Origin of the sequence: Leifsonia sp. ZF2019, from assembly GCF_019924635.1 — a bacterium.
GTDB lineage: Bacteria > Actinomycetota > Actinomycetes > Actinomycetales > Microbacteriaceae > Leifsonia.
Genome location: NZ_CP065037.1, coordinates 2,372,910 through 2,429,064 on the forward strand (window position 1 = coordinate 2,372,910; position 56,155 = coordinate 2,429,064).

The window sequence follows — 56,155 nt, forward strand, 5'->3', positions numbered from 1 at the left end:
AAGAGGGCGGCCGCCGTCGCCGTCGCGACGCCGTGCTGGCCCGCGCCGGTCTCGGCGATCACGCGCTTCTTGCCGATGCGCTTGGTCAGGATGGCCTGGCCGAGCACGTTGTTGATCTTGTGCGACCCCGTGTGGTTGAGGTCCTCGCGCTTGAGGATGATACGCGCGCCCCCCGCGTGCTCCGCGAAACGGGGCACCTCGGTGATGATCGACGGGCGCCCGGTGTAGCTGCGCTGCAGCTCGTCGAGTTCCGCGTGGAATGCGGGGTCGGCCTTGGCGGCCTCCCAGGCCGCGGAGAGCTCGTCCAGGGCGGCGACGAGCGACTCGGGCACGAAGCGGCCGCCGAAGTCGCCGAAGTAGGGACCGGTCTCGGAACGGAGGGACATCAGACTCCCAGGAATTCGCCGAGCGTGGCGACGGGATCGCTCGTCACGAGCGCTTCGCCGACGAGCACGACGTCCGCGCCCCCCGCCCGGTAATGCGCGACGTCGGCCGCCGAGAGGACGGCGGACTCCGCGACGCGGATGGTGCCGGACGGATACCGGTCGGCCAGGCGGCCGAACAGATCGCGGTCCAGCTCGAACGTGGAGAGGTTGCGGGCGTTGACGCCCACGAGCTTCGCGCCGGTGTCGAACGCCCGGCTCAGCTCGTCCTCGGTGTGAGCCTCGACCAGCGGGGTCATGCCCAGCTCGACGATCAGGTCGTGCAGCGAGACCAGGGTCTTCTGGTCGAGCGCGGCGACGATGAGGAGCACGAGGTCGGCGCCGGCGGCGCGCGCCTCCAGGATCTGGTACGGCTCGGCGACGAACTCCTTGCGGAGCACCGGGATCGACACGGCAGCGCGGACCGACTCGAGATCGGCGAGCGAGCCGCGGAAACGACGCTCCTCGGTCAGGACGCTGATCGCGCTGGCGCCGCCGGTCTCGTACGCGGACGCGAGAGCGGCCGGATCCGGGATGTCGGCGAGGGCGCCGCGCGAGGGGCTCGCCCGCTTGACCTCGGCGATGACCTTGATGCGGTCGGCCGGGGCGAGGGCGGCGAGGGCGTCCAGCGCGGGGGCGCGATCGAGGGCGGCCGCTTCGACGACGGCGAGCGGACGCTCGACGCGCCGCCGTTCAGCATCCTCGAGCGCGCCGGCGACGAGGTCGGCGAGCACGCGTCAGTGGCCCTTCGGGGTGTACTTGGAGCCGCCGACGCCGTACCCGGCGCGCTTCATGATCCAGCCGACGATGAGTCCGACGACGGCGAGGCCGGCTGCGGCCCAGACGACGACGGGAGCCTCGAAGAAGAAGGCGACCGCGCCGATGGCGAAGGCGACCAGCATGATGATCACGGCCGTCCACGCCGCCGGCGAATGACCGTGGCCTGGCTCGACTGACTCGGTGCTCATGGGACTCCTGCACGTCTGGTGCGCGCCGATGGGCGCGCACGGGGTTGGGAACGGATCAAGTCTAGTGGCTCAGCGCGTGGGATCGTCGCCGCGGCTCAGCTCGTCCCAGCTGTCGATCGCGGTGTCCCGGTCGAGGGCGGCGGGCCCGGACGAGGCTTCACCTTCCGCCACGGCGCGTGCTTCGTCGTCGTCCGTCTCCTCGGTCGCGGACAGTCCGAGAGCGGCGGCGGAGTCGACCCCGTCCTCCCCGGCGAAGCGTGTCTGGTACTTGCGCGACGGTCCCGGCCAGAGGCGGGAGAGCACCACGACGGCCGCACTCGCCAGCACGATGAGCGCACCGCCGACGACGGCGAGCCACGGCCAGAACTGCACGTCGACCTGGTCGACCAGGCGGCGCACGGACGCGGTGCCCGCGACCCCGGTCGCCGTCGTGATGGCCGAGGACGACGCACGCAGCGCGTCTCCCAGGGCGGTCCCCGCCGAGATGAGCACCGAGACGCCCAGCAGCACGCCGAGCAGCGCGAGGGCGATCCGGAAGACCGGGCCGGCGATCGCGAGCGCCGCGGTGAGGGCGAGACCCGCCAGCGCGAGGGCGGTGAGGGCCGGCGCCGCCGTCGACCCGGGAACGCTCAGGACACTGACGTGACGTGCGACGTCCGTGAGGTGCACGCCGAACCAGGTCTGCGTCGCGGCCAGCAGCGCGAGCCCGCTCCCGGCGACGAGCGCCAGCAGGGTGACGTACTTGGACCGGCGGCTCACGCGGCGCTCGACCTCCCGGTCGATGTCACCGCCGTCGCCCTCGGTCGGGTCCACGGTCATGGCGTCAGCGTCCGCTCTCGTCGCCGGTGACCCGGTGCAGCGCATTCGCCACCGCGACGGCGCGCAGCGGGGCGGCGGCCTTGTTCTGCGACTCCTGGAACTCGCTGCGCGGCACGGAGTCGGCCACGAGGCCGCCCCCGGCCTGCACCCGCGCCACGCCGTCCATGATGGTCGCGGTGCGGATGGCGATGGCGAGATCCGCGTCGCCGGCGAAGTCGAAGTAGCCGATCACGCCGCCGTACACCCCGCGCTGAGCGGGCTCCAGCTCGTCGATGATCCGCAGCGCCATCGGCTTCGGCGCGCCCGAGAGCGTTCCGGCGGGGAAGGTGGCGCGGAACACGTCGATCGCCGACGACTCCGGCAGCAGGTCGCCCTCCACCGACGAGACGATGTGCATGATGTGGCTGAAGCGCTCGACGCGCATGAACTCGGTCACCTCGACGGTGCCGGCGGCACAGACCTTGAGAAGGTCGTTACGGGCGAGGTCGACGAGCATGAGATGCTCGGCACGCTCCTTGTCGTCCGCCAACAGCGACGCCTCGAGGTCGAGGTCCTCCTCCGGCGTCGCCCCGCGGGGACGCGAGCCGGCGATGGGGTGGGTGAAGGCGCGCCCCTCCTGCACCTTGACGAGGGCCTCCGGGGACGAGCCGACGATCTGGTAGGCGCCGCCGTCCGGCCGCTCGAGCGACAGGAGGTACATGTACGGGCTCGGGTTGAGCGCGCGCAGCACTCGGTAGACATCGATCGCCGAGGCGGTGCACGCCAGCTCGAACCGCTGGGAGATCACGACCTGGAAGATGTCACCGGCGACGATGCGCTCCTTGGCCGTCTCCACCGACGCGAGGAAGTCCTCCTCGTGGGTGCGCGACACGGGTTCGGCCGGGGTGTCGAGGTCGACCTCCGCCAGCCACGCCTCCGACGGCTGGGCCAGCTCGCGCTGCATCCGGTCGAGGCGCGCCTGGGCGTCCGCCCACAGGGCCTCGGCCGGCTCCTCACCGTCCGCCAGCGCGTTCGCGATGAGCTTGACCGTGCCCGACCGGTGGTCGACGACGACCAGGTCCGAGGCGAACGCGAGCGCCTGCCCGGGGATGTCGTAGTCGGCCGGAGGCTGCGCCGGCAGCCGTTCGATCTGGCGGATCGCCTCCCAGCCGATGAATCCGACGAGGCCGCCGGTTAGGGGCGGCAGCCCGGGGATGCGCGGCGTCTGCCAGCGCTGGTGCAGGGCGGCCAGCGCCTCGAGCGGGCGGAGCGCCGCCTGCGGGCCCAGGGCCCGCTCGGCCGAGAGACCGTAGTCCAGCCAGCGCACATCGTCGCCGTCCTGCGTGAGCACGCCGAACGAGGCTGCGCCGACGAACGAGAACCGGGACCAGATGCCGCCCTGCTCGGCGGACTCCAGGAGGAAGGTGCCCGGACGTCCGGCGGCCAGCTTGCGGTAGATGCCGACCGGGGTCTCGCCGTCCGCGAAGAGCTCGCGTACGACGGGGACCACGCGGTGGCTGCCGACGAGCGCGTCGAAGTCCGCGCGTCGGGTGGTGGCTGCGGTGGTCGCGATCACAGGTCGGACCTCATCTCCTCGGAGAAGGCGACGCCTGCCGCGTCCCCGACGACGGGGGCGAGCTGGTCGGCGTCGAAACACGTACGGGTGCCGGTGTGGCAGGCGGCGCCGATCTGATCGACCGTCACCAGGAGCGTGTCGCCGTCGCAGTCGAGCGCGGCCGACTTGACGAACTGCACGTGGCCGGAGGTGTCCCCCTTGCGCCAGTACTCCTGCCGGGAGCGCGACCAGAAGGTCACCCGCCCCTCGGTCATCGTGCGCCGGAACGCCTCCGCGTCCATCCAACCCATCATGAGCACCTCGCGGGTGTCCCACTGCTGGATGATCGCCGGGACGAGCCCGGTGTCGGTGAAGCGGATGCGGTCGAGCACCGCCGTCTGGTCGTCGCTCATGTGCGGACCTCCCGTCCTGCCCCGGCCAGGGCCTCCTTGACATCGCCGATCGTCAGCTCGCGCGAGTGGAACACGCTCGCGGCGAGCACGGCGTCGGCTCCCGCGTCGATGGCGGGCGCGAAGTCGGCGACCTTCCCGGCGCCGCCGGAGGCGATCACCGGCACGCTGCTGATCGCGCGCATCTCGCGGATGAGCTCTAGGTCGAAGCCCTCCTTGGTGCCGTCGGCGTCGATCGAGTTGACGAGCAGTTCGCCCGCACCCAGCTCGATCGCGCGTCGCGCCCACTCGAGCGCGTCGAGGTCGGTCTCAGTGCGGCCGCCGTGGGTCGTCACGACGAAGCCGGACGGCGTCGCCGCCGAGCGCTTCACGTCGAGCGAGAGCACCAGCACCTGCGCGCCGAAGCGGTCGGCGATTTCGGCGACGAGCTCCGGACGCGCGATCGCGGCCGAGTTGACGCCGATCTTGTCCGCCCCGCTGCCGAGGAGCCGCGCGACGTCCTCCGGGCTGCGCACCCCGCCGCCCACGGTGAGCGGGATGAAGACCTGCTCGGCGGTCGCCCGCACGACGTCGTAGGTCGTCGATCGGTCGTCGACCGTCGCCGTCACGTCGAGGAAGGTCAACTCGTCGGCGCCCTGCTCGAAGTACATCCTGGCGAGTTCGACCGGGTCGCCCTGGTCGCGCAGGTTCTGGAAGTTCACGCCCTTCACGACGCGGCCGGCGGCCACGTCGAGGCACGGGATGACGCGGACCGCGACGGACATCAGATCCGCGCCGCGTGGATGGACGTGACGAGGATGGCCCGCGCACCCAGCTCGTAGAGGTCGTCCATGACACGGTTCGTCTGGTCCTGTTTGATCATCACGCGCACGGCGACCCAGTCGGGCTCGCCGAGCGGGGACACCGTCGGCGACTCGACACCCGGGGTCAACGCGACCGCACGGTCGAGCAGCACGGCGGGCAGGTTGTAGTCCACGAGCACGTACTGGCGGGCGACCATGACGCCCTGGAGGCGGCGCACCAGCGTCTCCACGCCCTCGGCCGGGGACGGGGACGAGATGAGCACGGCCTCCGACTCGAGGATCACGGGACCGAAGATCTCCAGACCCTGCTTGCGCAGGGTGGAGCCGGTCTCGACCACGTCGGCGACGGCGTCGGCGACGCCCAATCGCACGGCGGACTCCACCGCACCGTCGAGCTTGATCAGGCTCGCCTCCACCCCGTGCTCGGCGAGGAAGGCGCCGACCAGTCCCGGGTAGCTCGTCGCGACGCGCTTGCCCTGCAGGTCGGCGAGCTCACGGAACCCGTCGGCGGGCGCGGCGAACCGGAAGGTGGACGCCGCGAAGTCGAGCGACGCGATCTCGCCGGCGGACGAGCCGGAGTCGAGCAGCAGATCGCGGCCGGTGACGCCGACGTCGAGTGCCCCGGAGCCGACGTAGGTGGCGATGTCGCGCGGGCGCAGGTAGAAGAACTCCACCCCGTTGCGCACATCGGTGACGATGAGCTCCTTGGGGTCGCGGCGGCCGACGTAGCCCGCCTCGTGGAGCATCTGCGCCGCGGTCTCAGAGAGGGAGCCCTTGTTGGGGACGGCGATCTTCAGCATGTGTTCGAAGTCTTTCGTGACGTGACGGATCAGGGTGCGCCGGGCGGCGCCTGCGGGATCGGGGTCACAGATGTCGGTAGACGTCGGCCGGCGTCAGGCCCTTGGCGAGCAGGAGCACCTGGAGGTGGTAGAGCAGCTGCGAGATCTCCTCGGCCGTCTCCTCGTCGGACTGGTACTCCGCGGCCATCCAGACCTCGGCGGCCTCCTCCACGATCTTCTTTCCGATGGCGTGCACGCCCGCATCCAGCTCGCGCACCGTTCCGGAACCCTCCGGACGGGTGGCGGCCTTCTCGCTGAGCTCGGCGAAGAGGTCGTCGAAGGTTTTCACCATTACAGCGTAGCGGTCGCGGGAGGGCCCGCGTGCCGCGGTCAGTGGAGGTGGGAGGCGACAGCCGCACGCAGGCCGGCGATGTTCGAGGCGGGATCGCCACGGAAGACGCTTGACCCCGCCACGAACGTGTCCGCACCGTTCTCGGCCGCGACCACGATCGTCTCGGCCGTCACTCCGCCGTCCACCTGCAGCCAGACGTCGAGGCCGCGCGTCTCGACGGCCTCGCGCAGCGCGCGCAGCTTGGGCATCGTCTCCGGCATGAACGACTGACCGCCGAACCCGGGCTCGACCGTCATGACCAGCACCTGGTCGAACTCGGGGAGCACGTCGAGGAACGGCGCGACGTCGGTGCCGGGCTTGAGGGCGACGCCGGCCCGGGCGCCGATCCCGCGCAACCGCCGCGCGAGCGCCACCGGATCGGCGGCGGCTTCGGCGTGGAAGGTGACCGAGTACGCGCCGAGCTCGGCATACCCGGGCGCCCAGCGTTCCGGGTCGTCGATCATCAGGTGCACGTCGAGAGGGATGGCGCTGACGGCCTGGATCCGCTCCACCATCTGCGGGCCGAAGGTGAGATTCGGCACGAAGTGGTTGTCCATCACGTCGACGTGCACGAGGTCGGCCGTCGCGATCCGGGCGAGGTCGCGCTCCATGTTCACGAAGTCGGCGGCGAGGATGCTGGGGTTGATGCGGGCCATGGTTCCAGCCTATGGGGCGGGCGTGGTGAGCAGCGCGATGAACATGGCGTCGGTGAGGTGACGATGCGGCCACAGCTGCACGACGTCCGGGTCGCCCGCGAGATCGAGGCGCTCCTCGGCCAGGCCCTGCACGACCTCCGCCGTGGCGACCTTCTGCAGTGCGGGGTGCCGCTCGAGCGCCGCCGCGACGACGCTCCGCGTCTCGGCGATGTGCGGCGAGCAGGTGACGTACGCGAGCAGACCGCCGGGCGCGAGCGCGGCGACGGCGGAGTCGAGCAGCCGTGCCTGGAGCGCGCTCAGCTCGGCGACGTCCTTCGGGTCTTTGCGCCATCGCGCCTCCGGACGGCGGCGGAGGGCGCCCAGGCCCGTGCACGGCGCGTCGAGCAGGATGCGGTCGAACTCTCCCGGATGGTCGCGGCCGACGTCGACGCCGTCCTGCTCCCAGACCGGGACGTCGAGCGGCACGGCCGCGAGAGCCTTTCGGACGAGCTCCGCCCGCGCCGGGACGAGTTCGTTGGCCACCAGCGCGGCGCCGCCCGCCAGCGCCTCCGCCGCGAGCAGCGCGGCTTTGCCGCCCGGGCCGGCGCACAGGTCGAGCCAGCGCTCGCCCTCGCGGACCGGGCGTGCGCGGGTGAGCGCGAGCGCCGCGAGCTGCGAGCCCTCGTCCTGGACGCGCAGGCGCCCGTTCGACGACTGGACGAGCCGGAGCGGGTCTCCCCCGTCTCCCGAGAAGCCGACCGGCGAGTACCGGTCGGGCCGCGCACCGGCCGGCGCGTCGGCGAGTCCCGGCAGCGCGATCAGGTTCACTTTCGGCGCCGCGTTGTCGGCGGCGAGCAGCGCCTCCAGCTCCCCGCCGCGCCCCTCGGCCTCCAGCGACCGCCGGAACGCACGGATCACCCAGGTGGGATGCGACGTGACGGCCGCCAGCGCATCGTCCGTGCTCTTCGCGCCCGCGACGACGCGGTCGCGCCACTCCTCGGGGGTGTGCCGGCCGATCTCGCGGAGGACGCCGTTCACGAACCCCGTCGCGGAACGGCTGCCCACCGCGCGCGCGAGCGCGACGGACTCGTTGACGGCGGCGTGCGGGGGGATGCGGGTGGAGAGCAGCTGGTGCGCTCCGAGCCGCAGCACGTCGAGGATGGGCGGGTCGATGCGGTCGACCGGGCGCCCGGCCGCGCGGGAGATCACGCGGTCGTAGTAGCCCTGCATCCGGAGCGTGCCGTAGGTCAGCTCGGTGGCCAGCGCCGCGTCGGCGGGCGACAGGTCGGCGCGGGCGATCCTGCTCGGCAGCAGGAGATTGGCGTAAGCGTCCGAGTCGCGCACCGCCGAGATGACGTCGTAGGCGACGGTGCGCGCGGAGGCGGCGAGTGGCCGGGAGTCGCGGGAGTCGCGGGCGCGGCGATCGTTCACGCGAGCACCGCCGTCCCACCGGCGCCCCGCCACCAGTCGGCGGCCGCCATGGCGCGCTTGCCCGCCGGCTGCACGACGAGGAGCTCGAGCGGCGACGTCCCGGTCCCCAGGAGGACCCGCGTGCCGTCCAGGACGACGTGCCCGCTCGCCACGCGGTCGGCGTCGTCGGCGCGTCGCGCCTCCGCGATCTTGAACCGCTCGCCGTCGAGGAGCGCGTACGCGCCCGGCTCCGGTGTCACGCCGCGCAGACGGGCGTAGACCTCGTCGGCGGGACGGGCCAGGTCGAGACGCGCATCCTCGATCGAGAGCTTCGGTGCGACGGTGGGCTCGCCCTCCTGGGGACGGGCCGTCGCCGTCCCGGCCGCGAGCGCGTCGACGGTGTCGGCGAGCAGAGAGGCCCCCGACTCCGCCAAGGCTTCGAGGAGCTCACCGGCGGTCTCGTCGGCGCCGACCGGGCGGCGCAGCTCCGCGAACACGTCACCCGCGTCGAGCGCGGGCACGAGCTGGAACACGGCGGCGCCGGTCTCGGCGTCGCCGGCGATCACGGCGCGCTGGACGGGCGCGGCTCCGCGCCAGCGCGGCAGAAGGGAGAAATGCAGGTTCACCCAGCCGAGCCGGGGCGAGGACAGCAGCGGCTCGCGGACCAGCCCCCCGTACGCGACGATGACACCGAGATCCGCTTCCAGGGCGGCCACCGCCTCCGTGACCTCGTCGCCGAGGCGGTTCGCTTTGATCACCGGGAGACCCAGCCGCTCGGCTTCGGCGGCCACCGGCGATGGCGTGAGGACGCGCTTGCGGCCGATCGGGGCGTCCTCCCGGGTGATGACGGCGGCCACGTCGTGCCGCGCGGCGACCGCGCGGAGGGACGGGAGGGCGACGGCGGGGGTGCCGGCGAAGACGAGACGCATACGAAGGTTCTTCCGGAGGGTCGGGCGCGCGGGAGGGCCGCGCGAGGGACCCGACGAGTCTACCCGCGCCCGTCAGAGGATCTCGGGGTCGTCGAAGCGCACCCGGAGCGCGGGGGCAGGCCGGAAGCCGCCGCGGCCCGCCGGTGCCTTGCGCCGCTTGGTCGCGTTGCGCACGACCGCCGCGCGGACAGCCACGGCGACCTCCGGCCCCCGCGAGTACTCGAACCGGAGGATGCCGCGCACGAGCTGATCGTCGACCGGGGCGGGGCCGAGCACGTCGATGAGGAGCGCGGCGTCGACGGCGTCGATCGCGGCACGCACCGCCTGGTCCGTCCCGGTGATCGACGCCAACCGGACGGCGGGAGGGAAGCGCAGCTCGCGCCGGTCGGCGAGCTCGGCGCGGGCGAAGTCGACCAGCCGTCCGGTCGCGAACGCCCGCGCAAGCGGGCCGGACACGCCGACGAGCACGGTGGGCGCACCCGGTGCGGCGAGGGTCGCCGCGCTGGACCACCAGCGCAGGCAGTCCTCGGCGACGTGCAAGGTCTCGCGCGCCAGCATCCGCTCGCCGTCCAGCAGCAGCACCGCCTGGTAGCCGCCCTCGGCGATCGGCTCCGCCCCCCGCGTCGCGACCACGAGAGCCGGTGCCGCACCGACGCGCTGCACGGGGTGATCTCCGTCGGCGACGACGACGCGGATGCCGGGGAACGCCCTGCCCAGCTCCTCCGCGGTGCGGCCGGAGCCCAGGCTCACCATCCGGAAGCGGTGACCGTCGCAGCGCTCGCACGTCCATTCGGTGGCGAGAGCGCCGCACCAGCCGCAGGAGGGCGTCGCGCCCGCACGGACCTGGCCGAGGGGCCCTTCGCACGTGTTGCAGCGCGCGGCCTGCCCGCAGCTCACGCACGCCAGCTGCGGCACGTAGCCGGGGCGCGCCACTTGCACGAGGACCGGGCCCTTCGGGCGCCCGCCGTCGCCGCTCAGGGCCTCGCGCGCGGCGCGCCACGCGAGCGAGGGGATGCGGGCGGCGCGCGCCGCGTCCTCGGTCGCTTGCTGGTTGGCCGTCAGCACGACGCGGGGCGACACCGCCCGCGCCGGGCCCACGTCCCGCAGCCAGCCGAGCTCGACGAGCCGCTGCGCCTCCACGCTGCGCACGAGGCCGGACAGCACGAGCGCGCAGCCCGTGAGCTCCTGGCGCACCAGAGCCGCATCGCGGGTGTGGACATACGGGCTCAACGGCTCGGCGTGCAAGGGGTCGCTGTCCTCCCAGACGACGATCAGCCCGAGCCGCTCAGCTGGCGCATACACCACGGAGCGGTTGCCGAGGACGATCCGCGGACCGCTCAGCGCGGCGAGGAACGAGCGGTAGCGGTCGGCGTTCGCCTGTGAGGCGTCGGCGCGCACCACCGCCTCGGCGGGGGCGATCGCGGCGAGGGCGGCTCCGAGCTGGTCGAGGTCACGATGATCGGGCACCGCGATGATCGCCGTGCGCCCCTCCGCCCAGCAGGCGGCCGCGAGCGCGGCCAGGGTGACGGCCCACTCCCCGACCCAGGTGCCGTCCGGGAGCGCGCTGAGGCGCGGGATCGCCTGGAGCGCCAGGCGCTCACCCCGGGCCACCGCCTGCTCGAGGAGCCCGTCCCCGTAGCCGCGCACGGAGATCGCCGGCGGGCGGGGCCGCGGTGAACGCTCCTCTTCCGTCGACGCCAGCCAGGCCTTCTCGGCACGGACCATGCGCCCGGGCACGGCAAGGCGCAGGATGTCGCTCGCGGTGCCCGCGCTGCGGTCGGCCAGCTTGCGCGCGAGCGTCCACACGCCCGCGGTGAGCACGGGAACGGGCGAGACGACCTCCTCCAGCGGGCTCAGGGACCCGTCGAAGCCCTCGCCCGCGTCGGCGAGTTCCACCAGGTAGCCGTCGGCGATCCGGCCGGCCGTGCGCAGCGGCACCCGCACGCGCACACCCGGCACCGCCTGTTCGGCGAGCTCGTCGGGGACCGCGTAGTCGAAGAGGTGATCGAGCTGTGGGAGCGGCGAGTCGAGGACGACGCGGGCGACCCGGGCGGCCGCCGCCACTCCTAGAGCCCCGCGGCCGACCGCAGGTCGTCGACGCGGTCGAGCCGCTCCCAGGTGAAGTCGGGGAGCTCGCGGCCGAAGTGGCCGTACGTGGCGGTGCGCGCGTAGATCGGCCGCAGGAGGTCGAGGTCGCGGATGATGGCAGCGGGACGCAGGTCGAAGACGTCACGGATGGCGGCGATGATGCGCTCGTCGGGAAGCGTGCCGGTGCCGAAGGTCTCGACGTACAGCCCGACGGGCGCCGCCTTGCCGATCGCGTAGGCGACCTGCAGCTCGAGGCGCTCGGCGAGACCCGCCGCGACCGCGTTCTTCGCGACCCAGCGCATCGCGTAGGCGGCCGAGCGATCCACCTTCGACGGGTCCTTGCCCGAGAACGCGCCGCCGCCGTGACGGCTCGCGCCGCCGTAGGTGTCGACGATGATCTTGCGTCCGGTCAGGCCGGCGTCGCCCTTCGGGCCGCCGATCTCGAACCGGCCGGTCGGGTTGATGAGCGTGCGGATGTGGGACGTCTCGAGCCCGGCCCCGTGCAGCACGGGGGCGATGACCTCCTCGACGACCTCGGCCTGCAGCTGCTCGTTCGTCACCGTCGGCGCATGCTGGGTCGAGAGGACCACGGTCTGCACCGACTTCGGGACGATGCCCTCGTAGCCCACCGTGACCTGGGTCTTCCCGTCCGGGCGCAGGTAGTCGAGCGTGCCGTCCTTGCGGACCTCGGCGAGGCGCTCCGAGAGGCGGTGCGCCAGCCAGATCGGCAACGGCATGTACTGCGGGGTCTCGGTCGTGGCGTACCCGAACATGATGCCCTGATCGCCCGCGCCCTGCCGGTCGAGATCGTCGCCGCTCTGCTCCGCGCGCGTCTCGAGCGCGTTGTCGACGCCCTGCGCGATGTCGGGCGACTGCGCACCGATCGAGACCGAGACGCCGCACTGGGTGCCGTCGAAGCTCACGTCAGACGAGTCGTAGCCGATCTCGACGAGCTTCTCCCGGACGAGCGCCGGGATCTCGACGTAACCGCGCGTGGAGACCTCGCCCGCGACATGCACGAGGCCCGTCGTGACCAGCGTCTCGACCGCGACGCGGCTGTGCGGGTCGACGGCCAGCAGTGCGTCGAGGATGCTGTCGGAGATCTGGTCGCAGATCTTGTCCGGGTGTCCCTCGGTGACCGACTCGGACGTGAAGAGGCGCAGATCTGCCATTGTTCTCCTTGGGTCGAACGAGAGGTGCGGCGCCGCCGTCAGGCGATGACGTCGAGGATACGGTCGGCCACCGACAGCTTGGTGCCCGAGGCCTCCATCACTATATCGCCGCCCTTTCGCAGGACCACGACCTCATTGCTCTCCGTTGCGAAGCCCTGCGACCAGCCGACCTGGTTGAGCACCAGGAAGTCGCAGCCCTTCGCCGCGAGCTTGCTGCGGCCGAGCTCGATGAGGGCGGACGGGTCGGGCTCGGTCTCCGCGGCGAAGCCGACGAGCACCTGCCCGTCGCGCTTGCCGGTCGCGAGGCCGGCGAGGATGTCGGGATTGGCGACGAGCTCGAGGGTGAGGGTCTCCCCCGCCTCGGACTTCTTGATCTTGGCGTCGCGGGTCTGCGCCGGCCGGTAGTCGGCGACCGCCGCCGTCATCACGACGATGTCGGCGGACCGTGCGGCCTCCGTCACCGCCTCGCGCAGCTCGAGCGCCGTCTGCACCTCGACCAGCTCGACGCCCTCGGGCGGCTCGACCTCCAGGTGGGCGGCGATCAGCACGACCTCGGCGCCGCGCGCCAACGCGGCGCTCGCGAGCGCGACGCCCTGGCGGCCGCTCGACCGGTTGCCGAGGAAGCGCACCGGGTCGAGGGGCTCGCGAGTGCCGCCGGCGGTGACGACGACGCGCCGGCCGGCGAGGTCGACCCCGCCACGCGGGAGGCGCGCCGCCTCGTTCGCTCGACGGCGCTCCGAGAGGACGACCACGTCGGCGGCGGGCTCGGGAGCCGCGGCGGCGACCGGGCGCGGCGACACACCGGCGGCGCGGAGCGCGGCCCTCGCGATGACCTCCGGCTCCTCCATGCGCCCCGGGCCGGAGTCGGCCCCGGTGAGCTGCCCGCTCGCCGGCCCGACGATCGTGACGCCCCGACCGCGCAGGGTCGCGACGTTGGCCACCGTCGCGGCGTTGCGCCACATCTCGGTGTGCATCGCCGGGGCGATGACGAGCGGGGCCGTCGAGGCGAGGACCGTGTTGCCGAGCAGGTCGTCGGCGATGCCCGCGGCCAGCTTGGCGATCGTGTTGGCCGTCGCGGGCGCGATCACGATCAGGTCGGCCGACTGGCCGATGGCGACGTGCCTGACCTCCGCGACGCCCTCGTAGAGGTCGGTCGCGACCGGGTTGCGGCTGATGGCCTCCAGCGTCGGGCGCCCGACGAAGCGCAACGCGGCCTCCGTCGCCACGACGTGGACGGAGTGCCCGTCCAGCACGAGCGCGCGGATGACCCCCACCGCCTTGTACGCGGCGATGCCGCCGGTCACTCCGACGACGATGGTCAAACGTGCGCTCACGGCGCCACCCCCTCAACGGCAGAGTACTGCTGCAGCCGGGCGTGCCCGGCGGTGCCCGATCCGGCGATCGGCTCTATTCGACGATCGGCTTCAGGACGAGCTTGTCCTCGTTGATCTCGTGCATCGCCACGGAAAGCGGCTTGTCGTCGACGGACGAGTCGACCAGCGGGCCGACGTTGTCGAACAGGCTGCCCTCGTGCAGGTCCGCGTAGTAGTCGTTGATCTGGCGCGCACGCTTGGAGGCGAAGATCACCAGGGCGTACTTCGACTCGACCTTGGCGAGCAGGTCGTCGATGGGCGGGTCGATGATGCCGTTGTTGCTGGTTGCCATGCGGAGGGACTCCTTCAGCTGATTTCTGTGGAAGGCCGTGGTCGGCCCTGGTCGTTCTGGGCGGTCGACGTGCGGCGACCGGCGCCGGTTCCGGCGCGACGAGAGCGGTCTACGGACGCGACGGCGCCGCGCGGACCTTCATCAAGTCTACGACCTCGCGGGCGGCCTCGGCGACGTCGTGGTTCACGACGCGGTGATCGAACTCGTCCTGGGCCGCCAACTCGACCTTCGCGGTCTCCAGCCGGCGGGCCTGCTCGGCGGAGTCCTCGGTGCCGCGGCCGATGAGGCGGCGGACCAGTTCCTCCCACGTCGGCGGCAGCAGGAAGATGAGCCGGGCCTCCGGCATGCTCTCCCGCACGCTGCGCGCACCCTGCAGGTCGATCTCGAGCAGAACGCTGCGCCCCGCGTCGAGCGCCTTCTCGATCGGCGCGCGCGGCGTGCCGTAGCGGTACGCGTTGTGCACGGTCGCGTGCTCGAGCAGCTCGCCCTCCGCGATCATGCGGTCGAACTCGGCGTCGTCCACGAAGTAATAGTTGACACCGTCGACCTCGCCCGGGCGCGGCGCGCGCGTGGTCGCCGAGACCGAGAGCAGCACGTCCGGGTAGTTCTCACGGATGTACGTCGAGACCGTGCCCTTGCCGACGGCCGTCGGCCCGGCGAGCACGACGAGCTGATTGCGCTGGCGGCCGGCCTTGTTCTCCCGGTCGATGAGGAAGTCGCGCAGGCGCAGCCGCTGGTGGCGGCCCAGGCCGCCCAGCCGCTTCGCGGGCGAGATGCCCAGCGTCGTCAGCGCTTCCTGCATCTTGGTGGTCCCGATCGCGGGGATGCTCAGCAGGAACTCGGTGACGCGCAACCGCCCCTCCACGCCGTCCGGCTGGGCGGTGGCGTGGTCGAGCACGGTGAGCGGCGACACGTCGCGGGAGGCGATGGACTTCTTCACGGCGGCACGAGCCCGGCGCGCCGCGACAGCGGCCCGGGAGGCGGCGCGACGGTCGACCTCCGGCGGGGCGGGGCGGCGGGAGACGGGCTCAGCCATGGCTGGCGCGCACCTCCTCGGCGCGGCGCGCGATCGCGTCCGCGAGGCCGTCGCGGCCGGCACCGAGCAGGCCGCGGGACTCGCTCACGATCACGCCCGGCGCGAGGCTTCCGAACAGGTGCGGCGCGTCCTCGACGCGCGCGCCCTGGTGGCCGAAGCCGGGAGCGAGCACGGGGAAGGCCGGCGAGAACACCGGACCGCGGGTGTCGATGCCGTAGGCCGTCAGGTCGACGGTCGCGCCGAGCACCAGGCCGACGGTGCCGAACGGATGCGGGGTCTGCTCGAGGTTGAACGCGTGCACGCCTTCGATGATCGCACGGGCGACGGTGGCTCCGGCATGGGGACCGGACGCGACGACGGCCTGCTGGATCGCGGCGGCCTCCGGATTGGAGGTCGCGGCGAGCACGAACAGGCCCTTGCCGTGCTCCTCGGCGAGGCGCATCGGCTCGGCGATCGAGCCGACGCCCTGGAACGCCGACACGGTCAGCGCATCCGCTTCGAGCGGCGCGCCCGGCGTCAGCCACGACTCGGCGTAGGCTGTCACGCTCGTCCCGATGTCGCCGCGCTTGGCGTCGGCGATCACCAGAAGACCCGCGGCACGCGCCGCTCCGATCACCTCCTCCAGTGCGGCGTATCCCGCGGAGCCGTAGCGCTCGAAGAACGCCACCTGCGGCTTGACCAGGCCGGCCCGGCCAGCCGCCGCCGCGACGGCGCGCAGGCCGAACTCCCGGGCCCCCGCCGCCGAAACGGGCAGGCCCCACTCCGCCAGCAGATGCTCGTGAGGGTCGATGCCGACGCACAGCCGGCCGCGTTCGGCGAACGCCTCCGCGAGACGGTCGCCGAACGCCGTGCCGACTGCCGTCATGCGCGCGCGGCCCGCTGCAGCGCGTACTCCTGGAGCGACGTGACGTCGAAGCCCTCGCGCACCGCGTCGAGCGAGGCGACGGCCGCACTCAGCTCGGCGATGGTCGTGAAGAGGGGCTTGTCCCCGGCCACCGCGGCGGCGCGGATCTCGTATCCGTCGGCGCGCGTGGTGCCGCCGCTCGGGGTGTTGATCACCACGTCCACCGCGTTGCGGGTGATGAGGTCCACGATGGAGTCGTCCGGCGATTCGCTGTACTTGCGCACCACACGCGCCTCGATGCCGTTACGGTTCAGCACCTCGGCGGTGCCCTCCGTCGCCAGGATCTCGTAGCCCAGCTGCCGCAGACGCAGCACCGGCAGCACGATCGCGCGCTTGTCGCGGTCGGAGACCGAGACGAAGACCGTGCCGGTCAGCGGCATGCCGCCGTAGGCAGCGGACTGGCTCTTCGCGAACGCCGTCGGGAAGTCCTTGTCGATGCCCATGACCTCTCCGGTCGAGCGCATCTCCGGGCCGAGCACGGAGTCCACGATCTTGCCGTCGCGGGTGCGGAACCGCTTGAACGGGAGAACCGCCTCCTTGACCGCCACCGGCGAGTCCATCGGGATGACCGATCCGTCGGCCTTCGGGAGCAGGCCCTCCTCGATCAGGCCGGCGACCGTCTCGCCCACCATGATGCGGGAGGCGGCCTTCGCCAGTGGGATGCCGAGCGCCTTCGAGACGAACGGGACCGTGCGCGACGCACGCGGGTTGGCCTCCAGCACGTAGAGGACGCCGGCTCCGATCGCGAACTGCACGTTCAGCAGCCCGCGGACGCCGATGCCCTCGGCGATCTTGCGCGTCGCCTCGCGCACCCGGTCGATCTCGCGCCGTCCGAGCGTGATCGGCGGGAGGGTGCAGCTCGAGTCGCCGGAGTGGACCCCGGCCTCCTCGATGTGCTCCATGACCCCGCCGATGTAGAGCTGCTCGCCGTCGAAGAGGGCATCGACGTCGATCTCGATGGCGTCGTCGAGGAACCGGTCCACCAGGAGCGGGTGCGCCGGGCCGACGATGCCCTGGCCCGCGACGCGCTCGAAGTAGTCGGCGAGGGACGGGGTGTCGTAGACGATCTCCATGCCGCGCCCGCCGAGCACGAAGCTCGGGCGCACGAGCACCGGGTAGCCGATCGTCTCCGCCGCGTGCGCGGCGCTCGGGAAGTCGACGGCGGTGCCGTTGCGCGGCGCCAGGAGACCCGCGTTCTCGAGGATCTCGGCGAACAGGCCGCGCTCCTCCGCCAGGTCGATCGCCTCCGGGGTCGTGCCCAGGATGGGGACGCCCGCGGCCTCCAGCCCCTTGGCGAGGCCCAGGGCCGTCTGCCCGCCGAGCTGCACGACGACGCCGACGAGCTCGCCGGACTGCGACTCGGCGTGGATGACCTCGAGCACGTCCTCCAGCGTGAGCGGCTCGAAGTAGAGGCGGTCGCTGGTGTCGTAGTCGGTCGAGACCGTCTCGGGGTTGCAGTTGATCATGATCGTCTCGAACCCGGCGTCGTGCAGCGCGAACGACGCGTGCACACAGGAGTAGTCGAACTCGACGCCCTGTCCGATTCGGTTCGGGCCGGAGCCCAGGATGACGACCTTGCGCTTGTCGCTCGGGGCGACCTCGGTCTCCAGGTCGTAGCTGGAGTAGTGGTACGGGGTCAGTGCCGGGAACTCGCCCGCGCAGGTGTCGACCGTCTTATAGACCGGGCGCACGCCCAGGATGTGCCGCACCTCCCGCACATCGGCTTCGCCGAAGCCGCGGAGCTCGCCGATCTGTGCGTCCGAGAAGCCGTGGTCCTTGGCGTAGCGCAGCGTGTCGGTGTCGAGGGTGTCGGCGTCGCGGATCTGCTCCGCGACCTCGTTGACGAGCACGATCTGGTCGATGAACCACGGGTCGATCTTGGTGGACTCGAAGACCTGCTCCGGCGTCGCGCCGAGGCGCAGGGCCTGCTGCACGTCGACGATCCGGCCGTCCGTGGGCGTGCGGATGGACTCGAGGAGCTCCTCGACGGTGCGCGTCTGCGGACCCCAGTGGAAGGACGAGCCGCGCTTCTCGAGCGAGCGGAGTGCCTTCTGCAGTGCCGACGAGAAGCTGCGGCCGATGGCCATCGCCTCGCCGACCGACTTCATGGTCGTCGTGAGCGTCGGGTCGGCGGCCGGGAATTTCTCGAACGCGAAGCGCGGGACCTTGACGACGACGTAGTCGAGCGTCGGCTCGAAGCTCGCCGGGGTGACGCGGGTGATGTCGTTCGGGATCTCGTCGAGGCGGTAGCCGATGGCCAGCTTGGCGGCGATCTTCGCGATCGGGAAGCCGGTCGCCTTCGACGCGAGCGCCGACGAGCGGGAGACGCGCGGGTTCATCTCGATGACGATGATGCGCCCGTTCTCGGGGTTGACGGCGAACTGGATGTTGCAGCCGCCGGTGTCGACGCCGACCGCGCGGATGATGTCGATGCCGATGTCGCGCAGCTTCTGGTACTCGCGGTCGGTCAAGGTGAGCGCCGGCGCGACCGTGATCGAGTCGCCCGTGTGGACGCCGACCGGGTCGACGTTCTCGATGGAGCAGACGACGACGGTGTTGTCGGACGTGTCGCGCATGAGCTCGAGCTCGTACTCCTTCCAGCCGAGGATGGATTCCTCGAGGAGCACCTCGCTGGTCGGGCTCTGGTGGATCCCGTCGCCGACGATGCGGCGCAGTTCCTCCGGCGTGTAGGCGAAGCCGGAGCCGAGGCCGCCCATGGTGAACGACGGGCGGACGACGAGCGGGTAGCCGAGGTCCTCGGCGAACTCGAGGGCCTCCTCGACGGTGTGCGCGATGTGGGAGCGCGCGACCTCGGCGCCGGCCTCGATGACCAGCTCCTTGAAGATCTGGCGGTCCTCGCCCTTCTGGATCGCCTCGAACTTCGCGCCGATGAGCTCGACGCCGTACTTCTCGAGGATCCCGTGCTCGTGCAGCTGCATGGCCGCGTTGAGCGCGGTCTGGCCGCCGAGGGTCGGCAGGATGGCGTCCGGCTTCTCCTTGGCGATGATGGTCTCGATGACCTGCCAGGTGATCGGCTCCACATAGGTGGCGTCGGCGAAGTCCGGGTCCGTCATGATGGTGGCCGGGTTCGAGTTCACCAGGATGACGCGCACGCCCTCCTGCTTGAGCACGCGGCACGCCTGGGTGCCGGAGTAGTCGAACTCGCAGGCCTGGCCGATGACGATCGGACCGGATCCGATGACCAGGACGGATGAGATGTCGGTGCGCTTGGGCATCAGGCGCCGGCCTCCTTGGTGGGCTCAGCGTCGGCGGTCTCGCGACCGGTGATCATGCTGAGGAAGCGGTCGAAGAGGTAGTTGGCGTCGTGCGGTCCTGCCGCCGCCTCCGGGTGGTACTGCACGCTGAAGGCCTGCAGGTCGAGGCAGTTGAGGCCCTCGACGACGTTGTCGTTCAGGCTGAAGTGACTCACCTCGACACGACCGAAGCCGGCCGGCGAGTCGAACGTCGCGTCGAGGGGCGCCTGCACGGCGAAGCCGTGGTTCTGAGCCGTGATCTCGACCCGTCCGGTGCGCTTGTCGAGCACCGGCTGGTTGATGCCGCGGTGACCGAACGGGAGCTTGTAGGTTGAGAGTCCGAGCGCCCGCCCGAGCAGCTGGTTGCCGAAGCAGATGCCGAAGTACGGCAGCCCGGCCCGCAGCGTGTCCTGGAGGAGCGCCACGTGGCGGTCGGAGGCCTGCGGGTCGCCCGGTCCGTTCGAGAAGAACAGGGCGGAGACGCCGAGGTCGAGCACATCCTGCGCGGACACCTGCTGCGGGAGCACGTGCACGTCCAGCCCCCGGCCGGCCAGGTTCTCCAGCGTGGACTTCTTGACGCCGAGATCGAGCACCGCGACCGAGCCGACCTTCTCGCCGACGGCGGGGAGTGTGTACGGCTCCACGGTCGAGACCTCGGCGGACAGGTTGCGGCCGCTCATCGCCGCGCCGCTACGGACCAGGTCGAGCTGCTCCCCGTCGGAGAGGTCGAAGTCCTCGCCGGAGAAGACGCCCGCGCGCATGGCGCCCGCCGAGCGGATGTGTCGGGTGACGGCACGGGTGTCGATCCCGCTGATGCCCACCACGCCCTGGGCCACCAGGTCGTCGTCGAGGCTCCGCTGCGCGCGGAAGTTCGACACGATGCGGCTGGGCTCGCGGACCACGTAGCCGGCGACCCAGATCTGCCGCGACTCCATGTCCTCGTCGTTGGTGCCGGTGTTTCCGATGTGCGGGGCCGTCATGAGGACGATCTGCCCGGCGTAGGACGGGTCGGTCAGCGTCTCCTGGTATCCGGTCATGCCGGTCGAGAACACCGCTTCGCCGAGCGTCCGCCCGGTGGCGCCGTAGGCCCGGCCCACATAGCGCTTCCCGTCTTCGAGGACGAGCACTGCCCGTCCGGCTGTCACGTCACCTGCAGTCACGTCACACCTCCTGATCTTCCGGGCCGTTTCCGCCCGTCGTGCTCCCCGTCGGCGTCGCGCCGGGGAGGATGTCTTCGATGGCCGCTGTCACCGTGTCGCGGCCGGCCGGGTCGACGACCCGGAAGTAGCTGTCGGCGGGGATCCCGCCGCTGGTCATCCATCCGAACCGGAGCAGGCCGTCCCGCTCCACCACCCGGTCGATGGTGAAGGTAGCCGCGCCGACGCCGGTGAGCGTCGAGGCCGGCACGAAGACGGGCTGCTCGCCCGCGACCCGGATCGCGACCCCCTCGGGCGAGACGCTCAGGGTCCCCTTCCCGCGGTAGGCCAGACCCGGGAGGGCGAGCCGCTCGAGCTGCTCCCCCGCCTTGGTGGTCGCGACGTAGAGCACATCGGCCGCGGCGGTCGGCGCACCGAGCTGGGCGGGGACCGGATGGCCGCCGCCCGCAGACGCGTCGCGCCGCACCCGTCGTCGCCAGCCCCAGAGCGCGAGCAGCAGGACGACGACCAGGACGACCGCGACGCCCACGGTGGGGAGGAGCTTATCCACGGGTGGCCTCCAGATCGACGACGGTGCCGTCGAGCACGGTCGCATAGCCCCGGTGGAACGTCGCGACGACGCGGCCGGGGAGGGTCATCGACAGGTACGGCGAGTTGACGCCCTTGCCTGCGAGGTCGCCGGTCGCGAACGAGCGCGACGCGGCCGGGTCGTAGAGGAACAGCTCGGCGGGGGCGCCGGCCTCGATCGGGGTGCCGTGCCCCGCGAGCCGGCCGATGCGCGCCGGGGCGCTCGAGAGCACCCGGGCGACGTCCGCCCAGCCGAGGAGTCCGTTGTCGACCACCGAGGCGTGGACGACCGAGAGCGCGGACTCCAGGCCGACCATGCCGAACGCGGCGGCGTCCCACTCGCAGTCCTTCGACTCGACGGGGTGCGGCGCGTGGTCGGTGGCGACGATGTCGATGGTGCCGTCCGCGAGGCCCGCGCGGAGCGCCTCCACGTCCTCGGCGCGACGCAGCGGCGGGTTGACCTTGTAGCGCGCGTCATAGCCCGACGCGAGCTCCTCGGTCAGCAGGAGGTGGTGCGGCGTGACCTCGGCCGTGACCTCGATGCCGCGCGCCTTCGCCCAGCGGATCACGTCGACGGACCCCGCGGTCGAGACGTGGCACACGTGCAGTCGCGAGCCGACGTGCTCGGCCAGGAGCACGTCGCGGGCGATGATCGACTCCTCGGCGACGGCGGGCCAGCCCGCCAGCCCGAGCTCGCCGGACAGGGCGCCCTCGTTCATCTGCGCGCCCACGGTGAGCCGGGGCTCCTGCGCGTGCTGCGCGATCACGCCGTCGAACGCCTTGACGTACTCCAGCGCACGCCGCATCAGGAGCGGGTCGGAGACGCACTTGCCGTCGTCGGAGAAGACACGGACCCGGGCGCGCGAGTCGGCCATCGCGCCGAGCTCGGCGAGACGCTCCCCCTCCAGGCCGACGGTCACCGCGCCGATCGGGCGGACCGTGACGTAGCCGGCGGCCTCTCCGAGGCTCAGCACCTGCTCCACGACGCCGGCGGTGTCGGCGACGGGCGACGTGTTCGCCATCGCGAACACCGCCGTGAAGCCTCCCGCGGCCGCGGCACGCGTGCCGGTCAGCACCGTCTCGCTCTGCTCGTAGCCCGGCTCGCGCAGGTGGGTGTGCAGATCCACGAGGCCCGGCAGCGCCAGGAGCCCGTCGGCGTCGATCCGCGACGCCCCCGCGGCGGAGAGCCCGGAGCCCACCTCCGCGATGCGGCCGTGGTCGATCAGGAGGTCGGCACGCGTGCCGTCGGCGAGCGTCGCGCCCGCGATCACATACTTCTCGGCCAGTTTCTCGTCCATCGTCGTCTTATGCCTCACGCTCGCCACCGGACAGCAGGAGGTAGAGAGCCGCCATCCGAACGGACACGCCGTTCGCCACCTGCTCCCGTACCGTGGAGCGGGGCGAGTCCGCCGCTGCGGCGGAGATCTCCAGCCCGCGGTTCATCGGGCCCGGGTGCATCACAATGCTATCGGTGCCGAGCCGCCCGAGCCGCTCATCGTCCAGCCCCCAGCGCCGCGTGTACTCGCGCGGGTTGGGGAAGAACGCCGCGTTCATGCGCTCGCCCTGGATGCGCAGCATCATCACGACGTCCGGATCCGCATCGATCGCGGCGTCCAGGTCGTATCCGATCGCGGCCGGCCAGCCGGACACGTCGACGGGCAGCAGGGTCGGCGGCGCGATCAAGGTCACCTGGGCTCCGAGCGTGCGCAGCAGCCAGACGTTGGACCGCGCGACGCGCGAGTGCAGGATGTCGCCGACGATCGTCACGGTCACGCCGTCGAGGTCGCGCCCGCGCGACGCCGCGCCGTGCAGCCTCCTGCGCATCGTGAACGCGTCCAGCAGCGCCTGCGTCGGGTGCTCGTGGGTGCCGTCCCCGGCGTTCACGATCCCCGCGTCGATCCAGCCGCTGGTCGCGAGGGTCTGCGGCGCGCCCGACGAGCCGTGTCGCACCACCACCGCGTCCGCGCCCATCGCCGCGAGGGTCTGCGCGGTGTCCTTCAGGCTCTCGCCCTTGGAGACGCTGGAGCCCTTCGCGGAGAAGTTGATGACGTCCGCGGAGAGACGTTTCGCCGCCGCCTCGAACGAGATGCGCGTGCGGGTGGAGTCCTCGAAGAAGAGGTTGACCACGGTCTTGCCGCGGAGGGTCGGGAGCTTCTTGACCTCCCGCTCCTGGACGTCCGCCATGTCCTCGGCCACATCGAGCAGCCGGATGGCATCCTCGCGAGGGAGGGTCTTGGTCGACAGCAGGTGCCTCATGCGCCGGCCTCCGCACCCGCGCCGGCATCGGCGTCCGGCGACTCGATGGTCACCGACTCCTCGCCGTCGACCCCCGACAGACGCACGAAGATGCGCTCCGAGGAGGCGGACGGGAGGTTCTTGCCGACGTAGTCCGCGCGGATCGGCAACTCGCGGTGGCCCCGGTCGACGAGCACGGCGAGCCGCACGGCGCGTGGCCGTCCGAGGTCATTGAGCGCGTCGAGCGCGGCGCGGATCGTGCGCCCCGAGAACAACACGTCGTCCACGAGAACGACGGTCTTGCCGTCGATTGGGCCGGGCAGCGACGTGGGCTGCGGCGTGCGGATCGGGTTGCGGGCGAGGTCGTCGCGGTACATCGTCACGTCGAGGGCGCCGACGATGTCGGCGGGCGACGCCACGGACTGCGGCTCGATGCGCTGGATGGTCTCGGCGATCCGCCGGGCCAGCTCGACGCCGCGCGTCGGGATGCCCAGGATCACCAGGTCGTTCGTTCCCCGGTTCGACTCGAGGATCTCGTGGGAGATCCGGGTCAGTGCCCGGGCGATGTCAGCCTGCTGCAGCACGGTGCGCGCTGTCATGCCGACCTCCTTCCCCGCCTCACAGGACGGCTCTTAAAGGATGTCTGTCGAGAGCCGAGCATAGCAGCCCGGCCCTGGTCACTTGTCGTTCAGGAAGGTGCGGAACGCGTCGGTGTCGCTGATGCTGCCGGTGAACTGCTTCCCATCGACGAGGACCGTCGGGGTCCCCTCGATCTTGTCGAGCACCTTCTTCCCGTCCACCTCGATCGGCCCGGTCTGCGAATGCGCGGTGTTGGCCTGCGCCCACGCCTGGTATGGGCCACTGCGATCGAGACAGCCGGAGATGTCCGCGATGCCGAGATCCGTCGCCCGCTTGGCGAGCTCCTTGTCGGTCAGGCCGTCGGAGTTCTCCTCCGGCTGGTCGGTGAAGAGCGCCTGATAGTACTCGAGCACATGCGACGGGTCGTGGACACCGACGCAGGTCAGCGCCGCGGCCGCGCGCGTCGAGTACCCGGTGCCGTTCGACAGGCGGTCGAGGAATGTCAGCGGGTGCAGCCGCAGCGTGATCGAACCGTCCTTGACGGCCGCGTCGAGCGTGTCGCCGTTGGCCTTCTCGAACGCACCGCACACCGGGCACATCGCGTCGAACCAGATGTCGACCTTCTTCGATCCGGTGCCGGCCGAGATGTAGCGCCCGTCGAAATTGACGGCGCCGTCGACGCCCGTCGGCGGCGTGTCCGTCGCGACCGGCGCCGAGGTGTCGGCGAACATCGAGCAGGCCGAAGCGCCGAGCGCGAGGGCTGCGGCGACAACGGTGGCGGCGAGGATGCGGCGGGTGCGCTTCACGTCGTCCCTTCGGTTGGTGGATCTGAGCGGTGCCTAGGCGGTCTTGTTGCTCTGGGCGATCTTGGCGAGCAGCCCGTTCACGAACCCGGCGGAGTCGTCGGTCGAGAGCACGGTGGCGGCCTCCACCGCCTCCGAGATCGCGACGCCCTCCGGGATCGTGTCGTTGAAGAGCAGCTCCCACACGCCGATTCGGAGGATGGCGCGGTCGACGGCGGGCATGCGGGCGAGGGTCCAGCCCTGCGCGTACGTCTCGATCTGCTCGTCGATCTCGTCCTGGTGGTCGACGACGCCGTCCACGATCTCGCGCGCGTACAGCCAGGAGGCCTCACGGGCGGGCTCGTTCGCGGCGCGCTCCGCCTCCGTGGCGAGGGCCTGGCGGAGCGGCGTCTGACGCAGGTCGGCGCTGTAGAGCAGGTCGAGGGCGCGCTTGCGTGCCTTGGTCCGGGCGCTCACTAGTCGTTGACGCGGCCGAGGTAGTCGCCCGTGCGGGTGTCGACCTTGACCTTGGTTCCGGTCTCGAGGAAGAGCGGGACCTGGATCTGGTAGCCGGTCTCGACGGTGGCGGGCTTGGTGCCGCCCGTCGAACGGTCGCCCTGCAGGCCGGGCTCGGTGTAGGTGATCTCGAGGACGACGGAGGCGGGCAGCTCGACGTAGAGCGGCGATCCCTCGTGCAGCGCCACGGTCACGTTCTGGTTCTCGAGCATGAAGTTGGCGGCGTCGCCGACGATCGGGCCCGGAATGGTGATCTGGTCGTAGTCGCTGGTGTCCATGAAGACGAAGTCGGCGCCGTCCTGGTACAGGTACTGGTAGTCGCGGCGGTCGACGTTGGTGATGTCGATCTTGGCGCCGGCGTTGTACGTGCGGTCGACCGTCTTGCCGGTCGTGACGTTCTTGAGCTTCGTGCGGACGAACGCGCCACCCTTGCCCGGCTTCACGTGCTGGAACTCGATCACGCTCCAGAGCTGTCCGTCGATGTTGAGGACGATGCCGTTCTTGATGTCAGCGGTCGATGCCATGCGCGAGATCCATTCAGTTTGCGAAAGAGTTCCGGGTGGGATCCGCGGGCGTCAGCGGTCCACATCGCCGCGCGCGATGCGGCGGCCCGCAGAAGATTCTAGACGTCAGAGGGCGTTTCGGCGAATGTACGCCAGCGCGAGGCGGTACGACTCGAAGCCGAATCCGGCGATCACGCCGGTCGCGACGGCCGAGATCACACTCGTGTGGCGGAACTCCTCGCGCGCGTGCGGGTTCGACAGATGCACCTCGACCACGGTGCCGCCCGCCTTTGTCACCAGCGACACCGCGTCGCGCAGGGCGAACGAGTAGTGGGTCCAGGCCCCGGCGTTCAGGATGACCGGTGCGCCCGTGTCCGCCGCCTCGTGCAGCCAGCCGAGCAGGTCGCCCTCCGCGTCTGTCTGGCGGAGGTCGATCGTCGTCTCCGGCGCGTCGTCGCGCAGCAGGCGCGCCAGGTCGTCGAGGGTGCCGGACCCGTAGACGTCGGGCTCGCGGGTGCCGAGGCGGCCGAGATTGGGGCCGTTCAGGACGAGGACGCTGCTCATGCCGCTCACCCTACCGGGGCTCGGCGGCGGTCGACGGACGGACGCGCGCCGTCATCAGGAGGCGATCTCCTGGTAGGCCGCGAACAGCAGGCTCTGGTCGGGGCCCGCGAGCACCGTCGGGCGCCCGATGTCGTCGAGCACGATGAAGCGGAGCAGGCTCCCGCGCGCCTTCTTGTCGCGCTGCATGGTGGCGAGCAGGGTCTGCCACCGGCCGAGCGGGTAGGTCGTCGGCAGCGTGAGGGACTCGAGGATGCGGCGGTGGCGGTCCACCGCCTCGTCGGAGAGGCGCCCGCTCAGGCGTCCGAGTTCCGCTGCGTAGACCATGCCGACGGCGACCGCGGCGCCATGACGCCACTGGTAGCGCTCGGCGTGCTCGATCGCGTGCCCGAGCGTGTGGCCGTAGTTGAGGATCTCGCGCAGCCCCTGCTCGGTGAAGTCCTCCCCCACCACCCGTGCCTTGATGCCGATCGACAGCTCGACCAGCCGGCGGAACTCCGGCGACCGCGGATCCGTGGCCACGTCGACATCGCGCTCGATGATGTCCAGGATCTCCGGCTCGGCGATGAAGCCGTACTTCACGACCTCCCCGAAGCCCGCGAGGATCTCGTTGCGCCCGAGCGAGGTGAGCGTGTCGAGGTCGCACACGACGGCCGCGGGCGCATAGAACGCGCCGACCAGGTTCTTGCCCTCCGCGGTGTTGATGCCGGTCTTGCCGCCGACCGCCGCATCCACCATTCCGAGCAGCGTCGTCGGCACCTGCACGAGCTTCACGCCGCGCAGCCAGGTCGCCGCGGCGAAGCCGGCGAGGTCGGTGACCGCGCCGCCGCCGAAGCCCACCACCGCGTCCGAGCGCGTGAAGTCGGCCTGGCCCATGATCTGCCAGAGGAACGAGGCGACCTCGACGCGCTTGGCGGCCTCGGCGTCGGGCACCTCCGCGAGGAGCACTTCGTACCGGCCGAGCAACGACTCGCGCAGCTCCGCGGCGGCAGCGCCCAGCGTCGGCGGGTGCACGAGCAGCACCTTGTTGACGGAGGACCCGAGGTGGTCGGCCAGATCGAAGCGCAGACCACGGCCGACCACCACGGGGTACTGGTCCACCCCCGCGACGAGGATCTCGGTGGGGGCTTCGGCGTCGGTCATCGGTGTCCTTCCTCCTGCTCGACCCACTCGGCGATCTCTTCCACGATGGTGTCGATCGGGCGGGACGAGGTGTCCGCGGTGTAGTCCGCGAGCGATGCGTACAGTTCGGCGCGCTCGGCGACGAGGCGCTTCCACGACTCGATGTCGGTGATGAGCGGTCGCTTGCCTCCGGTGATCCGTTGCGCGATCGCCTCGGGCTGGACGGTGAGCAGCACCACGCGGCGCCCCGCGAGATCGGCGCGCGTCTCGAGGTCGAGCACGGCGCCGCCACCCAGAGAGACGACGCCGCCTTCGGCGAGTGCGGAGACGACGGCAGCACGCTCGAGGGCGCGGAAATGGGATTCGCCGTGATCGGCGAAGATCTCGGAGATGGCGCCGTGCTCGGCGACCACGCGCGCGTCGGTGTCGACGAAGGCGAGGCCGAGCCTCTTGGCCAGGCGCTTGCCCAGCCGGGTCTTCCCCGCCGCCGGCGGGCCGATCAGGACGACCGTCACGGCACTCAGGCCGAGGGCGCGCCGACGCGCTCGGTCGCCAGGTTCTGGGGAATGGCGTCCAGGTACCCGCGCAGATTCCGAGCGGTCTCCGGGAGGGAGTCTCCTCCGAACTTCTCCAGGACCGAGTTCGCGAGCACGAGGGCGACCATCGCCTCCGCCACCACGCCGGCGGCGGGGACGGCGCAGACGTCGGACCGCTGGTGGTGCGCTGCGGCCTCCTCGCTGGTTGCGATGTCGACGGTGCGCAGAGCGTGCGGGACGGTCGCGATCGGCTTCATGCCCGCGCGAACGCGCAGGATGGTACCGGTGCTCATACCGCCCTCCGTGCCGCCCGCCTTGTCGCTGGTCCGAGCGATGGCGCCGTCCTGGGCGACCAGCTCGTCATGCGCCTCCGATCCCCGGCGCGTCGTGGTGAGGAAGCCATCGCCGACCTCCACGCCCTTGATCGCCTGGATGCCCATGAGTGCGGCCGCCAGCTGCCCGTCGAGGCGACGGTCCCAGTGGACGTGCGAACCGAGGCCCGGTGGGACGCCGTAGGCGAGCACCTCGACGACGCCTCCGAGCGTGTCGCCGTCCTTGTGCGCGGCGTCGACCTCGGCGACCATCCGCTCGGAGGTGGCGGGGTCGAAGCAACGCAGCGGGTCGGCGTCCAGCGCATCGACATCGGCGGGAGTCGGGAGCGCGGAGCCCTCCGGCACGCGGACCGGTCCGATCGAGAGCGTGTGGCTGACGAGCGTGATCCCCAGCTCGGCCAGGAAGGACCGGGCGACGGCGCCGAGTGCGACGCGCGCGGCCGTCTCGCGGGCGCTCGCGCGCTCCAGCACGGGCCGCGCCTCGTCGAAGCCGTACTTCTGCATGCCGACGAGATCGGCGTGGCCGGGGCGCGGCCGGGTGAGGGCGGCGCCTCGGCCACCCGCGAGCTTCTCGGGCTCGACGGGCGCCGCGCTCATCACGTCGACCCACTTCGGCCACTCGGTGTTGCCGATGCGCAGCGCGATCGGGCTGCCGAGACTGGACCCGTGGCGGACACCGCCGGAGATCTCGAGCGCGTCCTGCTCGAACTTCATGCGCGCGCCTCGGCCGTAGCCGAGCTTGCGGCGGGCCAGGTCGGCGCGGATGGCGTCGAGCGAGACCGGGACCCCGGCGGGGAGGCCCTCCAGGACGGCGATGAGTTCGGGGCCGTGGGATTCCCCGGCCGTGAGCCAACGAAGCATGCTTCGATTCTGGCACAGCGGCCGGAGCCGTCCGCGCCCTGTGACGTCGCTCAGGCGTCGAACGGGACGCCGGCCGCGTCGATTCCGACCGCGTCGAGCATGGCCGCGAGCACGGCCTCCTCATCGGCCAGCGGCTCGAGCGGATCCCCCGACACGAAGATGCGCACCTGCAGGAGCGCCTGGTGGGCGAGCATCGACAGCCCGGACACGACGGTGCCGCCGACCTTCGCCCAGCTGCGCGCGAGGTCGCTCGGCCACGGCTCGTAGGCGACATCGAGCAGCACCGCGCGGCGCCGGGTCGAGTCGGTGTAGATCGCGTCGACCCTCGCCCCGCCCGGGAGCGTGCTGATGACGACTTCGGGGACGTCGAGCGACCGGTCCGCCTGAGGCAGCGAGCGGAGGCGGACCATGAGGCCGAGGTCGTGGGCGAGAGGCTCGAGCCAGACGCTGCGGGTCAGGTCGCGCACGTGCACGTCCGCTCGCTCGGCGCCGAGCTCCGCCGCGGCCACCAGCGCGGACGCCGCGGTCGCTCCCCCGCCCAGGATGTGCACGTACCGGGCCTCCGTCACGCCCGCTCCCGCGAGCGCACGGACGATCCCGGCCACGTCGGTGTTGAAACCGCGTACCGCTTCGCCGTCGAAGAGGACGGTGTTGGCGGCACCGGTCTGCTCCGCGACCCGGTCGACCTCTGTGAGCAGCGGGAGGACGGCCTTCTTCAGCGGCATCGTCAGCGACAGTCCGCGCCACTCCGAGCCGAGTCCGTCGATGAAGCCCGCCAACGACTCCTCGGTGACCTCGACCGGCTCGTAGGACCAGTCGAGCCCGAGCACACCGTAGGCGGCCTTCTGCAGAGCGGGTGACTGGGAGTGCGCGATCGGCGATCCGAGCACGGCGAGCGACAGCCGGCCGGGCGTCGGTTCCACGGGCGGGCGCTTCACCGCGGCGACCTTCGCCGGGGCGGGCTTCGCGGGTGCCGTGGCCGGCGGCGCGGGGATTGGGTCCTCGACGGCGCCCGGCTCCTCGGCGGCGCCGGGCTCGTCGTCGGCCGACTTTCCGGCCTCGTCTTCCGGCTCCTCGCGCTCCTCCGCCTCCTCGGCGTCGGCGACGGCGGCCTCCTCGGCCTCCGCCGCGCGCTCCGCCTCCACCAGCTTCGCGATCGACGCTTCGGCGTCGGCCTCCGAGACGCCGTCCTCGATGGACGCGGCATCGGCTTGCGGGGTCGCCGCCTCCGTGTCGGTCTCGGGTGGAGTCGTGCTGGCGTCACTCATAGCCGGGGTTGTCCTTCATCCATTGCTGCCACTTGGCCACCGCGGCCTCGTGCTCGGCCTCCGTTGTCGAGAAGATCGTCTCGCCGGTCTCCAGGTTCCAGGTCACGAAGAACATCCACGGCCCGTCGGCCGGGTGCACGACGGCGTCGATCGCCAGGTCGCCCGGGTTCGAGATCGGACCGACCGGGAGCCCCGGGTGCACGTAGGTGTTGTAGGGGTTGCTGGCGTCCGCCCGCTCGGCGTCGGTCGTCTCGACGCGGTGGGTGTTCCCGGTCCCGTACGCGACCGTCGCGTCGGACTGCAGGTCCCAGCCCTGCGCGATCCGGTTCAGGAAGACCCGGGCGACCTTGGGGTAGTCGTCCTTGTGGCCCGCCTCCCGCTGCACGATCGAGGCCAGGACGACGGTGTTCCATCGGTTCTCCGGCGTCACACCGGCGGCGTCGAGCGACTGGAACATCCGGTCGACCATGGTCTTGATCGCATCGTGCGCCGTCGTCCCCGGCGTGAACGTGTACGTCGCGGGGAAGAGGAAGCCCTCCAGCGTCTTCGCCTCGGCGGGCAGTCCGTAGTCGGCCGGGTTGGCCGCCGCCGCCTTCAGGTCGGCGAGGGGGATCTTCGTCGCGTCGGCGACGGTCTGGAGCACGTCGACCTCGGCCGTTCCCTCCGGGATGACGGCGGTGTTCTCGACGCGGTTCGCCGGGTCCTGCAAGGCGATCAGCGCCGCGTTGGCGCTCATCTGCTTCTTGAGCTTGAACGCGCCGGGCTGGAACTCGGGCTCCGGCTTCTGCCGCAGCAGGAGCGTGTAGAACGCGTCGTACGATTTGGTGACACCGGCCTTGTGGAGGTTCGTGGCGATGTCCGAGCCCGTGTCTCCGGAGACGATGGTGAACATCACTTCGCCGGTGCCGTCGCCGGGATAGTCGTCGTCCTTCGGGGTGAGGGCGTTGACGAGCTGGGCGACCTGCGGCTGGAAGATCGCGTACGCCGCACCCGCCATCCCGCCGAGCACCGCGAGGATGACGACGATCACGATCAACGGTTTGACCCATCGGCGTTTGCGCTTCGGCTCGGCGTGCGAGAGGTAGTTCTGCTGTCGCCAGGCGAGCGGGGACTCGCCGGTCGGCGGGCCTCCGCCTCCGGCGGGCTCGTCCTCGAGGGTGCCGAAGAGGGCGCGGGCCGGGTGATCGGCCGAGAGGTCGTCCGCCCCGTGACGGACCGCTGCGCCGACGGGTTCCGGTTCGGGCTGCTCGACTCGCGCGATCGGGCCGGTGATCACGGCATCGAAATCGAGACGGTCGAGCGCCTCGCGCTGTTCGGCCGACGGGGACGACGCGGCGGGAGCGGCCACGTCGCCCTGCGGTCCGGGCTGCACGGTCTGATCCCCAGCGGCCTCCCGAGCGGCCCGCGCTTCGCGACGGGTCATGGGCTGCTGCCGGTTGACGGCAGGGAACACAGGGGGTTCCGGCCGCTCCTCGGGGTTCTTCGACAAACTCAGGGTCCAATGCTCGTTTCGACGGGTTGGCCCGGCGGACGACCGGAGGCGCGCTCCGCGTCGAGGGCGTGCTGCAAAATTATCGTGGCGGCCACCTGATCCACCACCGGACGCGCGCTTTTCGAATTCTTGCCGGACGCGCGCAAGGCCGAGTGGGCCGACACGGTCGACAGCCGCTCGTCGACGAGACGGACGGGGACGTCCAGCTCGGCGTCCAGCGCCTCCGCGAACGCCACCGCGTCCGCAGTGGACGGGGTGTGCGCGCCCGAGAGCGCCAACGGCAACCCGACGATAATCTCGAAAACTCCGAGTTCGGTCACAATCTCGCCGATTCTCCGCCGATCCGCAGTGTCCTCGGAGCGCGCGACCGTCTCGACCGGCGTCGCGATCATCCCGTGCGGATCGGAGCGGCTGACGCCGATCCGCACTTTGCCGACATCGATCCCGAGCCGGACACCGGTTCGCATAGGGGTCAGCCGATCGCCGCGACGACCGCGTTCAGTGCCGCGGGGATGGCCGCCGCGTCCGTGCCGCCGCCCTGTGCGAGGTCGGCCTTGCCGCCGCCGCCGCCGCCGAGCACGCCCGCGGCGGTCTTCGCCAGCGCACCGGCGTTCGCGCCGGCGTCGCGCGCCGCCTGGTTGGTGGCGACGATCACGACCGGCTTGCCGCCGGCCTGCGCCGCCAGGGCGACCACCGCGGGATCCGAGCCGAGCCGCTCGCGCACCGTGGTGACGAGCAAGCGGAGGTCGTCGGCCGAGTTGAGCGAGCCCGCGTCCTGCGCGACAACGGTGAACGCACCGCGGCGGGCCGCCGTCTCGATCAGCGCCGGGACCTTGTCGAGCACCGCGCGCGCCTCGAACGCCTGGATGCGCTTCTCGGCCGCCTTGAGGCTGGCCAGGAGGTCGGCGATCTTCTCGGGGAGCTGCTCGCGCGGCGTCTTCAGGCTGCCGGAGAGCTGCGAGACGATCGTGCGCTCGACGGCGAGGTCGCGGAACGCCTCCAGACCGACGAGGGACTCCACGCGACGGTTCGTCGAACCGACCGAGGACTCGCTGACCAGGTTGATCATCCCGATCTCGGCGCTGCTCGCGACGTGAGTGCCCGCGCACAGCTCACGCGACCACGGGCCGCCGATGTCGACGACGCGCACCACGTCGCCGTACTTCTCGCCGAACAGGGCCATGGCTCCGAGAGCCTTCGCCTCATCGATCGGGAGCTCGCGCGTGGTGACCTCCAGGTTCTGCCGGATCGCGTTGTTCGAGATCTCCTCGATCTCGCTGCGCGTCTCGGCCGAGAGCGCCTGGTTCCACGAGAAGTCGAGGCGCAGGTAGCCGGCCTTGTTGTACGAGCCGGACTGGTGCGCGTTCGAGCCGAGGACCTGGCGCAGAGCGGCGTGGATGATGTGAGTGCCCGAGTGCGCCTGACGCGCACCACGGCGGTAGTCGTGGTCGACCAGGCTCGTCGCCGGCGCGCCGACGCCGACTTCGCCGCTGCGCACCAGGACCTTGTGGCTGATGAGGCCCTTCACCGGCTTCTGCACGTCGAGCACGTCGAGCTCGTAACCGGGGCCGACGATGGTGCCGGTGTCGGCGTCCTGACCACCGGACTCCGCGTAGAGAGCGGTCGCGCCGAGGATGATCTCGGCCACCTGCCCCTCCCGCGCCGCGTTCACGGACTGCCCGTCGACGATGAGGCCGAGCACGCTCGACTCCGTCTCGAGCTCGGTGTAGCCGGTGAAGACCGTCTCGCCCTGCGAACGGAAGGCGCTGTAGACCGACAGGTCGGCCAGAGCCGTCTTCTTCGCCTTGGCGTCGGCCTTCGCGCGGGCGCGCTGGTCCGCCATGAGCGTGTCGAACGCGGCGCGGTCGACACTGAGGCCCGCCTCCTCCGCCATCTCGAGCGTGAGGTCGATCGGGAAGCCGTAGGTGTCGTGCAGCAGGAACGCTGTGTCACCGGCGAGCTGCTCGCTGCCGGACGTGCGGGTCTTCGACACCGCGGTGTCGAGGATGCTCGTGCCCGCGGCGAGCGTGCGGAGGAAGGTCTCCTCCTCCGCGTACGCGAGCTGCGAGATGCGGTCGAACTCGATCGCGACCTCCGGATAGGCCGCCTTCATCGCGTCGCGCGACGCCGGGAACAGCTCGGGGAAAGTCGCGCCCTCGACGCCCAGCAGGCGCATCGCGCGGACGGTGCGGCGGAGAAGGCGGCGCAGCACGTAACCGCGGCCCTCGTTCGACGGGGTCACCCCGTCGGTCATGAGCATCAGTGCGCTGCGGACGTGGTCGGCGACGACGCGCAGCCGCACGTCGTCCTCGTGCGCCTCGTTGCCGTAGGGCTTGTTCGCGAGCTCGGCTGCACGGTCGAGCACCGGGCGCACCTGGTCGATCTCGTACATGTTGTCGACACCCTGCTTGATGAACGCGACGCGCTCCAGGCCCAGGCCGGTGTCGATGTTCTTCTTGGGCAGGTCGCCCAGGATCTCGAAGTCCTTCTTGCCGTCGCCCTCGCCGCGGAGGTACTGCATGAAGACCAGGTTCCAGATCTCGACGTAGCGGTCGTCGTCCGTCGCCGGACCGCCGTCGATGCCGTACGCGGGACCACGGTCGAAGAAGATCTCCGAGCAGGGCCCTGCCGGACCGGGCTGCCCGGTCGACCAGTAGTTGGTGTCCTTGCCGAGCCCCTGGATGCGCTCCGGCGGCAGCGTCGAGACGCGACCCCAGATCTCGCGCGCCTCCTCGTCCTCCTCGTACACCGTGACCCACAGGTCGTCGGGCGAGAAGCCCAGGCCGCCTTCGTCCTCGGACGTGGTCAGCAGGTCCCAGGCGAACTGGATCGCCTGCTCTTTGAAGTAGTCGCCGAACGAGAAGTTGCCGCACATCTGGAAGAACGTGCCGTGACGAGGGGTCTTGCCGACCTCCTCGATGTCGAGCGTGCGGATGCACTTCTGCACGCTCGTCGCGCGCGGGTACGGCGCAGGAACGACCCCGGTGAGGTACGGCACGAAGGGCACCATCCCGGCCACCGTGAAGAGCAGCGACGGGTCGTCGCTGACGAGGGAGGCGGAGGGGACGACGGTGTGGCCGCGTTTCGCGAAGAAGTCGAGCCAGCGGCGGTGGATTTCAGCGGTCTGCATGGGTTCCGGTCGTTCGAAGCTGCGGGAGGGAGGAGGGGGTGCCGGTCAGTCGCCGTCGATCGCCGAGCGGATCTCGGCCTCGCGCTGGCGGTAGCCGTCCGAGACGGCCTCGCCGAAGTCGCGCGCCTTCTGGTCGAGGGAGCTGAAGAATTCGCGCCCCTTCGGAGTCTCGTTGACCTTGTGGGCGACGACGAAGCCGATCCCGACTCCGACGAGGAGCCACAGGAAACTCTTCATTGCTGTTCTTCCCTCCGTGTCCGGTGCGCGAGCACACCTGAACGAGTCTACTGTCTGCCGGCGGGTACCGGGGTGGGGCTACCGCGACCGCGAAGAGCGGCCACGGGTGGTGCCACGCGTGGCCGCGAAGGCGGCCTTGACCGCGGCGCTGAACCCGGCGAGTCTGATCAGCGGTCCACCGACCGTCGCGGCGAACAGCGACACGAGCGCCGAGACGTTGCCCGTCACGTCGGCGACGTTCTTGGTGATCACGTCGACGCGCGCCAGCTGCTTGTTCGTCTCTCTGAGCGTCGTCGCCGTCTCGTCCAGGATCGGTGTGATGCCGTCGCTGGCCTCCTTGATGGAGTCCCGGGTCTGGTCGAGCACCCGCCCGAACTTCAGGAGCGGGACAGCGATGAAGCCGACGAGCACGGCGAACACGCCCGCCGCGATGAGTCCTGCGATGTCGCCACCAGACACGAGTCGTCCTTCCATTCCGCCACCGGCATACTCCCCCAGCGTAGCCCTGCCGTCGAGGGGGCACAGCGCCGGAGACGACGGAACGGGGCCGCGGCCGAAGCCACGACCCCGTTCCGGGAGTCTCGCGGAGCCTTAGCGGGCCGCGTAGTACTCGACGACCAGCTGGACCTCACAGGTGACGGGGACCTCGGCGCGCTTGGGGCGACGCTCGAGGCGGGCCTGCAGCTTGTCGATCTCGACGTCGAGGTAGGCCGGGACCTTGGGCAGGACGTCGACGTGACCGCCGGCGGCCGCGACCTGGAAGGGCTCGGTGCCCTCGGAGCGGGCCTTGACGTGGATGAGCTGACCCGGCTTCACGCGGAACGAGGGGCGGTCCACGATCTTGCCGTCGACGAGGATGTGGCGGTGCACGACGAACTGGCGGGCCTGCGAGATGGTGCGGGCGAAGCCTGCGCGGAGCACGAGCGCGTCCAGACGCATCTCGAGGATCTCGACCAGGTTCTCACCGGTCAGGCCCTGGGTGCGGCGGGCCTCTTCGAAGGCGATGCGCAGCTGCTTCTCGCGGATGCCGTACTGGGCGCGCAGGCGCTGCTTCTCGCGCAGACGCACGGCGTAGTCGGAGTCGGCCTTGCGCTTGGTGCGGCCGTGCTCACCGGGGGCGTACGGGCGCTTCTCGAGGTAGCGCGCGGCCTTCGGGGTGAGCGCGATGCCGAGGGCACGCGACTCGCGGGTCTTGCTACGGGAACGTGAAGACACGGTTTCCTTTCAATGGTCTCTCTAGTACATGGACTGCGGAACGCGACACAGGCGTCCGCGCGCACGACGAGTGCGCTGAGAGAGGGATTCAGTGCCCGGGGCGTCCGGCTACAGGACCGTCCCCTTCGAGAGCGTGGTGAGCGCAGCCGCACGCCGCACACGCTTCTAGGCCCATCGAGTGTATCAGAACGAGGTCAGCGCCCGCGCACGATGCGGCGCAGCTTCGCCAGGCGTGCGGACACGTCGCGCTCGTTGCCGTGCTCCGTCGGCGCGTAGTAGGTCGTGTCCTTCAGCTCGTCGGGCAGGTACTGCTGCTCCAGCACGCCGAGCTCGGCGTCGTGCGGGTACTTGTACCCCTTGCCGTGCCCCAGGCGCTTGGCACCCGGATAGTGCGCGTCGCGCAGGTGCTTCGGCACGCGCCCGATCTTGCCTGCCCGCACATCCGCGATGGCGGCGTCGAGCGCCATGTACGCGGCGTTGGACTTCGGCGCCGTCGCCAGATGGACCACCGCCTGCGCCAGCGGGATGCGCCCCTCCGGCATCCCCACGAACTGCACGGCGTCGGCGGCCGCGACGGCCACCACCAGCGCTTGCGGGTCGGCCATCCCGATGTCTTCCGACGCGGAGATGATGATCCGCCGCGCGATGAACCGCGGGTCCTCCCCCGCCTCGATCATCCGGGCCAGGTAGTGCAAGGCGGCGTCGACGTCCGAGCCGCGCACCGACTTGATGAACGCGCTGATGACGTCGTAGTGCTCGTCGCCGTTGCGGTCGTAACGCAGGAGCGCGCGGTCCACGGCCTGCGCGACGATCTCGGCCGTGATCACCGGCTTCTTCTTCGATGTCGCCGGCGTCGCCGACGCGGCCGACACCGAGGCCGCCTCCAGTGCTGTCAGCGCGCGGCGCGCATCGCCTGAGGCCAGCCGGATGATCGCCGCGCGGGCGTCGTCGGCCAGCGCGTACTGTCCGCCGAGGCCGCGGTCGTCCGCGACGGCGCGGTCGACGACCACGCCGAGGTCCTCGTCGCTCAGCGTCTCGAGCGTGAGCAGCAGCGAACGGGACAGGAGCGGCGAGATGACCGAGAACGACGGGTTCTCGGTGGTGGCGGCCACGAGGATGACCCAGCCGTTCTCCACACCGGGGAGCAGGGCGTCCTGCTGGGCCTTCGTGAAGCGGTGGATCTCGTCGAGGAAGAGCACGGTCGAGACACCGTAGAGATCGCGCGTCGAGAGCGCCTCGTCCATGACCAGGCGAACGTCCTTGACTCCCGCCGTCACGGCCGAGAGCTCGACGAACCGGCGGCCGGAGGAATGGGCGATCGCCTGGGCGAGCGTCGTCTTGCCCGTACCGGGCGGTCCCCACAGGATGACGGAGACGGAGCCGGTCTCCCCCGACTGGTCGGAGGCGAGGGCCACCAGCGGCGACCCCGGCCGCAGCAGGTGCCGTTGTCCCGCGACCTCGTCGAGCGAGGTCGGCCGCATGCGCACGGCGAGCGGCGTCGCTCCGGTGCGGAGCCCGGGTTGCACATCGACCATCCCCCCAGGCTACCGGCCGCCACCGACACCGCGGTCGAGCGCTTCGACCCGCTGCGCTCGTTGGTTTGTCGTCCATAGGTCCGCCGGATAGGGTTCTCCTGACCCGCGGACCGGTCTTCCTCGGGACACCGACTCCCCGCTCGACGGCGCCCCTCGGAGGACACACGTGGCACCCAGCAAGCAGAACGACCGCGACGCGCGGCAGGCGCGCGAACGCCTGCGCGCCTACCAGGCGCGGCAGACCGTCCACGGCGAGAAGGTCAAGCGCCGCACGCGCGACAACTGGATCGCCGGGATCGCGGTCGTCGTCATCGTCGGACTCGCCGTCGCGACGCAGCTCCTCTACTTCACGGGCGGCCCCGGAGCCCCGACCGCCTCCGCCTCGCCGTCCACGACGCCGACGCCCACTCCGGCCGCCACCGGCTCGAACACCGGCGACGTCCCCTCCGCGAGCATTGCCGAGGGCCGCGACTGGACGGGCTCGCTCGTCATCAACGGGATCGACCTGGGCGTCACCCTCGACGGCAAGCAGGCGCCTCAGGCCGTGTCGTCCACCATCTCCCTCGCGAAGAAGGGCTTCTACGACGGACTGAGCTGCCACCGCCTCACCACCTCGGGCATCTTCGTGCTCCAGTGCGGCGACCCGAAGGGCGATGGCAGCGGCGGTCCCGGCTACTCGTACGGCCCGGTGGAGAACGCCCCCGCCGACGGCACCTACCCGGCCGGCACCATCGCCATGGCCCGTCAGAGCGGCAACGGCTACAGCCAGGGCAGCCAGTTCTTCATCGTCTACAAGGACAGCCCGATCCCCTCGGACGCCGCCGGTGGATACACCGTGCTCGGCCGGATCACGAGCGGGCTCGACACCCTGACCTCCGACGTCGTGGCCAAGGGCGTCGAGGGCGGCGGGACCGACGGCAAGCCGTCGGTGGCGACGAAGATCGACAGCTTCACGCTGCAGTGATGCGGCGTGTGCAATAGGCTGATTCCACCGCGGGGCGGGTTCTCCGCCCTGACCGCACAGCAGCAAGGTGAGGCTCTTGGCTACTTCTGAACAGCACCCCTGGGGTCGCGTCGACGAGACCGGGACCGTGTACGTCCGCGAGGGCGACGGGGAACGCGTCGTCGGCCAGTATCCGGACGGCACGCCCGAGGAAGCGATCGGCTACTTCGAGCGCAAGTACACCGATCTCGCCGGGCAGGTCTCGCTGCTCGAGCAGCGCGCCCGCCGGGGCGCCCCCGCCGCCGACATCGCCAAGTCCGTCGCCAACCTCCGCTCCTCCGTCGAGGGCGCCAACGCCGTCGGCGACCTCGCCTCCCTGCTCACGCGTCTGGACGCCCTGGGCGGCACCGTCGAGGAGCTCACCGAGCAGCAGAGCGCCGAGGCCAAAGCGGCCGTGGAGTCCGCGATCGCCGAGCGGACGGCCATCGTCGAGGAGGCCGAAGCCCTCGCCGCGCAGGACCCGGAGCGCACCCAGTGGAAGCAGACCACCGCGAGCCTGGACGCTCTGTTCGCGCGGTGGCAGTCCCATCAGCACGATGGCCCGCGACTGCCGAAGAACGAGGCGAACGAGCTCTGGAAGCGTTTCCGGGCGGCCCGCTCGACGATCGAGCACAACCGCAAGGCGTTCTTCGCCGAGCTGGACAACCAGCACCGCGATGTCCGCAGCCGCAAGAACGCGCTGATCGAGCAGGCCGAGAAGCTCATCCCGCTCGGCGCCGACGGCGTCCCGGAGTATCGCCGCCTGCTCGACCAGTGGAAGCTCGCGGGCCGCGCCGGCAAGAAGAACGACGACGCGCTGTGGGCTCGCTTCAAGGCGGCCGGTGACGCGATCTACTCCGCGAAGGCCGAGGTCGACGCCCGCGACAACGAGGAGTACGAGGCCAACCTCCAGCTCAAACTCGCGCTGCTCGACGAGGCGGAGCCGCTTCTCGGCGAGAAGGACCGCGAGGTCGCACGCAACGCCCTCCTCTCGATCCAGGAGCGCTGGGACGCCATCGGTCGCGTGCCGCGCGAGCAGGTGCGCCCGATCGAAGACCGGCTGCGCAAGGTCGAGACGGCCGTCCGCCGTCTCGACGAAGAGCACTGGGAGCGCAACAACCCCGAGAAGAAGGCGCGGTCCGAAGGGCTTGCCAGTCAGCTCAACGCGGCGATCGCGAAGCTCGAGCAGGAGCTCGCCGAGGCGCAGGCCGGCGGCGACGCCGCCAAGGTCAAGGCGGCCCAGGAGGCCCTCGACGCCCGCAAGATCTGGCTCGACGCGCTCGGCTGATCCTCCCCAACCGGATCAACTCGACGGCTTTTCCACAGATTCCGCTCCCGGCCGTCTCCCCGGCGCCGCACCCGCCACGCTGGAGAGATGACCGAGACACTGTGTCCCACCCTCTTGGACCGCCGCGTCCTTCCCCTCGCCGAGCTCCTGGCCCTCGTTCTCGACGGCCAGGCGTACCGTGTCGGTGACGCGTTCGCCCCGATCGACACCCCTGACACCCCGGCGCTCCGCGCGAGCGCCCTGAGGGCCGCCGTCCCGCGGCGAGCGATCGCCGAGCGGGCGACGGCCGCCTGGATCCACGGGGCGAGGAGCAGTCCGCCGGTCCGGCCGCAGGTGTGCCTCCGACCGCCCGATCGCGGTGCGCGCATCCCGGTGAGCGTGGACAGCAGGCAACGGCGACTCACCGCACACGAGACGACGATGATCGGCCCGCTGGCGGTGACCACTCCCCTGCGCACCGCTGCTGATCTCGTCCTCACCGCCGCAGAGTTCTCCGAGCCCGACGCACTGGAGGTCCGGCATCTCCTGGCGATCGAATCGGCAGCGCCGTCGGCGCTGCTCGCGTTCGTCCCCCGGACACGCCGCGGCGGCGCCGTGCGCGTGATCCGGCGGCTCGCGCTGGTCGAGCGGAGTCCGCTGCCCGTGTCCGTGCCGGACGAGGCCGCCGGTGTCAGCCCGCGCTGACGCGATACACGTCGTAGACGCCGTCGATCCGGCGCGCGGCGTTGAGCACGCGGTCGAGGTGGGTCGTGTCCCCCATCTCGAAGACGAAGCGGCTGAGCGCGAGACGATCGCTCGAGGTCGTCACCGTCGCGGAGAGGATGTTGACGTGGTGCTCCGAGAGCACCCTCGTGACGTCCGAGAGCAGACCGGAGCGGTCGAGCGCCTCGACCTGGATCTGCACCAGGAAGACGCTCTTCGAGCTCGGCGCCCACTCGACGTCGATCATCCGCTCTGGCTCTTGCAGCAGCGACTGCACATTGTGGCAGTTCGCCTGGTGCACGGACACGCCCTGCCCGCGCGTGATGAACCCGACGATCGGGTCGCCCGGCACCGGTGTGCAGCACTTCGCCAACTTGACCAGGATGTCCGGCGCCCCGCGCACGAGCACGCCGGAGTCGCTGTTGCGCAGCGTGCGCCCGCGACCCTTGACCGGGATGTCGATCTCGCCGTCCGACTCGACCTCGCTCTGCAGCGACGCCACAACCTTCTCGATCACGGACTGGGTCGAGACGTGCCCCTCGCCGACCGCCGCATACAGCGTCGACACGTCCGCATACTTCAGCGACGACGCGACCTCCACGAGCGCGTCCTGCGTCATCAGCTTCTGGAGCGGGAGGTTCTGCTTGCGCATCGCGCGCGCGATCGCATCCTTGCCCTGCTCGATCGCCTCGTCGCGGCGCTCCTTCGTGAACCACTGGCGGATCTTGTTGCGCGCGCGGGGGCTCTTGACGAAGTTGAGCCAGTCCTGGCTGGGGCCGGAGTCGGGGTTCTTCGAGGTGAAGATCTCGACGACGTCACCCGTGGCCAGCGTGCTCTCCAACGGGACCAGCCTGCCGTTGACCTTCGCCCCCATGGTGCGGTGGCCGACCTCGGTGTGCACGGCGTACGCGAAGTCGACCGGCGTCGCGCCGGCGGGGAGGCCGATCACGCGGCCCTTCGGCGTGAAGACGTAGACCTCCTTGGCGCCGATCTCGAAGCGCAGCGAGTCCAGGAACTCGCTCGGGTCGGCCGTCTCGGCCTGCCAGTCGGAGATGTGCGCCAGCCAGGCGAGATCGGTGTCGTTCGCGGACGGGCCGCCCGAGCTCTTTCCGGTGGTCTGCTCCTTGTACTTCCAGTGCGCGGCGACACCGAACTCCGCCCGCTGGTGCATCTCCTCCGTGCGGATCTGGATCTCGACGGGACGACCCAGAGGTCCGATGACGGTGGTGTGGAGCGACTGGTAGAGGTTGAACTTGGGAGTCGCGATGTAATCCTTGAAGCGGCCCGGCATCGGCGTCCAGCGGGCGTGGATCTGCCCGAGCACCGCGTAGCAGTCGCGCACCGTGTTCACCAGGACGCGGATGCCGACGAGGTCGTAGATATCGTCGAACTCCCGGCCGCGGACCACCATCTTCTGATAGATCGAGTAGTACTGCTTGGGGCGACCGACGACCTTGCCGCGGATGCGGGCCGACTTGAGGTCGTCGTTGATCGCGTCGATCACCTGCTGGACGAGACGCTCGCGCTCAGGCGTGCGCTGCTTCACGAGGCTCTCGATCTCAGCGTAGAGCTTGGGGTAGAGCACCGCGAACGAGAGGTCCTCGAGCTCCCACTTGATCGCCTGAATGCCGAGCCGGTGGGCCAGCGGCGCATAGATCTCGAGCGTCTCCGTCGCCTTGCGAGTGGCATTCGCGGCGGGCACGAAGCCCCAGGTGCGCGCGTTGTGCAGGCGGTCGGCGAGCTTGATGATGAGCACACGGATGTCCTTCGACATCGCCACGATCATCTTGCGGACCGTCTCGGCCTGCGCACTGTCGCCGTACTTGACCTTGTCGAGCTTCGTCACGCCGTCGACGAGCATCGCGATCTCGTCGCCGAACTGATCGCGCAGCTCGTCCAGCGTGTACTCCGTGTCCTCCACGGTGTCGTGCAGGAGGGCGGCGGCGATGGTCTTGGCGCCGATCCCGAGGTCCGCGATGATCTGCGCCACTGCGACCGGATGCGTAATGTACGGCTCACCCGAGCGGCGCTTCTGCCCGGTGTGTGCGCGCTCCGCGACGGCGTAGGCGCGCTCGATCAGCGAGAGGTCGGCCTTCGGGTGGTGCATGCGCACCGTCCGGATCAGGGTGTCGACCGCTCCCGCCGGCTGTGCGCGCGAGAAGATGCGCGGCACCAGCCGGCGCAGGGAGGCGGACTGCGGTGTCGAAGTATCAACCATGTGCGCGCCTCCTGTCGTCCATTATCACCGCTCGGACGGGGCGCTCCTGCCGTCGTCCGCTCGCAGCGATCAGCTGACGGCTCCCGCGGGTCCGGCGCCCCGCTCGATCGGGGCCCCGACGGACTCCCAGGCGATCATCCCGCCCGCGACGTTCGCCGCTGGGAAGTCGGCGCGCACGAGCGCGTCCGTCACCATGCGCGAGCGGGCGCCCGAATGGCAGATCACCAGGATCTGGCGGTCCTCCGGCAACTCGTCCTGGCGGTCCTGCAACTGGGAGAGCGGGATGAGGTGCGCCTCCGGAGAGCGCACCTCCTCCCACTCGTACGCTTCGCGGACGTCGAGCAGCCAGGCCTCCCCCGCGGCGACGATCTCGTGGGCGCGGGCAGCGCTCACCTCGTCCTCGGAGAGATAGGGGCCGCCCATGCGCCGCTCCTACTCCGCCGCGATGGCGTCGGTCGGCTGGGGGGCCGCCGCCTTGGGGCGGATCGAGCGAACCTTCTGGTCGTGCTTCTTGATCCCCGCCTCGCCCTCGCGGAACTGCGAGTACATCGGCGCTGCCAGGAAGATCGTCGAGTACGTGCCGACGATGATGCCGATCAGGAGGGCCAGCGAGATATCGCGCAGTGTCGCCGCACCGAGCGCGTAGGCGCCGATGAAGAGGATCGACGCGACCGGGAGCACGGCGACGACGGCGGTGTTGATCGACCGCACGAGGGTCTGGTTGACGGCGAGGTTCACCGACTCCGCGAAGGTCCGCCGCGTCAGCTCCATCTCCTCGCGGGTGTTCTCCCGGACCTTGTCGAACACCACGACCGTGTCGTACAGCGAATAGCCGAGGATCGTCAGGAAGCCGATCATCGTGGCCGGCGAGACCTCGAACCCGACCAGAGCGTAGATGCCCGCGGTGATGATGAGGTCGTGGAACAGCGAGATGATCGCCGACACCGACATCTTCCAGGTGCGGAAGTACAGCGCCATGGCGATGAACGCCAACAGCAGGAACACGACCAGGCCCTGGATGGACTGCTGCGTCACGTCCGCCCCCCAGGAGGGGCCGATGAATGTCGACGCGACCTCGGAGTCCGGGACGCCGTAGGCCTTGGCGAGCGCGTCGGCGACCGCCTTGGTCTCGGTGTCGGACAGCTGGTCGGTCTGCACCTGGACGGCGTTGGAGCCGACCACGCTGACGTGGGAGACGGCGTTCGGCACGACGCTCGTGACGGCGTCCTGCGCCTTGGTGGTGTCGGTGCTCTCGACGTTCGTGATCTGGAACTGCGAACCGCCGCGGAACTCGATCGAGAAGTTGAAGCCGCCCTTGAGGACCGGGATCAGGATCGACGCGATGACCATGACGGCCGCGATCGCGTACCAGATCTTGCGCTTGCCGACGAAGTCGAACGAGCGAGCACCCGTGTAGAGGTCGTTGCCGAACTTGGTGAGACGGCTGGCCATCAGGAGTCCTTCCCGTCGGTCGATCGATCGGACGACGACGAGCTCGAAGCGCCGCTCAGCTCGGCGGCCTTGCGCTCGGCGATCGTCTGGCGGCGGGCCGCCTCCTTGCTGCTGCGCGCAGCGGTTCCGGCACCGACCTTCGCCGCGGACGGCGTGCGGAACTGCGCGGCGCCGCGGTACACGGCGCCCAGCGCCTGCGGGTCGAGACCGGACCACGCGTGGCCCTCGCTGAAGAACCGCGTACGGCCGAGCAGCTGCAGCGTCGGGTGCGTGAACAGGAGCACGACGATCACGTCGATGATCGTGGTCAGACCCAGCGTGAACGCGAAGCCGCGCACATTGGCGGCGGCCAGGATGTACAGCACGATCGCGGCGAGGAGGTTGGTGGCTTTCGACGCGTAGATCGTGCGACGGGCGCGCGCCCATCCGGCCTCCACCGCGGATTCGAGACTCCTCCCGTCTCGCAGCTCGTCACGTATTCGTTCGAAGTACACGATGAACGAGTCCGCTGTGAATCCGATCGCGACGATGAGACCGGCGACGCCCGCGAGCGACAGACGGTAACCGTAGTGCCACGACAGCAGCGAGATCGTCAGCCAGGTCAGCACGCCGGCCACGACGAGCGAGAAGATCGTGACGAAGCCGAGGAGACGGTACTGGAAGAAGGTGTAGATGCCGACGAGGATCAGACCGATCAGACCCGCGACGAGACCGCTGATGAGCTGCGAGGCGCCCAGCGTCGCCGAGATGGTGTCCTGGCTCTGAACCTTGAAGCTGAACGGCAGCGCACCGAACTTGAGCTGGTCGGCCAGTGCCTTGGCGGTCGACTCCGTGAAGTTGCCCGTGATCTGCGGCTTGCCGTCGGTGATCGCGGCCTGCGTCGTCGGTGCGGAGATGACCTTGCCATCGAGGACGATCGCGAACTGGTTCTGCGCGCCGGTCAAGCCGACGAGGCGAGTGGTGACGTCCGCGAACTGCTTGGTCCCCGTGGAGTCGAACACGATGTTGACGGCCCACTGGCCGGTCGTGACGCCCTGCGAGCTCTGCACGAGCCCGGCGGAGGCGTCGCTGATGTTCTGACCCTTCACCTCGACAGGACCGAGCAGGTACTTGACCTGGTTCTGGTCGTCACAGGTGATGAGCGGCTGGTCGGTCGGCGCCGAGCTGGCGTCCGGATTGCTCTTCGACGAGCACGAGTACGCGTTGAAGTCGGCCTGCAGCTTGGGCGTCACCCAGGCGAGATCGCTGCCGTTCGTCGGCGATGCGGACGGCGTCGACTGCAGGTCCGGGGCCGGAGTCGGAGCCGGGGTGGACTTGCCGTCAGCGCCGACGACCTCATTGGTCGGGCCGCCCGAGACCAGGACCGGGCGGAAATCGAGGCGAGCGCTCGACTTGACGCGGTTCAGGGTCTCTTCGTCGGGCTTGCCCGGCAGGGAGACGACGATGTTGCGCGAGCCCTCGGTGGAGATCTGCGCCTCGGAGATGCCCGAGGCGTCGATGCGCTGGCGGATGATCGACACGGCCTGGTCCAGCTGCTGCTGCTGGATCTGCTGCCCGTTCTCGACCTGTGGGGTCAGGATCACCTGGGTCCCGCCCTCGAGATCGAGGGCGAGCTTCGGCAGCCAGGTCGCGTTGCTGAACAGCACACCGGCGGTGAGGGTGCCCAGGAGCACCACGACCAGCACACCGAGCCACGTCAGCGAACGCCAGGCTTTCTTGACCGGAGTCGACTTTGCCACCTAGGAACTCAGCTTTCTACGAGTGTTCCGCGCACGCCGAAGCGCCGCGGCCCACGGGTCGGGAGTTAGTCGTCGCTCTTCGCGCCGGGCTTCTTGGAGGTCTCGTCGATCCGCTCGCCGTACTCCGGCGTGTCGTGGCGGATGGCGTGGTCCTCGTTGAGCTCGGCGGAACCGGTCGTGAGTTCAGCGTCGGTGTCGGCCTCGGCCGGCTCGGCGACGGTGGGCTCCACGACGCGGGCGAGCACCTGCCGGTGCACCTTGATGACGTGGCCGGGGCTGGTCTCGACGAGCGCGGTGTTGTCGTCCTCGTTGACGGACAGCAGCGTCCCGTAGAGGCCGAAGTTCGTCATGACCTCGGCGCCCGGCACCATCTTCGAACGCGTCTCGGCCTGCTCGCGCTGGCGCTTGCGGCTGTTGCGGAACATGAAGAAGATGAGGGCCGCCAGGATGACGACCATCACAATAGTCAGCGGATCAATGGCCATGGAATTCTGCCGAACCTTCCGGTGGGAGTCTGTGGGGGCCGAACGGCCACCTCACATCATAAGTCATCCATCAGGGATGGTTGCTCCGAACGGCCTTGGCGCGGGCCGGGAATCCCGAAGTGACGCCACGCGGCGGGTGTCGCGACCCGCCCTCGGGGGGTCCGCGACAGCAGCCCGATGCGCACCAGGAAGGGCTCGACGACCGATTCGATCGTCTCCGCCTCCTCGCCCACCGAGACCGCGAGCGTGTTCAGGCCGACCGGTCCTCCCTCGAAGCGTTCCAGGATGGCGTGCAGCACGGCGCGGTCGAGCCGGTCGAGGCCGAGCGGGTCGACATCGTACAGTTCGAGGGCTGCTCCGACGGCAGCGAGATCGGCGCGGCCGCCGTGCACGAGGGCGTAGTCCCGCACTCGCCGCAGCAGGCGGTTGGCGATACGCGGCGTTCCCCGGCAACGCCCGGCGATCTCGGCCAGCGCCTCCCGGTCGATCTCGAGCTCGAGCATGGTGGCCGCGCGCGAGAGCACCTGCGTCAACTCGCTCTCGTCATAGAACTCGAGATGCGCCGTGAAGCCGAACCGGTCACGCAGCGGGTTCGGGAGCAGGCCGGAGCGTGTCGTCGCGCCGACCAGGGTGAACGGGGCCAGGTCGAGCGGGATCGAGGTCGCCCCCGCCCCCTTGCCGACCATGATGTCGATGCGGAAGTCCTCCATCGCCAGGTACAGCATCTCCTCCGCGGAGCGCGCCATGCGGTGGATCTCGTCGATGAAGAGCACTTCGCCCGGCGTGAGCGACGACAGCAGAGCGGCGAGGTCTCCGGCGTGCTGGATCGCGGGGCCGCTCGACAGCCGCAGCGGACGCCCGCTCTCGTGCGCGACGATCATCGCGAGGGTCGTCTTGCCGAGACCGGGCGGCCCGGCCAGGAGGATGTGATCCGCGGTGCGATCCTGCATCTTCGCGGCGGTCAGGAGCAGCTGCAGCTGTCCCCTGACCTTCGCCTGGCCGACGAACTCGGCGAGCGATCGGGGGCGGAGGGCTCCTTCGAACGCGAGCTCGGACTCCGACTCGAGCTCCGGCGCGGTCAGGTCGTCGCTCATCGTGCGCCCTGCGCGGCCGGTCCGAGGCGCGAGAGGGTGAGCCGCAGGAGGGCCGGCACCGTGTCGCGCAGGGGTTCGTCCGTGTCGGCGACGACGTCGGCGAGGGCTTCGGCGGCGACCTTCTCGGGCCAGCCCAGACCGACCAGAGCGATGAGGACGCTGTCGGAGACGGACGACGGCGTGCGCACGGACGCGACCGCGGGAACCGCTCGCCGTGTGGCGACGAGCTTGCCCGTCAGCGAGACGACGATCAGTTTGGCCGTCTTGGGCCCGATTCCGGAGACCTTGCGGAACGGGGCGTCGTCGTCGGCCGCGACCGCGTCGGCGATCTGGTCCGGCGAGAGCACGGACAGGACGCCGATCGCGGACTTCGGCCCGACACCGGTGACGCCCGTGAGCAGCTCGAAGACGTCCAGCTGCTCACGGTCGACGAAGCCGAAGAGCTGGAGGGAGTCCTCGCGGACCACCATCGACGTGTGGATGAAGGCCTCCTCGCCGATGCGCAGCGAGAGCACGTGGTCGGGGGTCAGCTGGACGGCGAAGCCGACACCGCCGACCTCGAGCACGGCGGTGCCGCCGCTCGCGGAGAGGACGGTGCCGCGGAGAGAGGAGATCACCTGGCCAGCCTACGGGGAGCCGCCGACGCCCGGGCGGACCGCTCTGCGGCGAGCCACGCCGCCTGCGCCGGGGTCTGCGCCGCTCCCCCGCCGGAGGCCGATGCGGCCGCCGCCGGTGCACCACGCCAGGCATGGCAGATCGCGATCGCGAGCGCGTCCGCCGCGTCCGCGGGTTTGGGAGCCTCGGCGAGTCCGAGGATGCGCGCGACCATCGCCTGCACCTGCTTCTTGTCGGCCGAGCCGTACCCCGTGATCGCCGCCTTCACCTCGCTCGGCGTGTGCAGCGCGACGGGCAGGCTGCGCTTCGCCGCCGAGTGCAGTGCGACCCCGCTGACCTGGGCGATCCCCATGACGGTGCGCAGGTTGTGCTGCGCGAAGACACGCTCGATCGCGACGGCAGCGGGCCGGTGCTCGTCGAGGAGCCGCTCGATCCCGTCGCCCACGGCGAGCAATCGCTCTTCCAGCGGCATGCTGGGCGGGGTTCGGATGACCGTCACTTCCACGAGCGCGGCGCGGCGGTCGGGACGCACGTCCACGACGCCGACGCCGCACCGGGTCAGACCGGGGTCGATGCCGAGCACCCGGAACGACATGACAGGCCGCTTACTCGTCGTCTTCGTCGAGCTGCGCCTGGACCTCGGCGGTCAGATCGAGGTTCGTGTAGACGTTCTGCACGTCGTCCGAGTCCTCGAGCGCGTCGATGAGGCGGAAGACCTTGCGGGCGACCTCGGCGTCGGCCTCGACGTTCACGGTCGCGACGAACTCGGCATCGGCGGAGTCGTAGTCGATGCCGGCCTCCTGCAGCGCGGTGCGCGCGGCCACGAGGTCGGTGGCCTCGGTAATGACCTCGAACGTCTCACCGCGGTCGGTGACCTCTTCCGCGCCCGCGTCGAGCACGGCGCCGAGGACCGAGTCCTCGTCGACGCCGTCCGCGTGCGGCACCACGATGACGCCCTTGCGGTGGAAGTTGTAGGCGACGCTGCCCGGATCGGCCATCGTGCCGCCGTTGCGCGTCATGGCCGTGCGCACCTCGGCGGCGGCACGGTTCTTGTTCTCGGTGAGGCACTCGATCAGCAGGGCTACGCCGCCCGGGCCGTAGCCCTCGTACATGATCGTCGTGTAGTCGATGGTCTCACCGGTCAGGCCGGCACCGCGCTTGATCGCGCGATCGATGTTGTCGTTCGGGACCGACGTCTTCTTCGCCTTCTGCACGGCGTCGACGAGGGTCGGATTGCCGGAGAGGTCGGCGCCGCCGGTCTTGGCCGCGACCTCGATGTTCTTGATGAGCTTGGCGAACGACTTGGCACGGCGTGCGTCGATGACCGCCTTCTTGTGCTTGGTCGTGGCCCACTTGGAATGCCCGGACACTGGTGCTCCCTCGAGTTACGTTCTGAACCTGTCCATAGTAATCGACGGTGTTCCCTCAGCGGCGCAAGCGGATGCCGCGCCCCGCGTGGAACCGCTCGAAGACCGCCGGCTCGGCGACCGCGCCGGCCGCCGTCCGGCCGATCCCGGACGGGTTGTGGAAGATCAGCCTCCCGTCCGCGTCGCGCGCGTGCACGAGCACGAGGTGGCCGCCACGCCGGTGGTTCGGGCGGTCCGGCCAGCGGATCTCGGGAGAGACGGACGCGAGCACCACCGCGCCGTCGCCGATCCCCGGCGCCCAGTCGGCGACGCGCGCGTGCTCGAAGACGTCGCCGTCGATGCCGAAGTCGCGCGCGATCCAGGCGAGGAACGGCCGGTAGTAGAGGCCGTCGACCGTGTCGTCGCGCGGGACCAGCGCACCGGCCTCGACGGCGCCCGCGATCAGCTGCCGCATCGGCACGACCCGTGCCTCCGGACGCCAGGCGCGCAGCACGGAGCGGAACCCCGCCAGCCCGCAGACGTGCGCGGCCCAGTACTCGTACTCCTCCTCGGTGGCGTACCCGTCCGTGGCCCAGTCGTGGAACCGGCCCGGCCGTTCGCCGCGCACGATCACCGGCTCGTTGCACCGCAGATCGCCCCACTGCGACTCGTAGGGGTACACGGCGGTCGTCGACGGCGCTCCGGTCATCCCCGTACGGTAGCCGAGGCGCGCACCTTGTCGAGGAAGTAGGCGTGGAACCGCGTGTCCCCCGTGATCTCGGGATGGAACGACGTGCCCAGCAGGTTCCCCTGCTCCACGGCGACCACACGCCCGTCGGCGACGCGGGCGAGCGCCGTGGCCTTCTCCCCCACCGACTCGACGATCGGCGCGCGGATGAAGACCGCGTGCAACGGCTCGTCACCGATGACGGGGATGTCGAGGTCGGTCTCGAAGGAGTCGACCTGCGAACCGAACGCGTTCCGGCGTACGGCGACGTCGAGACCGCCCAGACTCTGCTGACCGGCGATGCCGTCGACGATCGTGTCGGCGAGCATGATGAGCCCGGCGCACGTCCCGTAGACCGGCAGGCCGCCCGCGATCGCCGCGCGCAGCGGCCCCGCGAGTCCGAACGCGCGAGACAGCTTGTCCATCACGCTGGACTCGCCCCCGGGGATGACGAGGCCGTCCACCGCCGCCAGCTCCTCCTCGCGGCGCACCGGAACCGCGTCGGCGCCCAGCCCTCGGAGGACCGCGATGTGCTCGCGGAAGTCCCCCTGCAGGGCGAGGACGCCGACGCGCGGTGCGCGCTGGTCGCTCAGCACTTACCAGCCACGCTCGGCGAGGCGGTGCGGCGCGGCGAGGTCCGACACGTTGATGCCGACCATGGCCTCGCCGAGGCCGCGCGACACCTCGGCGATGACCTTCGCGTCGTCGTAGAACGTGGTGGCCTTGACGATCGCGGCCGCACGCTGCTCGGGGTTGCCCGACTTGAAGATGCCCGAGCCGACGAACACGCCGTCCGCGCCGAGCTGCATCATCATCGCCGCGTCGGCCGGAGTGGCGACGCCGCCGGCGGTGAACAGCACCACGGGGAGCGTGCCGGTCTCCGCGACCTCGGCGACCAGCTCGTACGGCGCCTGCAGTTCCTTGGCCGCGACGTAGAGCTCGTCCCGCGACATCGATGTCAGCGCGTTGATCTCGGACGTGATCTTGCGGATGTGCTTCGTCGCCTCCGAGACATCGCCGGTGCCGGCCTCGCCCTTCGAGCGGATCATGGCCGCGCCCTCGTTGATGCGCCGGAGCGCCTCGCCGAGGTTGGTGGCGCCGCAGACGAACGGCACGGTGAACTTCCACTTGTCGATGTGGTTGACGTAGTCGGCGGGCGACAGCACCTCGGACTCGTCGATGTAGTCGACATCGAGCGCCTCGAGCACCTGTGCCTCGACGAAGTGGCCGATGCGGGCCTTCGCCATGACCGGGATCGACACCTCGGCGATGATCGCCTCGATGAGGTCGGGGTCGCTCATGCGGGCGACGCCGCCCTGGGCTCGGATGTCGGCCGGCACGCGCTCCAGCGCCATCACTGCGACGGCTCCGGCGTCCTCGGCGATGCGCGCCTGCTCCGGCGTGACGACGTCCATGATGACGCCGCCCTTCAGCATCTCCGCCAGTCCGCGCTTGACGCGGCTCGATCCCGTCGCGGTGCCCTGCAGTGTGTCTGTCATCATCGCCCTCTCGTGTGGAACACAATCCTGTTTGGCCTATGCCGAACGATAGCATCCTCACCGCGCCTCACTAGACTCGAATCCGAGATGGACGAACAGAGCATCACGGGGACCACGGCGGCCGAGATCGCGGCGAGCGTCCGCGCCCTCCACGAGCGCGGGGAGCTGCGCCGCGGCGACGCCCTTCCCCCCGTGCGCGAACTCGCAGGACGGCTCGGCATCAACCGCAACACGGCCGTCGCGGCCTACCGTCTGCTCGCCCAGGCCGGCGTCGTCGTCGCCCGGGGACGCGCCGGGACCGTGATCGCCGGCGTGGAGGCCGTCGCCCAGGAGGGCTACGCGCCCGACAGTGTGCTCCGCGACGTCGGCACCGGCAACCCCGACCCGCGCCGCATCCCCGACCCGTCGCGCGCGCTCGCCGGCGCCATCGGCCGGCCGGTGCTCTACGGCGAGCCGGTCATCGACCCGGGACTGGAAGCCTGGGCGCGCGCGTGGGTCCGACGTGACCTCCCCGATCCGGAGGTGCGGATCACGGTCACGAGCGGGGCGGTCGACGCGGTGGAGCGCCTGCTCGCCCAGGCCCTCCTCCGGGACGACGCGATCGCCCTGGAGGATCCCTGCTTCCTGGCGAGCATCCACACCGTCCGGCACGGCGGCTACCGGGCCGTCCCCGTCCCCGTCGACGACGAGGGGATGACGGTGGAGGGCCTGCGGGCGGCGCTCGACGCCGGGGTGCGCGCGATCATCTGCACGCCGCGGGCGCAGAACCCGACGGGGGCCACCCTCTCCCCCGCCCGCGCAGGCGCGCTGCGCGCCCAGCTCGCGGACCACCCCTACGTGCTCGTCATCGAGGACGACCACTTCTCGATGCTCTCGCAGCGCCCGTACGAGACGCTCATCGGCCCGGGCCACCGCCGCTACGCCCTGGTGCGCTCGGTGTCGAAGTTCCTGGGACCGGACATGTGCGTGGCGCTGGCAGCTACCGATCCCGAGACGGCCGAGCGGCTCGCGTTCCGGCTGAGCCCGGGGACGACCTGGGTGAGCCACATCCTCCAGCGTCTCGTGCACACCCAGCTGACGGACGCGGCGACGCTGGAGGCGATCTCCGACGCCGGTGCCCACTACGCCGAACGCAACGCCGATTTCGCCGCGCGCCTCGCCGAGCGTGGCCTCCCCGCCACGGCCGCGGACGGCCTCAACCTCTGGCTGGAGCTGCCCGTCGAGGCGCGTGCCGTCGCCGACCGGCTGATGCGCCGCGGCTGGCTGGCGCGCACCGGCGACGAGTTCCTCCTCGCCGACGCCGCCCCATCGCATCACCTGCGCCTCACCGTGCACGATCTCACGGCCGACGAGGCGGAGCGACTGGCGGACGACCTCGTGGACGCGGCCACGCGCGTGCGACGGCACCCCGTGCGCAATGAGAGGATCGAGAGATGAAGATCCTCTCGATCCAGTCGGCGGTCGCCTACGGTCACGTCGGCAACTCCGCCGCCGTCTTCCCGCTCCAGCGCATCGGCGTGGAGGTGCTCCCCGTCTACACGGTGAACTTCTCGAACCACACCGGCTACGGCGCCTGGCGCGGACCGCTGATCGCGCCGGACGACGTGCGCGAGGTCATCACCGGCATCGAGGAGCGCGGGGTGCTCGGGCAGGTCGACGCCGTCCTCTCCGGCTACCAGGGCGGCGAGGGCATCGGCGACGTGATCATCGACGCCGTCGCGCGCGTCAAGGCCGCCAACCCGAGCGCTGTCTACGCCTGCGACCCGGTCATGGGCAACGCGAAGTCCGGCTGCTTCGTCGCGCCGGCCATCCCGGACCTCCTGCGCGACCGCGTCGTCCCCGTCGCCGACATCATCACCCCGAACCAGTTCGAGCTCGGCTACCTGACCGGGACCACCCCGGACACGCTGGAGTCGACGCTGGAGTCGGTCGACGCCGCGCGTGCGATGGGACCGCGGACCGTCCTCGTGACGAGCGTCGAGCGCCCCGACCAGCCCGCCGACACCATCGAGATGCTCGCCGTCGACGACGCGGGCGCCTGGATCGTGCAGACTCCGCGGCTCCCGATGAAGGCGAACGGCTCGGGCGACGTCACCGCCGCGCTGTTCACCGCGCACTATGTCCGCACCGGCAGCGCAGAGACCGCCCTCCGCATGACGGTGTCGAGCGTGTTCGACCTGCTCACCCGCACGCTCGAGTCGGGCGAGCGGGAGCTGCAGCTCGTCGAGGCGCAGGAGTTCTACGCGCACCCTCGCGAGCAGTTCCCCGTTCGTCAGGTTCGCTGACCTCCCGCGCACTCGTGACGGATGCCGGCTCCGCAGACGCGAGAGTCGACATCCGTCACGAATGTCGACGGATCAGGACACGGGCCAGGCCCCCGCGATGGCTGCGCGCACGTCGCCGAGCAGCTGCGGCAGCGCTTTCGTCTTCGCGATGATCGGCAGGAAGTTCGCATCCTGCGCCCAGCGGGGCACGATGTGCTGGTGCAGGTGGGCGGCGATCCCGGCACCCGCGACCGCGCCCTGGTTCATGCCGATGTTGAATCCGTCGTTCTTGGAGACCTGCCGGATGACGCGCATGGCCGTCTGGGTCAGCGAACCGATCTCGGCGACCTCGTCGGGCGTCGCCTCGTCGTAGGTCGCGATGTGGCGGTACGGGCAGACCAGGAGGTGGCCGCTGTTGTACGGGAACAGGTTGAGCAGCGCGTACGCGTGCTCGCCGCGCGCGACGATCAGCGCATCCTCATCGCTCATGCTGGGGGCGACGCAGAACGGGCAGTCGTCCGTGCCGGGCTGCTGGCCGTGCTGGATGTAGACCATCCGGTGCGGCGTCCAGAGCCGCTGGAACTCGTCGGGCACGCCGACGAGGGTCGACGCGTCGTCGACGCGGATCCCCTGCGCGCCGGCACCGTCGCTCCCCTCGCCGCCGCTCCCTTCGCCGCCGGCCGGGTCGGCGTAGTCGTCCAGACTCAGGCGGGCCATGCGGTGTCGACCAGCTCGTGGCTGCGGATGCTCGCGACGATGCGCTCGATCGCCTCGTCGACGGCGACGCCGTTCAGCTGGCTGCCGTCGCGGAAACGGAAGCTCACCGTGCCGGCCCCGGCGTCCTCCTCGCCCACGATGAGCTGGAAGGGCACCTTGGCCTTCGTGTGCGTGCGGATCTTCTTCTGCATCCGGTCGTCGGAGTGGTCCACCTCGGCGCGCACGCCCTGGGCGCGGAGCCGGGCGATCACGTCGTCGAGGAAGGGACCGTAGGCGTCGGCGACGGGGATGCCCACCACTTGGACCGGCGACAGCCAGACCGGGAAGGCGCCCGCGTAGTGCTCCAGCAGGATGGCGAAGAAGCGCTCGATCGAGCCGAGCAGAGCGCGGTGGATCATCGCCGGCTGCTTGCGCGTGCCGTCTGCCGCGTTGTACTCCAGTTCGAACAGCTCCGGCTGGTTGAAGTCCAGCTGGACCGTCGACAGCTGCCAGGTGCGGCCGATGGCGTCGCGCGCCTGCACCGAGATCTTCGGACCGTAGAAGGCGGCCCCGGCCGGGTCGTCCACGAGCTCGAGTCCGGACTCGATCGCCACTTCCCGCAGGGTCTCGGTCGCGGTCTCCCAGCTCTCGTCCGAGCCGACGTACTTCTCCGGGTCCTTCGTGGAGAGCTCGAGGTAGAAGTCGGTCAGGCCGTACCCGCGGAGGGTCTCCAGCACGAACTCGAGCTGTCGCGCGACCTCGTCCTTGATCTGGTCGTCCGTCACATAGATGTGGGCGTCATCCTGGGTGAGGCCGCGCACGCGGGTGAGGCCGGACAGCGTGCCCGACTTCTCGTACCGGTACACGGTGCCGAACTCGGCCAGACGCAGCGGGAGCTCGCGGTAGCTGCGGCCGCGCGCCCGGAAGATCAGGTTGTGCATCGGGCAGTTCATCGGTTTGAGGTAGTAGTCCTGCCCCTGCCGGGTGATGTTGCCCTCCGCGTCGTGCTCCTCGTCGAGGTGCATGGGCGGGAACATGCCGTCCTTGTACCAGTTGAGGTGCTGGCTGGTCTCGAACAGGTGCGCCTTGGTGATGTGCGGTGTGTTCACGACCTCGTACCCGTTGGCGATGAGGCGCTCGCGCATGTAGTCCTCGATCTCCTTGCGGATGATCCCACCGCGCGGGTGGAAGACCGCGAGAC

Annotated in this window: 58 protein-coding genes (2 of these 58 only partly in view); 5 read left to right on the forward strand and 53 right to left on the reverse strand. The window is 70.8% G+C overall.

Going from position 1 to position 56,155, the window contains the following annotated elements:
• The 39 genes from trpB to IT072_RS11785 form a co-directional block, all read right to left on the reverse strand.
• A protein-coding gene (trpB, locus tag IT072_RS11595; RefSeq protein ID WP_223356700.1) for a tryptophan synthase subunit beta crosses the window boundary here: on the reverse strand, positions 1-386 show its 5' portion. Its footprint begins 826 nt before the window's first position; the window shows 386 of its 1,212 coding nt (coding positions 1-386); it begins with the start codon at positions 384-386; its stop codon lies off the left edge, out of view.
• On the reverse strand, positions 386-1,156 hold the full coding sequence (gene trpC, locus IT072_RS11600; RefSeq protein WP_223356703.1) for an indole-3-glycerol phosphate synthase TrpC: 771 nt from the start codon (positions 1,154-1,156) through the stop codon (positions 386-388). Before trpC ends, trpB begins: the two co-directional genes overlap by 1 nt.
• A 3-nt stretch (positions 1,157-1,159) precedes the next feature.
• Positions 1,160-1,390, reverse strand: coding sequence for a DUF6704 family protein (locus IT072_RS11605; RefSeq protein ID WP_223356706.1), 231 nt, complete (start codon positions 1,388-1,390; stop codon positions 1,160-1,162).
• 69 nt (positions 1,391-1,459) lie between these two features.
• Complete coding sequence (locus IT072_RS11610; RefSeq protein WP_223356708.1) at positions 1,460-2,209, reverse strand: Trp biosynthesis-associated membrane protein; 750 nt, start codon at positions 2,207-2,209, stop codon at positions 1,460-1,462.
• A gap of 4 nt (positions 2,210-2,213) precedes the next feature.
• The gene (locus IT072_RS11615) at positions 2,214-3,764 is read right to left on the reverse strand and encodes an anthranilate synthase component I (protein ID WP_223356710.1); all 1,551 of its coding nucleotides are present in this window, start codon (positions 3,762-3,764) and stop codon (positions 2,214-2,216) included.
• Positions 3,761-4,156: a phosphoribosyl-AMP cyclohydrolase gene (gene hisI, locus IT072_RS11620; RefSeq protein WP_223356713.1), complete on the reverse strand. Its 396-nt coding sequence runs from the start codon at positions 4,154-4,156 to the stop codon at positions 3,761-3,763. Before hisI ends, IT072_RS11615 begins: the two co-directional genes overlap by 4 nt.
• A complete protein-coding gene (gene hisF, locus IT072_RS11625) occupies positions 4,153-4,917 on the reverse strand; it encodes an imidazole glycerol phosphate synthase subunit HisF (protein ID WP_223356716.1) in 765 nt (254 codons plus the stop codon). The genes hisI and hisF overlap by 4 nt, the downstream gene beginning before the upstream one ends.
• Positions 4,917-5,756 (reverse strand): ATP phosphoribosyltransferase, encoded by an 840-nt coding sequence (hisG, locus tag IT072_RS11630; protein ID WP_223356718.1) that lies wholly within the window; start codon positions 5,754-5,756, stop codon positions 4,917-4,919. The genes hisF and hisG overlap by 1 nt, the downstream gene beginning before the upstream one ends.
• 64 nt (positions 5,757-5,820) lie before the next feature.
• Entirely contained in the window at positions 5,821-6,084 is a 264-nt protein-coding gene (locus IT072_RS11635; RefSeq protein WP_039921834.1) for a phosphoribosyl-ATP diphosphatase, read from the reverse strand.
• A 41-nt stretch (positions 6,085-6,125) separates the two neighbouring features.
• A complete protein-coding gene (gene rpe / locus IT072_RS11640; protein WP_223356721.1) occupies positions 6,126-6,782 on the reverse strand; it encodes a ribulose-phosphate 3-epimerase in 657 nt (218 codons plus the stop codon).
• A gap of 9 nt (positions 6,783-6,791) precedes the next feature.
• Positions 6,792-8,192 (reverse strand): RsmB/NOP family class I SAM-dependent RNA methyltransferase, encoded by a 1,401-nt coding sequence (locus tag IT072_RS11645; protein ID WP_223356723.1) that lies wholly within the window; start codon positions 8,190-8,192, stop codon positions 6,792-6,794.
• Entirely contained in the window at positions 8,189-9,100 is a 912-nt protein-coding gene (gene fmt / locus IT072_RS11650) for a methionyl-tRNA formyltransferase (protein WP_223356726.1), read from the reverse strand. The genes IT072_RS11645 and fmt overlap by 4 nt, the downstream gene beginning before the upstream one ends.
• 72 nt (positions 9,101-9,172) lie before the next feature.
• Positions 9,173-11,164 (reverse strand): primosomal protein N', encoded by a 1,992-nt coding sequence (locus IT072_RS11655; protein WP_223356729.1) that lies wholly within the window; start codon positions 11,162-11,164, stop codon positions 9,173-9,175.
• Between the two features lie 2 nt (positions 11,165-11,166).
• Positions 11,167-12,360: a methionine adenosyltransferase gene (gene metK / locus IT072_RS11660; RefSeq protein WP_223356743.1), complete on the reverse strand. Its 1,194-nt coding sequence runs from the start codon at positions 12,358-12,360 to the stop codon at positions 11,167-11,169.
• 38 nt (positions 12,361-12,398) lie between these two features.
• Entirely contained in the window at positions 12,399-13,682 is a 1,284-nt protein-coding gene (locus IT072_RS11665) for a bifunctional phosphopantothenoylcysteine decarboxylase/phosphopantothenate synthase (RefSeq protein WP_223360963.1), read from the reverse strand.
• Between the two features lie 85 nt (positions 13,683-13,767).
• Positions 13,768-14,025 (reverse strand): DNA-directed RNA polymerase subunit omega, encoded by a 258-nt coding sequence (rpoZ, locus tag IT072_RS11670; RefSeq protein WP_021757903.1) that lies wholly within the window; start codon positions 14,023-14,025, stop codon positions 13,768-13,770.
• Between the two features lie 109 nt (positions 14,026-14,134).
• Entirely contained in the window at positions 14,135-15,061 is a 927-nt protein-coding gene (gene gmk, locus IT072_RS11675; protein ID WP_223356746.1) for a guanylate kinase, read from the reverse strand.
• On the reverse strand, positions 15,054-15,926 hold the full coding sequence (gene pyrF / locus IT072_RS11680; RefSeq protein ID WP_223356750.1) for an orotidine-5'-phosphate decarboxylase: 873 nt from the start codon (positions 15,924-15,926) through the stop codon (positions 15,054-15,056). Before pyrF ends, gmk begins: the two co-directional genes overlap by 8 nt.
• Positions 15,923-19,201, reverse strand: coding sequence for a carbamoyl-phosphate synthase large subunit (gene carB, locus IT072_RS11685; RefSeq protein ID WP_223356761.1), 3,279 nt, complete (start codon positions 19,199-19,201; stop codon positions 15,923-15,925). The genes pyrF and carB overlap by 4 nt, the downstream gene beginning before the upstream one ends.
• Complete coding sequence (gene carA / locus IT072_RS11690; RefSeq protein ID WP_223356763.1) at positions 19,201-20,379, reverse strand: glutamine-hydrolyzing carbamoyl-phosphate synthase small subunit; 1,179 nt, start codon at positions 20,377-20,379, stop codon at positions 19,201-19,203. Before carA ends, carB begins: the two co-directional genes overlap by 1 nt.
• A gap of 1 nt (position 20,380) precedes the next feature.
• Positions 20,381-20,926, reverse strand: coding sequence for a PH-like domain-containing protein (locus IT072_RS11695; protein WP_223356765.1), 546 nt, complete (start codon positions 20,924-20,926; stop codon positions 20,381-20,383).
• Positions 20,919-22,241: a dihydroorotase gene (locus IT072_RS11700; protein ID WP_223356767.1), complete on the reverse strand. Its 1,323-nt coding sequence runs from the start codon at positions 22,239-22,241 to the stop codon at positions 20,919-20,921. The genes IT072_RS11695 and IT072_RS11700 overlap by 8 nt, the downstream gene beginning before the upstream one ends.
• A 7-nt stretch (positions 22,242-22,248) precedes the next feature.
• Entirely contained in the window at positions 22,249-23,199 is a 951-nt protein-coding gene (locus IT072_RS11705; RefSeq protein ID WP_223356770.1) for an aspartate carbamoyltransferase catalytic subunit, read from the reverse strand.
• Positions 23,196-23,777, reverse strand: coding sequence for a bifunctional pyr operon transcriptional regulator/uracil phosphoribosyltransferase PyrR (gene pyrR / locus IT072_RS11710; protein ID WP_223356773.1), 582 nt, complete (start codon positions 23,775-23,777; stop codon positions 23,196-23,198). The genes IT072_RS11705 and pyrR overlap by 4 nt, the downstream gene beginning before the upstream one ends.
• Before the next feature lie 78 nt (positions 23,778-23,855).
• Positions 23,856-24,563, reverse strand: a complete 708-nt coding sequence (locus IT072_RS11715) for a DsbA family protein (protein WP_223356776.1) — start codon at positions 24,561-24,563, stop codon at positions 23,856-23,858.
• Positions 24,564-24,596: 33 nt separating this feature from the next.
• Positions 24,597-25,016 carry a transcription antitermination factor NusB gene (nusB, locus tag IT072_RS11720; RefSeq protein WP_223356779.1) on the reverse strand — a complete coding sequence of 140 codons (420 nt, stop codon included), beginning with the start codon at positions 25,014-25,016 and terminating at the stop codon, positions 24,597-24,599.
• Positions 25,016-25,579 carry an elongation factor P gene (gene efp / locus IT072_RS11725; protein ID WP_223356782.1) on the reverse strand — a complete coding sequence of 188 codons (564 nt, stop codon included), beginning with the start codon at positions 25,577-25,579 and terminating at the stop codon, positions 25,016-25,018. The genes nusB and efp overlap by 1 nt, the downstream gene beginning before the upstream one ends.
• A gap of 105 nt (positions 25,580-25,684) precedes the next feature.
• Positions 25,685-26,122, reverse strand: a complete 438-nt coding sequence (locus IT072_RS11730) for a type II 3-dehydroquinate dehydratase (protein WP_223356785.1) — start codon at positions 26,120-26,122, stop codon at positions 25,685-25,687.
• A gap of 54 nt (positions 26,123-26,176) precedes the next feature.
• The gene (aroB, locus tag IT072_RS11735) at positions 26,177-27,262 is read right to left on the reverse strand and encodes a 3-dehydroquinate synthase (RefSeq protein ID WP_223356788.1); all 1,086 of its coding nucleotides are present in this window, start codon (positions 27,260-27,262) and stop codon (positions 26,177-26,179) included.
• Positions 27,259-27,756: a shikimate kinase gene (locus IT072_RS11740; protein ID WP_223356791.1), complete on the reverse strand. Its 498-nt coding sequence runs from the start codon at positions 27,754-27,756 to the stop codon at positions 27,259-27,261. The genes aroB and IT072_RS11740 overlap by 4 nt, the downstream gene beginning before the upstream one ends.
• Before the next feature lie 5 nt (positions 27,757-27,761).
• Entirely contained in the window at positions 27,762-28,970 is a 1,209-nt protein-coding gene (gene aroC / locus IT072_RS11745; protein WP_223356794.1) for a chorismate synthase, read from the reverse strand.
• A 50-nt stretch (positions 28,971-29,020) separates the two neighbouring features.
• Positions 29,021-30,238: a shikimate dehydrogenase gene (locus tag IT072_RS11750; protein WP_223356797.1), complete on the reverse strand. Its 1,218-nt coding sequence runs from the start codon at positions 30,236-30,238 to the stop codon at positions 29,021-29,023.
• On the reverse strand, positions 30,231-31,661 hold the full coding sequence (gene mltG / locus IT072_RS11755; RefSeq protein WP_223356801.1) for an endolytic transglycosylase MltG: 1,431 nt from the start codon (positions 31,659-31,661) through the stop codon (positions 30,231-30,233). Before mltG ends, IT072_RS11750 begins: the two co-directional genes overlap by 8 nt.
• A 68-nt stretch (positions 31,662-31,729) precedes the next feature.
• On the reverse strand, positions 31,730-32,197 hold the full coding sequence (gene ruvX / locus IT072_RS11760; protein ID WP_223356804.1) for a Holliday junction resolvase RuvX: 468 nt from the start codon (positions 32,195-32,197) through the stop codon (positions 31,730-31,732).
• 5 nt (positions 32,198-32,202) lie between these two features.
• Positions 32,203-34,860, reverse strand: a complete 2,658-nt coding sequence (gene alaS, locus IT072_RS11765; protein WP_223356807.1) for an alanine--tRNA ligase — start codon at positions 34,858-34,860, stop codon at positions 32,203-32,205.
• Positions 34,861-34,905: 45 nt separating this feature from the next.
• Positions 34,906-35,097, reverse strand: coding sequence for a hypothetical protein (locus tag IT072_RS11770; RefSeq protein ID WP_223356811.1), 192 nt, complete (start codon positions 35,095-35,097; stop codon positions 34,906-34,908).
• Between the two features lie 78 nt (positions 35,098-35,175).
• Complete coding sequence (locus tag IT072_RS11775) at positions 35,176-35,556, reverse strand: DUF948 domain-containing protein (RefSeq protein ID WP_223356813.1); 381 nt, start codon at positions 35,554-35,556, stop codon at positions 35,176-35,178.
• 132 nt (positions 35,557-35,688) lie between these two features.
• Positions 35,689-36,312 carry a 30S ribosomal protein S4 gene (rpsD, locus tag IT072_RS11780; protein WP_025155698.1) on the reverse strand — a complete coding sequence of 208 codons (624 nt, stop codon included), beginning with the start codon at positions 36,310-36,312 and terminating at the stop codon, positions 35,689-35,691.
• A gap of 194 nt (positions 36,313-36,506) precedes the next feature.
• Positions 36,507-37,847: a replication-associated recombination protein A gene (locus tag IT072_RS11785; RefSeq protein WP_223356815.1), complete on the reverse strand. Its 1,341-nt coding sequence runs from the start codon at positions 37,845-37,847 to the stop codon at positions 36,507-36,509.
• Positions 37,848-38,013: 166 nt separating this feature from the next.
• Here IT072_RS11785 and IT072_RS11790 point away from each other — a divergent pair, with 166 nt between their 5' ends.
• The 3 genes from IT072_RS11790 to IT072_RS11800 all read left to right on the forward strand — a co-directional run bounded on the left by IT072_RS11790 (position 38,014) and on the right by IT072_RS11800 (position 40,801).
• Positions 38,014-38,811, forward strand: a complete 798-nt coding sequence (locus IT072_RS11790; protein WP_223356816.1) for a peptidylprolyl isomerase — start codon at positions 38,014-38,016, stop codon at positions 38,809-38,811.
• A gap of 76 nt (positions 38,812-38,887) precedes the next feature.
• Complete coding sequence (locus IT072_RS11795; RefSeq protein ID WP_223356817.1) at positions 38,888-40,117, forward strand: DUF349 domain-containing protein; 1,230 nt, start codon at positions 38,888-38,890, stop codon at positions 40,115-40,117.
• 87 nt (positions 40,118-40,204) lie between these two features.
• Positions 40,205-40,801, forward strand: coding sequence for a hypothetical protein (locus IT072_RS11800; RefSeq protein WP_223356820.1), 597 nt, complete (start codon positions 40,205-40,207; stop codon positions 40,799-40,801).
• Here the strand turns inward: IT072_RS11800 and IT072_RS11805 are convergent.
• From IT072_RS11805 to pdxS, 12 genes are all read right to left on the reverse strand, one after another.
• Positions 40,788-43,037, reverse strand: a complete 2,250-nt coding sequence (locus IT072_RS11805) for a RelA/SpoT family protein (RefSeq protein WP_223356823.1) — start codon at positions 43,035-43,037, stop codon at positions 40,788-40,790. The two genes, IT072_RS11800 and IT072_RS11805, sit on opposite strands and share 14 nt — an antisense overlap.
• 69 nt (positions 43,038-43,106) lie before the next feature.
• Positions 43,107-43,460, reverse strand: a complete 354-nt coding sequence (locus tag IT072_RS11810; RefSeq protein WP_223356825.1) for a rhodanese-like domain-containing protein — start codon at positions 43,458-43,460, stop codon at positions 43,107-43,109.
• 9 nt (positions 43,461-43,469) lie between these two features.
• A complete protein-coding gene (secF, locus tag IT072_RS11815; protein WP_223356827.1) occupies positions 43,470-44,489 on the reverse strand; it encodes a protein translocase subunit SecF in 1,020 nt (339 codons plus the stop codon).
• Positions 44,489-46,228, reverse strand: coding sequence for a protein translocase subunit SecD (gene secD / locus IT072_RS11820; RefSeq protein ID WP_223356829.1), 1,740 nt, complete (start codon positions 46,226-46,228; stop codon positions 44,489-44,491). Before secD ends, secF begins: the two co-directional genes overlap by 1 nt.
• Before the next feature lie 65 nt (positions 46,229-46,293).
• On the reverse strand, positions 46,294-46,713 hold the full coding sequence (gene yajC, locus IT072_RS11825; RefSeq protein WP_223356832.1) for a preprotein translocase subunit YajC: 420 nt from the start codon (positions 46,711-46,713) through the stop codon (positions 46,294-46,296).
• 56 nt (positions 46,714-46,769) lie between these two features.
• A complete protein-coding gene (ruvB, locus tag IT072_RS11830; protein WP_223356834.1) occupies positions 46,770-47,807 on the reverse strand; it encodes a Holliday junction branch migration DNA helicase RuvB in 1,038 nt (345 codons plus the stop codon).
• Entirely contained in the window at positions 47,804-48,424 is a 621-nt protein-coding gene (gene ruvA / locus IT072_RS11835; RefSeq protein ID WP_223356836.1) for a Holliday junction branch migration protein RuvA, read from the reverse strand. Before ruvA ends, ruvB begins: the two co-directional genes overlap by 4 nt.
• Positions 48,421-49,017: a crossover junction endodeoxyribonuclease RuvC gene (gene ruvC, locus IT072_RS11840; RefSeq protein ID WP_223356838.1), complete on the reverse strand. Its 597-nt coding sequence runs from the start codon at positions 49,015-49,017 to the stop codon at positions 48,421-48,423. Before ruvC ends, ruvA begins: the two co-directional genes overlap by 4 nt.
• A 10-nt stretch (positions 49,018-49,027) precedes the next feature.
• Positions 49,028-49,792, reverse strand: a complete 765-nt coding sequence (locus IT072_RS11845) for a YebC/PmpR family DNA-binding transcriptional regulator (protein ID WP_223356840.1) — start codon at positions 49,790-49,792, stop codon at positions 49,028-49,030.
• A gap of 55 nt (positions 49,793-49,847) precedes the next feature.
• Entirely contained in the window at positions 49,848-50,477 is a 630-nt protein-coding gene (locus IT072_RS11850; protein ID WP_223356842.1) for a hypothetical protein, read from the reverse strand.
• Entirely contained in the window at positions 50,474-51,091 is a 618-nt protein-coding gene (gene pdxT, locus IT072_RS11855; RefSeq protein WP_223356844.1) for a pyridoxal 5'-phosphate synthase glutaminase subunit PdxT, read from the reverse strand. Before pdxT ends, IT072_RS11850 begins: the two co-directional genes overlap by 4 nt.
• The gene (gene pdxS / locus IT072_RS11860; protein WP_327058906.1) at positions 51,092-51,997 is read right to left on the reverse strand and encodes a pyridoxal 5'-phosphate synthase lyase subunit PdxS; all 906 of its coding nucleotides are present in this window, start codon (positions 51,995-51,997) and stop codon (positions 51,092-51,094) included.
• Between the two features lie 84 nt (positions 51,998-52,081).
• On the opposite strand from pdxS, the gene IT072_RS11865 reads away from it, so the two are divergent.
• Together IT072_RS11865 and pdxY are read left to right on the forward strand one after the other, a co-directional pair.
• Positions 52,082-53,431 (forward strand): aminotransferase class I/II-fold pyridoxal phosphate-dependent enzyme, encoded by a 1,350-nt coding sequence (locus IT072_RS11865; protein ID WP_223356847.1) that lies wholly within the window; start codon positions 52,082-52,084, stop codon positions 53,429-53,431.
• Entirely contained in the window at positions 53,428-54,279 is an 852-nt protein-coding gene (gene pdxY, locus IT072_RS11870; RefSeq protein ID WP_223356849.1) for a pyridoxal kinase PdxY, read from the forward strand. The genes IT072_RS11865 and pdxY overlap by 4 nt, the downstream gene beginning before the upstream one ends.
• A 72-nt stretch (positions 54,280-54,351) precedes the next feature.
• Here the strand turns inward: pdxY and IT072_RS11875 are convergent, their stop codons facing one another.
• Both IT072_RS11875 and thrS read right to left on the reverse strand, forming a co-directional pair.
• Positions 54,352-54,975 carry an HIT family protein gene (locus tag IT072_RS11875; RefSeq protein WP_223356851.1) on the reverse strand — a complete coding sequence of 208 codons (624 nt, stop codon included), beginning with the start codon at positions 54,973-54,975 and terminating at the stop codon, positions 54,352-54,354.
• Positions 54,963-56,155: the 3' portion of a threonine--tRNA ligase gene (gene thrS / locus IT072_RS11880; RefSeq protein ID WP_223356853.1), read on the reverse strand. It continues 775 nt past the right edge of the window; 1,193 of the gene's 1,968 nt are visible here — the last part of the coding sequence; its start codon lies beyond the right edge, outside the window; the stop codon is at positions 54,963-54,965. Before thrS ends, IT072_RS11875 begins: the two co-directional genes overlap by 13 nt.

Coding starts and splice junctions, on each gene's coding strand:
- IT072_RS11605 (WP_223356706.1), bottom strand. CDS start 1,390: ATGAGCACCGAGTCAGTCGAGCCAGGCCACGGTCATTCGCCGGCGGCG.
- IT072_RS11610 (WP_223356708.1), bottom strand. CDS start 2,209: ATGACCGTGGACCCGACCGAGGGCGACGGCGGTGACATCGACCGGGAG.
- hisI (WP_223356713.1), bottom strand. CDS start 4,156: ATGAGCGACGACCAGACGGCGGTGCTCGACCGCATCCGCTTCACCGAC.
- hisF (WP_223356716.1), bottom strand. CDS start 4,917: ATGTCCGTCGCGGTCCGCGTCATCCCGTGCCTCGACGTGGCCGCCGGC.
- hisG (WP_223356718.1), bottom strand. CDS start 5,756: ATGCTGAAGATCGCCGTCCCCAACAAGGGCTCCCTCTCTGAGACCGCG.
- rpe (WP_223356721.1), bottom strand. CDS start 6,782: ATGGCCCGCATCAACCCCAGCATCCTCGCCGCCGACTTCGTGAACATG.
- fmt (WP_223356726.1), bottom strand. CDS start 9,100: ATGCGTCTCGTCTTCGCCGGCACCCCCGCCGTCGCCCTCCCGTCCCTC.
- metK (WP_223356743.1), bottom strand. CDS start 12,360: ATGGCAGATCTGCGCCTCTTCACGTCCGAGTCGGTCACCGAGGGACAC.
- rpoZ (WP_021757903.1), bottom strand. CDS start 14,025: ATGGCAACCAGCAACAACGGCATCATCGACCCGCCCATCGACGACCTG.
- gmk (WP_223356746.1), bottom strand. CDS start 15,061: ATGGCTGAGCCCGTCTCCCGCCGCCCCGCCCCGCCGGAGGTCGACCGT.
- pyrF (WP_223356750.1), bottom strand. CDS start 15,926: ATGACGGCAGTCGGCACGGCGTTCGGCGACCGTCTCGCGGAGGCGTTC.
- carB (WP_223356761.1), bottom strand. CDS start 19,201: ATGCCCAAGCGCACCGACATCTCATCCGTCCTGGTCATCGGATCCGGT.
- IT072_RS11700 (WP_223356767.1), bottom strand. CDS start 22,241: ATGGACGAGAAACTGGCCGAGAAGTATGTGATCGCGGGCGCGACGCTC.
- IT072_RS11705 (WP_223356770.1), bottom strand. CDS start 23,199: ATGAGGCACCTGCTGTCGACCAAGACCCTCCCTCGCGAGGATGCCATC.
- pyrR (WP_223356773.1), bottom strand. CDS start 23,777: ATGACAGCGCGCACCGTGCTGCAGCAGGCTGACATCGCCCGGGCACTG.
- efp (WP_223356782.1), bottom strand. CDS start 25,579: ATGGCATCGACCGCTGACATCAAGAACGGCATCGTCCTCAACATCGAC.
- IT072_RS11730 (WP_223356785.1), bottom strand. CDS start 26,122: ATGAGCAGCGTCCTCGTCCTGAACGGCCCCAATCTCGGCCGCCTCGGC.
- aroB (WP_223356788.1), bottom strand. CDS start 27,262: ATGACCGACGCCGAAGCCCCCACCGAGATCCTCGTCGCGGGGGTGGAC.
- aroC (WP_223356794.1), bottom strand. CDS start 28,970: ATGCTTCGTTGGCTCACGGCCGGGGAATCCCACGGCCCCGAACTCATC.
- IT072_RS11750 (WP_223356797.1), bottom strand. CDS start 30,238: ATGAGTGACGCCAGCACGACTCCACCCGAGACCGACACGGAGGCGGCG.
- mltG (WP_223356801.1), bottom strand. CDS start 31,661: ATGACCCGTCGCGAAGCGCGGGCCGCTCGGGAGGCCGCTGGGGATCAG.
- ruvX (WP_223356804.1), bottom strand. CDS start 32,197: ATGCGAACCGGTGTCCGGCTCGGGATCGATGTCGGCAAAGTGCGGATC.
- alaS (WP_223356807.1), bottom strand. CDS start 34,860: ATGCAGACCGCTGAAATCCACCGCCGCTGGCTCGACTTCTTCGCGAAA.
- IT072_RS11770 (WP_223356811.1), bottom strand. CDS start 35,097: ATGAAGAGTTTCCTGTGGCTCCTCGTCGGAGTCGGGATCGGCTTCGTC.
- IT072_RS11785 (WP_223356815.1), bottom strand. CDS start 37,847: ATGGTCGATGTGCAACCCGGGCTCCGCACCGGAGCGACGCCGCTCGCC.
- IT072_RS11800 (WP_223356820.1), top strand. CDS start 40,205: ATGACCGAGACACTGTGTCCCACCCTCTTGGACCGCCGCGTCCTTCCC.
- IT072_RS11805 (WP_223356823.1), bottom strand. CDS start 43,037: ATGGTTGATACTTCGACACCGCAGTCCGCCTCCCTGCGCCGGCTGGTG.
- IT072_RS11810 (WP_223356825.1), bottom strand. CDS start 43,460: ATGGGCGGCCCCTATCTCTCCGAGGACGAGGTGAGCGCTGCCCGCGCC.
- secF (WP_223356827.1), bottom strand. CDS start 44,489: ATGGCCAGCCGTCTCACCAAGTTCGGCAACGACCTCTACACGGGTGCT.
- yajC (WP_223356832.1), bottom strand. CDS start 46,713: ATGGCCATTGATCCGCTGACTATTGTGATGGTCGTCATCCTGGCGGCC.
- ruvB (WP_223356834.1), bottom strand. CDS start 47,807: ATGAGCGACGACCTGACCGCGCCGGAGCTCGAGTCGGAGTCCGAGCTC.
- ruvC (WP_223356838.1), bottom strand. CDS start 49,017: ATGTCGTTCCGGGTGCTCGGCATCGACCCCGGTCTGACCCGGTGCGGC.
- IT072_RS11850 (WP_223356842.1), bottom strand. CDS start 50,477: ATGACCGGAGCGCCGTCGACGACCGCCGTGTACCCCTACGAGTCGCAG.
- pdxS (WP_327058906.1), bottom strand. CDS start 51,997: ATGATGACAGACACACTGCAGGGCACCGCGACGGGATCGAGCCGCGTC.
- IT072_RS11865 (WP_223356847.1), top strand. CDS start 52,082: ATGGACGAACAGAGCATCACGGGGACCACGGCGGCCGAGATCGCGGCG.
- pdxY (WP_223356849.1), top strand. CDS start 53,428: ATGAAGATCCTCTCGATCCAGTCGGCGGTCGCCTACGGTCACGTCGGC.
- IT072_RS11875 (WP_223356851.1), bottom strand. CDS start 54,975: ATGGCCCGCCTGAGTCTGGACGACTACGCCGACCCGGCCGGCGGCGAA.